Origin of the sequence: Brevibacterium sp. CFH 10365 (assembly GCF_009299785.1) — a bacterium.
GTDB classification, from domain to species: domain Bacteria; phylum Actinomycetota; class Actinomycetes; order Actinomycetales; family Brevibacteriaceae; genus Brevibacterium; species Brevibacterium limosum.
In genome coordinates this window covers 115,343-173,013 of the sequence record NZ_VIGO01000004.1, presented here as the reverse complement: position 1 = coordinate 173,013, position 57,671 = coordinate 115,343, and the positions used below count along the sequence as shown (strand labels likewise).

The 57,671-nt window shown below is 65.0% G+C and carries 51 protein-coding genes and 1 riboswitch (2 of these 52 running past the window's edge); of the genes, 34 read left to right on the top strand and 17 right to left on the bottom strand.

What is annotated here, in order from left to right:
- The 9 genes from FHG09_RS09395 to FHG09_RS20010 all read right to left on the bottom strand — a co-directional run.
- Positions 1-459, bottom strand: the start of a protein-coding gene (locus FHG09_RS09395) for a hypothetical protein (RefSeq protein ID WP_152347392.1). The gene continues 543 nt to the left of window position 1, outside the view; the window shows 459 of its 1,002 coding nt (coding positions 1-459); it begins with the start codon at positions 457-459; its stop codon lies beyond the left edge, outside the window.
- The gene (locus FHG09_RS09390; protein ID WP_152347391.1) at positions 456-1,934 is read right to left on the bottom strand and encodes a polysialyltransferase family glycosyltransferase; all 1,479 of its coding nucleotides are present in this window, start codon (positions 1,932-1,934) and stop codon (positions 456-458) included. Before FHG09_RS09390 ends, FHG09_RS09395 begins: the two co-directional genes overlap by 4 nt.
- Positions 1,931-2,926 (bottom strand): glycosyltransferase family 2 protein, encoded by a 996-nt coding sequence (locus FHG09_RS09385; RefSeq protein ID WP_152347390.1) that lies wholly within the window; start codon positions 2,924-2,926, stop codon positions 1,931-1,933. The genes FHG09_RS09390 and FHG09_RS09385 overlap by 4 nt, the downstream gene beginning before the upstream one ends.
- Positions 2,927-3,041: 115 nt before the next feature.
- Complete coding sequence (locus FHG09_RS09380; RefSeq protein WP_152347389.1) at positions 3,042-3,929, bottom strand: N-acetylneuraminate synthase family protein; 888 nt, start codon at positions 3,927-3,929, stop codon at positions 3,042-3,044.
- On the bottom strand, positions 3,926-5,521 hold the full coding sequence (locus FHG09_RS09375) for an acylneuraminate cytidylyltransferase (protein WP_227492663.1): 1,596 nt from the start codon (positions 5,519-5,521) through the stop codon (positions 3,926-3,928). Before FHG09_RS09375 ends, FHG09_RS09380 begins: the two co-directional genes overlap by 4 nt.
- 262 nt (positions 5,522-5,783) lie before the next feature.
- Positions 5,784-6,713, bottom strand: a complete 930-nt coding sequence (locus FHG09_RS09370; RefSeq protein WP_152347388.1) for a LysR family transcriptional regulator — start codon at positions 6,711-6,713, stop codon at positions 5,784-5,786.
- An 83-nt stretch (positions 6,714-6,796) separates the two neighbouring features.
- The gene (locus FHG09_RS09365; protein WP_227492662.1) at positions 6,797-8,002 is read right to left on the bottom strand and encodes an MFS transporter; all 1,206 of its coding nucleotides are present in this window, start codon (positions 8,000-8,002) and stop codon (positions 6,797-6,799) included.
- 80 nt (positions 8,003-8,082) lie between these two features.
- The gene (locus FHG09_RS09360) at positions 8,083-8,691 is read right to left on the bottom strand and encodes a cysteine hydrolase family protein (protein ID WP_152347387.1); all 609 of its coding nucleotides are present in this window, start codon (positions 8,689-8,691) and stop codon (positions 8,083-8,085) included.
- Positions 8,692-8,966: 275 nt separating this feature from the next.
- The gene (locus tag FHG09_RS20010) at positions 8,967-10,988 is read right to left on the bottom strand and encodes a dolichyl-phosphate-mannose--protein mannosyltransferase (protein WP_227492661.1); all 2,022 of its coding nucleotides are present in this window, start codon (positions 10,986-10,988) and stop codon (positions 8,967-8,969) included.
- Positions 10,989-11,174: 186 nt separating this feature from the next.
- Between FHG09_RS20010 and FHG09_RS09345 the strand changes: the two genes are divergently transcribed.
- The 11 genes from FHG09_RS09345 to FHG09_RS09295 all read left to right on the top strand — a co-directional run bounded on the left by FHG09_RS09345 (position 11,175) and on the right by FHG09_RS09295 (position 24,521).
- Positions 11,175-11,936, top strand: a complete 762-nt coding sequence (locus tag FHG09_RS09345; protein WP_227492660.1) for a DUF4190 domain-containing protein — start codon at positions 11,175-11,177, stop codon at positions 11,934-11,936.
- A 260-nt stretch (positions 11,937-12,196) separates the two neighbouring features.
- Positions 12,197-12,676, top strand: a complete 480-nt coding sequence (locus tag FHG09_RS09340) for a DUF4190 domain-containing protein (RefSeq protein WP_152347386.1) — start codon at positions 12,197-12,199, stop codon at positions 12,674-12,676.
- 190 nt (positions 12,677-12,866) lie between these two features.
- Entirely contained in the window at positions 12,867-13,301 is a 435-nt protein-coding gene (locus FHG09_RS09335) for a DUF4190 domain-containing protein (RefSeq protein WP_152347385.1), read from the top strand.
- Complete coding sequence (gene rsmI, locus FHG09_RS09330) at positions 13,298-14,269, top strand: 16S rRNA (cytidine(1402)-2'-O)-methyltransferase (protein WP_227492659.1); 972 nt, start codon at positions 13,298-13,300, stop codon at positions 14,267-14,269. The genes FHG09_RS09335 and rsmI overlap by 4 nt, the downstream gene beginning before the upstream one ends.
- Before the next feature lie 364 nt (positions 14,270-14,633).
- Complete coding sequence (locus FHG09_RS09325) at positions 14,634-15,716, top strand: hypothetical protein (RefSeq protein ID WP_152347384.1); 1,083 nt, start codon at positions 14,634-14,636, stop codon at positions 15,714-15,716.
- 543 nt (positions 15,717-16,259) lie between these two features.
- Positions 16,260-17,975, top strand: coding sequence for a methionine--tRNA ligase (gene metG / locus FHG09_RS09320; RefSeq protein WP_152347383.1), 1,716 nt, complete (start codon positions 16,260-16,262; stop codon positions 17,973-17,975).
- Positions 17,975-18,976 carry a TatD family hydrolase gene (locus FHG09_RS09315; protein ID WP_152347382.1) on the top strand — a complete coding sequence of 334 codons (1,002 nt, stop codon included), beginning with the start codon at positions 17,975-17,977 and terminating at the stop codon, positions 18,974-18,976. Before metG ends, FHG09_RS09315 begins: the two co-directional genes overlap by 1 nt.
- A 219-nt stretch (positions 18,977-19,195) precedes the next feature.
- Positions 19,196-20,404: a resuscitation-promoting factor gene (locus FHG09_RS09310; protein WP_152347381.1), complete on the top strand. Its 1,209-nt coding sequence runs from the start codon at positions 19,196-19,198 to the stop codon at positions 20,402-20,404.
- Between the two features lie 380 nt (positions 20,405-20,784).
- Positions 20,785-21,078 (top strand): co-chaperone GroES, encoded by a 294-nt coding sequence (gene groES, locus FHG09_RS09305; RefSeq protein WP_039209993.1) that lies wholly within the window; start codon positions 20,785-20,787, stop codon positions 21,076-21,078.
- Positions 21,079-21,114: 36 nt separating this feature from the next.
- The gene (gene groL, locus FHG09_RS09300; RefSeq protein WP_152347380.1) at positions 21,115-22,707 is read left to right on the top strand and encodes a chaperonin GroEL; all 1,593 of its coding nucleotides are present in this window, start codon (positions 21,115-21,117) and stop codon (positions 22,705-22,707) included.
- A 215-nt stretch (positions 22,708-22,922) separates the two neighbouring features.
- The gene (locus FHG09_RS09295; RefSeq protein ID WP_152347379.1) at positions 22,923-24,521 is read left to right on the top strand and encodes a polysaccharide pyruvyl transferase family protein; all 1,599 of its coding nucleotides are present in this window, start codon (positions 22,923-22,925) and stop codon (positions 24,519-24,521) included.
- Here the strand turns inward: FHG09_RS09295 and FHG09_RS09290 are convergent.
- Positions 24,518-24,916 carry an SRPBCC family protein gene (locus FHG09_RS09290; RefSeq protein WP_152347378.1) on the bottom strand — a complete coding sequence of 133 codons (399 nt, stop codon included), beginning with the start codon at positions 24,914-24,916 and terminating at the stop codon, positions 24,518-24,520. The two genes, FHG09_RS09295 and FHG09_RS09290, sit on opposite strands and share 4 nt — an antisense overlap.
- A gap of 200 nt (positions 24,917-25,116) precedes the next feature.
- Here FHG09_RS09290 and FHG09_RS09285 point away from each other — a divergent pair, with 200 nt between their 5' ends.
- The 5 genes from FHG09_RS09285 (at position 25,117) to FHG09_RS09265 (ending at position 29,531) form a co-directional block, all read left to right on the top strand.
- Positions 25,117-25,893, top strand: a complete 777-nt coding sequence (locus FHG09_RS09285) for an ABC transporter ATP-binding protein (RefSeq protein ID WP_152347377.1) — start codon at positions 25,117-25,119, stop codon at positions 25,891-25,893.
- Positions 25,890-27,311, top strand: a complete 1,422-nt coding sequence (locus tag FHG09_RS09280; RefSeq protein ID WP_152347376.1) for an FtsX-like permease family protein — start codon at positions 25,890-25,892, stop codon at positions 27,309-27,311. The genes FHG09_RS09285 and FHG09_RS09280 overlap by 4 nt, the downstream gene beginning before the upstream one ends.
- Before the next feature lie 149 nt (positions 27,312-27,460).
- Positions 27,461-27,991, top strand: coding sequence for a hypothetical protein (locus tag FHG09_RS09275; RefSeq protein ID WP_152347375.1), 531 nt, complete (start codon positions 27,461-27,463; stop codon positions 27,989-27,991).
- A 155-nt stretch (positions 27,992-28,146) separates the two neighbouring features.
- Positions 28,147-28,869 carry a TetR/AcrR family transcriptional regulator gene (locus FHG09_RS09270; protein ID WP_193627337.1) on the top strand — a complete coding sequence of 241 codons (723 nt, stop codon included), beginning with the start codon at positions 28,147-28,149 and terminating at the stop codon, positions 28,867-28,869.
- 2 nt (positions 28,870-28,871) lie between these two features.
- Positions 28,872-29,531 carry a DUF1707 domain-containing protein gene (locus tag FHG09_RS09265; RefSeq protein WP_193627336.1) on the top strand — a complete coding sequence of 220 codons (660 nt, stop codon included), beginning with the start codon at positions 28,872-28,874 and terminating at the stop codon, positions 29,529-29,531.
- Positions 29,532-29,567: 36 nt separating this feature from the next.
- Here the strand turns inward: FHG09_RS09265 and FHG09_RS09260 are convergent, their stop codons facing one another.
- Positions 29,568-31,085, bottom strand: coding sequence for a class I adenylate-forming enzyme family protein (locus FHG09_RS09260; RefSeq protein WP_152347372.1), 1,518 nt, complete (start codon positions 31,083-31,085; stop codon positions 29,568-29,570).
- A 135-nt stretch (positions 31,086-31,220) separates the two neighbouring features.
- On the opposite strand from FHG09_RS09260, the gene FHG09_RS09255 reads away from it, so the two are divergent.
- Together FHG09_RS09255 and FHG09_RS09250 are read left to right on the top strand one after the other, a co-directional pair.
- Complete coding sequence (locus FHG09_RS09255) at positions 31,221-31,823, top strand: TetR/AcrR family transcriptional regulator (protein ID WP_152347371.1); 603 nt, start codon at positions 31,221-31,223, stop codon at positions 31,821-31,823.
- On the top strand, positions 31,820-33,598 hold the full coding sequence (locus tag FHG09_RS09250) for an acyl-CoA dehydrogenase family protein (protein ID WP_152347370.1): 1,779 nt from the start codon (positions 31,820-31,822) through the stop codon (positions 33,596-33,598). The genes FHG09_RS09255 and FHG09_RS09250 overlap by 4 nt, the downstream gene beginning before the upstream one ends.
- Before the next feature lie 350 nt (positions 33,599-33,948).
- On the opposite strand, the gene FHG09_RS09245 is transcribed toward FHG09_RS09250, so the two are convergent.
- Entirely contained in the window at positions 33,949-34,401 is a 453-nt protein-coding gene (locus FHG09_RS09245; RefSeq protein ID WP_152347369.1) for a hypothetical protein, read from the bottom strand.
- Between the two features lie 225 nt (positions 34,402-34,626).
- On the opposite strand from FHG09_RS09245, the gene FHG09_RS09240 reads away from it, so the two are divergent.
- From FHG09_RS09240 to FHG09_RS09165, 16 genes are all read left to right on the top strand, one after another.
- Positions 34,627-35,706, top strand: coding sequence for a pseudouridine synthase (locus FHG09_RS09240; RefSeq protein WP_152347368.1), 1,080 nt, complete (start codon positions 34,627-34,629; stop codon positions 35,704-35,706).
- A gap of 9 nt (positions 35,707-35,715) precedes the next feature.
- Positions 35,716-36,378: a GntR family transcriptional regulator gene (locus FHG09_RS09235; RefSeq protein ID WP_152347367.1), complete on the top strand. Its 663-nt coding sequence runs from the start codon at positions 35,716-35,718 to the stop codon at positions 36,376-36,378.
- A 157-nt stretch (positions 36,379-36,535) separates the two neighbouring features.
- Entirely contained in the window at positions 36,536-38,062 is a 1,527-nt protein-coding gene (gene guaB, locus FHG09_RS09230) for an IMP dehydrogenase (RefSeq protein ID WP_152347366.1), read from the top strand.
- A 775-nt stretch (positions 38,063-38,837) separates the two neighbouring features.
- A complete protein-coding gene (locus FHG09_RS09225; protein ID WP_152347663.1) occupies positions 38,838-40,352 on the top strand; it encodes a pyridoxal-dependent decarboxylase in 1,515 nt (504 codons plus the stop codon).
- Positions 40,349-41,731 carry a lysine N(6)-hydroxylase/L-ornithine N(5)-oxygenase family protein gene (locus FHG09_RS09220; RefSeq protein ID WP_152347365.1) on the top strand — a complete coding sequence of 461 codons (1,383 nt, stop codon included), beginning with the start codon at positions 40,349-40,351 and terminating at the stop codon, positions 41,729-41,731. The genes FHG09_RS09225 and FHG09_RS09220 overlap by 4 nt, the downstream gene beginning before the upstream one ends.
- On the top strand, positions 41,728-44,286 hold the full coding sequence (locus FHG09_RS09215) for a GNAT family N-acetyltransferase (protein WP_152347364.1): 2,559 nt from the start codon (positions 41,728-41,730) through the stop codon (positions 44,284-44,286). The genes FHG09_RS09220 and FHG09_RS09215 overlap by 4 nt, the downstream gene beginning before the upstream one ends.
- A gap of 369 nt (positions 44,287-44,655) precedes the next feature.
- On the top strand, positions 44,656-45,075 hold the full coding sequence (locus FHG09_RS09210; protein WP_152347363.1) for a hypothetical protein: 420 nt from the start codon (positions 44,656-44,658) through the stop codon (positions 45,073-45,075).
- On the top strand, positions 45,072-45,419 hold the full coding sequence (locus tag FHG09_RS09205; protein WP_152347362.1) for a TfoX/Sxy family protein: 348 nt from the start codon (positions 45,072-45,074) through the stop codon (positions 45,417-45,419). Before FHG09_RS09210 ends, FHG09_RS09205 begins: the two co-directional genes overlap by 4 nt.
- A gap of 93 nt (positions 45,420-45,512) precedes the next feature.
- The gene (locus FHG09_RS09200) at positions 45,513-46,604 is read left to right on the top strand and encodes a LacI family DNA-binding transcriptional regulator (RefSeq protein ID WP_152347361.1); all 1,092 of its coding nucleotides are present in this window, start codon (positions 45,513-45,515) and stop codon (positions 46,602-46,604) included.
- A gap of 92 nt (positions 46,605-46,696) precedes the next feature.
- Positions 46,697-47,791 carry a substrate-binding domain-containing protein gene (locus tag FHG09_RS09195; RefSeq protein ID WP_152347360.1) on the top strand — a complete coding sequence of 365 codons (1,095 nt, stop codon included), beginning with the start codon at positions 46,697-46,699 and terminating at the stop codon, positions 47,789-47,791.
- A 113-nt stretch (positions 47,792-47,904) separates the two neighbouring features.
- Positions 47,905-48,729, top strand: a complete 825-nt coding sequence (locus FHG09_RS09190; RefSeq protein ID WP_193627335.1) for an ATP-binding cassette domain-containing protein — start codon at positions 47,905-47,907, stop codon at positions 48,727-48,729.
- On the top strand, positions 48,726-49,937 hold the full coding sequence (locus tag FHG09_RS09185; protein WP_152347359.1) for a sugar ABC transporter permease: 1,212 nt from the start codon (positions 48,726-48,728) through the stop codon (positions 49,935-49,937). The genes FHG09_RS09190 and FHG09_RS09185 overlap by 4 nt, the downstream gene beginning before the upstream one ends.
- Before the next feature lie 66 nt (positions 49,938-50,003).
- A riboswitch (TPP riboswitch) is annotated at positions 50,004-50,137 on the top strand.
- Positions 50,125-51,039, top strand: a complete 915-nt coding sequence (locus FHG09_RS09180; protein ID WP_152347358.1) for a hydroxyethylthiazole kinase — start codon at positions 50,125-50,127, stop codon at positions 51,037-51,039. Its footprint overlaps the riboswitch before it by 13 nt.
- Positions 51,036-51,770: a thiamine phosphate synthase gene (gene thiE, locus FHG09_RS09175; RefSeq protein ID WP_152347357.1), complete on the top strand. Its 735-nt coding sequence runs from the start codon at positions 51,036-51,038 to the stop codon at positions 51,768-51,770. The genes FHG09_RS09180 and thiE overlap by 4 nt, the downstream gene beginning before the upstream one ends.
- Entirely contained in the window at positions 51,767-52,636 is an 870-nt protein-coding gene (thiD, locus tag FHG09_RS09170) for a bifunctional hydroxymethylpyrimidine kinase/phosphomethylpyrimidine kinase (protein ID WP_152347356.1), read from the top strand. The genes thiE and thiD overlap by 4 nt, the downstream gene beginning before the upstream one ends.
- A gap of 131 nt (positions 52,637-52,767) precedes the next feature.
- Complete coding sequence (locus FHG09_RS09165) at positions 52,768-53,508, top strand: TenA family protein (RefSeq protein ID WP_152347355.1); 741 nt, start codon at positions 52,768-52,770, stop codon at positions 53,506-53,508.
- 111 nt (positions 53,509-53,619) lie between these two features.
- Here the strand turns inward: FHG09_RS09165 and FHG09_RS09160 are convergent, their stop codons facing one another.
- The 5 genes from FHG09_RS09160 to nadB form a co-directional block, all read right to left on the bottom strand.
- Positions 53,620-54,144 carry a DUF1648 domain-containing protein gene (locus FHG09_RS09160; RefSeq protein ID WP_152347354.1) on the bottom strand — a complete coding sequence of 175 codons (525 nt, stop codon included), beginning with the start codon at positions 54,142-54,144 and terminating at the stop codon, positions 53,620-53,622.
- Between the two features lie 150 nt (positions 54,145-54,294).
- Complete coding sequence (locus FHG09_RS09155) at positions 54,295-54,510, bottom strand: hypothetical protein (protein WP_152347353.1); 216 nt, start codon at positions 54,508-54,510, stop codon at positions 54,295-54,297.
- A gap of 192 nt (positions 54,511-54,702) precedes the next feature.
- Entirely contained in the window at positions 54,703-55,878 is a 1,176-nt protein-coding gene (locus FHG09_RS09150) for a cysteine desulfurase family protein (RefSeq protein WP_152347352.1), read from the bottom strand.
- Position 55,879: 1 nt separating this feature from the next.
- Positions 55,880-56,731, bottom strand: coding sequence for a carboxylating nicotinate-nucleotide diphosphorylase (nadC, locus tag FHG09_RS09145; protein ID WP_152347351.1), 852 nt, complete (start codon positions 56,729-56,731; stop codon positions 55,880-55,882).
- A protein-coding gene (nadB, locus tag FHG09_RS09140; RefSeq protein WP_152347350.1) for an L-aspartate oxidase crosses the window boundary here: on the bottom strand, positions 56,725-57,671 show its 3' portion. It continues 706 nt past the right edge of the window; only the last 947 of its 1,653 coding nucleotides appear in the window; the start codon falls outside the window, past its right edge — the gene reads right to left on this strand; the stop codon is at positions 56,725-56,727. Before nadB ends, nadC begins: the two co-directional genes overlap by 7 nt.

Genomic DNA, 57,671 nt, shown 5'->3' with positions numbered 1-57,671 from the left:
GCCCCGCAGCCGGTCGGCGACGTGCGCGGCCATGACCGTGCGAGAGGCCTTGAGCTTCTGCCGGGGACGCACGAGGGGACCGCGCTTGGCCGTGAGGATCTCGATCGCCGAATACGTCGCCAACCCGTCGTCGAGGATGACGACTTCGGGCATGCGACGTTCCAGATACGCCATCGCCAGGGCTCTGTGCACCTGACCGGAGCAGGCATCGCCGAGGTAGATCCGGTCGAAGGCCGTTTTGCGCAGCAGTCCCGGCTTCGCCCCGTCGCGTTCGAGGCGGACGTTCTTCGGCAGCCAGCCCGGGTCGAAGGCATCGAGGAAGGACGTCATGCCCTTGGCGCTCGCCCGGGCCCGAATGAGCAGATCCTCAGACGGCTCATGGGATTCGAGAGCGGAGAGGAACTGCAGTGGGGATTCGACGAAAGCGACGGCGCGGCGGCGCTTCTTCTTCGGTGTCACCGGTGTTGGATCCGTTTCATGATGCGTTGTTGTTTTCTCGCCACCGCTCTGATCACGAGCGTTCCCGAGCGTTTGATCATCCGCTTCGGAGCAAACGCCTTCGACGTGCTGCCCGGCAGAGCCAACGCGGTGAGGCGGCGGCGCTTGAAGTAGCGGCCGAACCGGTCGGCGGAGTCGCCGCTGTCGATGCTGTCGCCGCTGTCGATGCGCTCGTCGAAGACCTCGGTGAGGAAGTCCGTCGCCGTGTCGCGCAGATGGTGCGACAGGGTCGGTACCATGCAGTAGGTGACCGCCGCGAGCAGACGCTCCAGCTGCGGGGGCGTGCCGGCCTCGTCCGGGGCGCTGCCGTCGCAGATCTCGGAGATGATGGTCAACGGGATGCGGTTGCTGTTCTGATAGGGAGCGATGGCTTCGAGCAGCAGATCCGTGCCCACGGCGAGAGCCGGCACCCGATAGATCTGGCGGGCAGTCATCAGTGCGGTCGAGAACCCGCCAACGATGAGGTCGGGAGACAGCCGGTCGATGATTACCTCGGCCATGACGGGCAGGTCGAACACCTGCAGAGTGATCCCGAGTCGCTGCGCCGCCTCGAACAGCGGTCCGGTCTGCGAAGGGGGAGCGGCCGGGTGAGGTTTGAACACCACGACTTCCAGGCCCCGCGCAGCAGCGGCCTCGATCATGTCGATGTGCAGCTGCGTCTCCTCCTCGGAGGTGATGAGCCCGAGCGCCGACAGATACTGACCGACGACCAGCGCCCACGGGCGAGTCCCCGACGGCGCGGCACCCAGAACATCTCCCAGCTCCGCCTCAAGCACATGGGCCGAATGCTCACCGAGCTCGCGCACCACGGCGGTGAACGACTCGACCCCCAACGGACGGTGGACGATGCCGAATTCGTCGAGCAGCCTCGGCGAGATTCCCGGCACCAGCGGCAGATAGTGCAGCACGGACATGCGCTGCCCGTTCGTCAGCGGAATCTGATTGCGGGTCGGACCGAAGCTCATCAGCCCATCGGCATGCACCCTCATCGTCGCTCGCGAGAACACCCGTCCCAGGGCAATAGCAGGGTTGACCTGGGGCGATTCGATGACGAGTTCGATGTCGTCGGCCTCATCCAACCCCCACCGGCCACGCAGATACGACTCGACGACCGGCAGATCCGCATGATCGGGCCGCCACGACGAGGGATGCACGTGCAGAGGCGCGAGCGCTTCGTTGAGATCGACGACCCGGTCGAAGCGGTCCACCAACGAGGCGGCTCCCGGCGCATCGACGAAAGACTCGGAGAGTTCCATGACGACGGCATTGTTGCTGACCAGCAGGATCCGCTCGGTCGGAGCCGGAGCGTCCTCTGGGGCGAGCCCATCGGTACCCATCAGCGCCGGAGCCGCCGGCCGGTCATAGTCACCGCCGTCGATCCCCGCCGCCAGGCAGACGAGCTCGAACAGCGTCGAGGCCAGAAAGATCTGTTTCACTTCATCATCTCCAGCACGAACGAAGGTGCGTCATTGAGGTAGCTGCTGACATTGAGCTGCCGTCCCTGCTTCTGCAGAACGAATTCCTCGCGCAGATATTCGGGCGGGATCTTCGCCGAGATCGTTCGCGCGCCTCGCCGCAGCTGATGACGCAGCGACGCCGGGGACGCTGCGAACCGATTGATCTGATGATCGAGGATGGCCAACCAGTTCCGGATCGCCTTCGGCCACAGCCGGTCGGCGTCCGGTTCGGCGGCCACGAGGTCGAAGATCTGCCCGAATGCCCGAATGAAGTCCAGCTGCCGGATGTCCACGATGCGCGACAGCGAACCCGCCAGCCCCCTCCGATAGAGGATTCCCGGAGCATCGACGACGGCGAAGGACTCGGCCTGCAGATGCAGACGCCAGATCCACGACCGGTCTTCGGCGGTCATGAAGTTCTCCGGGAAGTGGAGGATCCCCTGTTCGAGCACCCGCCGGTGAAAGATCCCGGCCCATGCGAACGGATAGTCGACCATCGTCGATTCGTAGACGGGCAGGATCCCCACCTTGGGATCCAACGGCACATCGCGCACCGACATCGGCGCGAGTTTGCGCACTCGCTTCGTCCCCTCGACCGTCGTATGGTCACAGCGGATGAAATCGACTCCGAGCCTGTGTGCGGCCGCAAGCATCGAGGACAGGTGTCCCGGAGCCAGCCAATCATCCCCGTCGAGGAAGATGATGTGTTCGCCTCGGGCAGATGCCAGTCCCTTATTGCGGGCGTTGGCCAGCCCCGTCGCCTCGGGGTTGGTGAGCACCTCGAAATGAGGGAACCACTGACTGAATTCCTCCAGCAGCTGAGGTGTCTCATCACTCGATCCGTCATTGACGAAGATCAGCTGAGTGCGGTCCCACACGGGACCCTGCTGCCGCAGCGAACGGAACAGCGTGCTCAGGTAGGGAGCACCATCTTTGGCGGGAATGATGATGCTCAGGTCGAAATCGGTCACGGTGTCTCTCCGAAGATTGCGGTCACGGGCGGGTCCGCCCGACCGTCGGTGGGGCGGACATGGAAGAGCCACCTCGGCGGTGGAAGATCTTCGCCGAGGTGGCTCAACCGATTGCTCAGGCCGTGACCTTGCGCAGGGAATCGATCTTCGATTCCTCGCCCGGCATGACGCGCTTGACTCCGTCGCCGAAGGCGGTTTCGAGGACGCGGACGCCCTTGACGAGGGAGGCGAACTCGCGTGGTTCCATCGATGCGGACTGGTCGGATCCCCACATCGAGGAGTCCAGCGTGATGTGACGTTCGATGGTCACGGCACCCAGTGCGGCAGCGGCGAAGGAGATCTCGAGGCCGAGTTCGTGACCGGAGTAGCCGACGGGGACTCCGTAGCGCTCGCGCATGGCCGGGATCGCTGTGAGGTTGACCTCTTCGGGCGGCAGCGGGTAGGTCGAGGTGGCGTGCATGAGCACGAGCCTGTCGCGGTCGAAGATCTCGACGGCCCTGTCCAGGGTCTCCCAGTCGGACATGCCCGAGGAGCACAGGACGGGCTTGCCGGTGGCGGCGATCGCGCGCAGCAGCTCGAAGTCCGTCAGCGAGGCCGAAGCCACCTTATAGGTCAGCGCATCGAACTCGTTCTCAAGGAAGTCGACGGAATCGGTGTCCCACGGGGACGCGAACCACTGGAGTCCGACTTCCTTGGCGTAGCGGTCGATCTCGGCGTATTCGTCGATGCCGAACTCGACGCGGTGCTTGTAGTCGATGTAGGTCATCTCGCCCCACGGGGTCGAGCGCATCTTCGACTTCTGGTGTTCGGGGACGGCCACCTCGGGGTTGCGCTTCTGGAACTTCACGGCCTGCGCACCGGCGGTGACGGCGACATCCATGAGCTGCTTGGCGATGTCGACGTCGCCGTTGTGGTTGATGCCGATCTCACCGATCATGTACACGGGCTGGTTCGGGCCGACGAAGTGCTCTCCGATGGCCACGGGGGCGAGTTGATCAGTCATGAAACCTGCTTTCGGTTGGTACGCGAAATCTCCGCGCGGTGGGTGAACTGCGGCTGCTGCCGCGGGACGGACGATTGTTGGTCGGGGAAGGCGGACGCATGGCCGGACAGGGCCGCTGACTGTTCGCCCGACATGGCCGCCGACCGTTCGCCGGGCATGGCCGCCGACTGATGTTCGGCCAGGTGTCCTGACCGGTGGTCGGCGGTCAGGGTCGATGGGTGTCCGGTGGGCGATCGCAGTGAGGTCAGGGTCGGATTCGGGAACGGTTCGGCCGCCTCGGCGGGGATGGGGATGAGGTCGCAGGCCTCGCGGACCGCGCCCCGTCCGCCGGGTCGGTCGAGGATGACGCGGGCGGCGGCGAGGACTCGCGGGTGGGCGTCGGCGACGGCGATGGGCCAGCCGACGACGTCGAAGGCTTCGAGGTCGTTGATGTCGTTGCCGACGTAGGCCACGCGGGCCGGGTCGAGGTCGTTGGCGGTGATCCACGCGTCGAGGATGCTCGCCTTGTTGTCGATGCCCTGGGCGACGTCGACGCCCAGCTTCTCCGCGCGGCGGGTCACGACCGGGTTGCGTTCCTTCGACAGGATCATCACGGGCACGCCCGACTTCACGAGGCGGGAGATGCCCATGCCGTCGCCGCGGTGGACGCGGACCTGCTCGTTGCCATCCTGGTCGACGTAGGCGCCGTCGTCGGTGTGGACGCCGTCGAAGTCGGTGACCAGGGCGTCGACATCGATGACCTGCGCGGTCTCCTGTGTCGAGGCGATGGCACGGACGAGGGACAGGTCGGACATGTCGTCGATCTCGCGGGCGTGCTCGGGCGGGACCTCCTCGATGCCGATGCGGCCGAAGAAGCGATGCTCGTGTTCGAGCAGCCCGGAGGTGCGCATGACGTAGAAGGCGCCGGTTTCGTTGAAGTGCTGGGCACGATCCTGGCGGCGCGGGCGGAAACTCGCCTCGTGTCCGACGGCCACGGCCTGCGTGTCGTCGTCGAGGCGCCACAGGAAGGAGTGGTCTTCGACGGCGGAGAAGACGACATCGGCGTCGTCGGCGCGGACCGTGCGGACCGCGTTCTCGATGGAGGCGGAGTCGATGAAGGGGGAGGTGCACTGCATGAACACGGTGATGTCGAAGTCCTCGTCGAGGGTCGACAGGGTGTGGATGAGTGCGGATTCGCTGGTGGCGGTGTCACCGGCGATCTCGGCGGGGCGGTGGGCCACCTCGGCGCCGGCGCGCAGGGCTTCGGCTGCGATTCCGTCGTGGTCGGTCGAGACGATCACACGGTCGATGCTCGGGCTGGCCTGGGCGGCGTTGATGGCGCGGGCCAGGAGCGAGATGCCGGCGACCTTCTGCAGGTTCTTCAGCGGGATGCCCTTGGACCCTCCGCGCGCCGGGATGATCGCGACGGTGCGGTGGGCGTCGGGGCCGCCGGTCGGTGCGTTGGTGGTCGGAGCGGTGGTGGTTGGTGCAGAGGTGGTCGGTGCGGAGGTGGGGGTCGTGCTTTCTGCCGCCTGGTCTGCGGCCACGGTGGTGCACGCATCCGGCGTCTGCTCGGTTGCGTTGGGCTCGTCGGTCGTCGATTGGTCATTCACAATGATTCGACGCTAACGACGCGGTGTTACTTCCAGATGAACACGCCGTGTCTCCGAGGCGACCCTTCGATGGCGAACCCGTGACGCACCTTCTGAGGCGTCGATGTGGAGGGAGTGGCGACGCCTCAAACCGGCGGTGTGCCGTCGCCACGAATCGGCGGATTGACTGGCTGGAACCTAATAGAGTTATCCGAATTAGAGGGGCGTTCGGCTTAAAGGTGATGGGATTCGGAACGAACCGCATTGAGGGCGACAGTGTGGCTCATTGAGACATGGTCTTTGACCACTCAGAGATGGCGCTGTCGATAAGGAGCTCGGTTTCGGATCTCCGAACGTTCGGCTGCAACACCACTACTGGCAACATGCCCAGAATCGGATCCAAGACCTCGTGCCGCAGTCCGGGTTGTGCGAATTCCTGTTTGCGGGAGCAAAGACCAGCAGGGGCGATGGTCGCGAATCCCGGAATCGTGCAGAAACTGGCCATGATCGAGGTATGATCCACGACTCGTGTCTCTGAGGGGAGCACCGCCTCGAGCAACGGCCCAGTGATGACGGAATGGTCAGAGTAGATCGGATCGTCCATGAGGATGAACTGGCGAGCGGCGAAATACCGTCTCAAGTTAGTTCCGTCCACGGGCATTGGCGGGGGATCGGATTTGGGGAAGACGATTGCCATCGGCTCGGTCCAGAGCTCGATAGATGACATGTCCGAGGAAAGCGAAGCCGAGGTAGCGTAGCTGATCCCGCGATCGCAGATGCCATGTGCGACCATTGCGTGCAATCTCGCTGCACTGGTAACTGTCAGATGCACGCCGTCTAAGAGACTTATCTTCGAGATCAGTTCGGAGATGCCTCTCCCGACCATCCACTCGTCGATGGCGATCGTCACCGGAGAAGCATGCGCGTCGATGATGCTCGGAGCCCCCGAGTTCACCCCCTCGTCCTGAGCCATGTCGACTGCAGAAGTTAGGCGAATGATGTGGTCAGCGATGACCGGAAGAATGTGCCTTCCCTGGGGAGTCAGCTCGACACCACGCCAGCTTCGAGTCAGAACCTCGAACCCTAGCTCTGCTTCCAATCGTTTGATCCGCAGACTGATCGTTGGCTGCGTCGCGTAGAGCTCGGTCGCGGCCTTCGAGATGCTCTGGCTGCGTACCACCGACAGAAATGTCTCCATCGACTCGATGTCCACATCGCCCTCCAGTTGCTCGCGACATCATCAGCCAAGCTTCCCACGCGATGGTCGGTTGCACGACCGTCACCTGGCAGGCCCGCTCACCGATGGTGTCGTCTAGGAGCTGTTTCTACGAGGAAGAGCACCATGATCAAAGCAAAGACGATTCCGCCCATTGCGAGATAGAGCGGAGCCTGAATACCCAATGAGGTTGCCAACGACCCGGCGACCACGGGGGCGATTCCACCGCCGAAGATCTCTCCCACGCCCATCACCGCACCAGCAGCCGTGGCCATCAGCGCAGGAGGAACAGACTCGACCGAGACTGTTGCCGCTAGAAGTGCGAGAGTGCCGTTCACTCCGAGCGCGACAGCGAACAGCAGCAGGAAGACCGAGATCACATTGGGCCCCTGAACGATGACCAGCGCCATCATGACCGCACCGAAGGCAAGAGCGAGCATAGCCGCAGGTTTACGGCCGATCCGATCAGAGATACCAGGGATGAGCAGCTGACCGGCAAATGCTCCGAATCCGATTCCGGACGTAGCGAAACCCATATTCTGTGCACTCATATGGTGATAGTCGGTCAGATAGCTGGGCACCATCGAACTCATTACAAAGATGCATGTCATGGTTCCGCAGAGGGCCAAGGTGGAAACGATGATGTTCCTGTGGCGGAAGATGTCGATCCACCGGTAGCTTGCTGCGTCCTGTTGGGTGTGGAGCATCTGCGCTTGGGGAGCCTGCCCAGCCTTGGGGAGCTCTTCCTGCAGTTCCTCGGGCTCCCGGACATTGCGCCACACGAAGTAGGCGATGATGAGCCCCGGTATGAGCATTATTCCGAAGACCCAACGCCAGCTCGGCAAAACGACCAGCAACTGCGTCGCGATTATCGGTCCGAGTCCGATTCCGAAGAGCGCGAAAGTGCTCTGCTGGATGCCGAGATTCAGCCCACGTCGTTTGGGGGCGGAGGCCTCGGCTGTGGACGCAACTGCGGTAGGGCTGAACGCACCCTCGGTCACGCCCATGAAAGCACGGACGAGTATCAGCGCGATGAGCCCGCCAGCCAGTCCGGTGAGCACCGAACAGAGCGAGAAGATGACAACTGCGGGAATCATCACTGCGCGGCGGCCGAACCGATCCGATAACCGTCCCATAAAGAGGGCGGAGATTCCCCACGCAAGGCCGAGTGCGCCGATTATATTGCCAAGGTCGGCATAATCTAGATCGAGATCCACCATCATCGCCGGGAACAGAGGGGCGATGATCCAGCGATCGAGTCCGACTAGTCCGAATCCGAGCGCCATGATGATGACGACATTGCGTTCGTAACGTCGGCGCTTCAGCGCACTGTCGAGTTGAGGACGCATGTCAGCATTGCGGGCGCTCATAACCGGCTGCCTTCGAAAGATGTGATGATGTCGCGATTCGACATCACACGACCGAAGAACTTTGCAATCACGTTCGTCGTTGCAGTCTGCGCAGATTCTGACAGAGCGCCGGTCGCATCGTCGGCGAACACAACCTTGTAGTCACGCATGAACGCGCTGCGTGCGGTGGACTCACAACACACCTCAGTCAACGTTCCCGCAACGATGACTGTGTCGACAGCTCGATATCCGCGAACATTGGTGAGCAGCGTCTCCAAACGTGTGTTGTGGAAAGCATCGTATCGGTGCTTCTGCACGTAGTAGTCGCTGTCCCGTGCCCCCATTGCAGGGACGATTTCGATTCCGTCGGTGCCTGCGCGCATGCCCTCAGATTCCAAGCGCGGGTTGTTGCTTGCCTCCAGCGGTGAGATGTTGAGGTCGTCGAAGAGCACGTGCTGCGTGAATATAATCGGGAGTTCTGCCGTTCGGGCCGCGTCGATGAGCTCTCGCATCGCCGGAGCCTTCTTTCGCGCCATGGGGACTTCCATCGGTCGCCCTTCTTCGACGAAATCGCGCTGCATGTCGACGACGACAATTGCACTGGTCGAAGGTTTCAGATTCCACATACGGGGTCCTTTCGCCGCATTTATCTGAAATGCTAGCGGTGACTTAGCCCCTTATAGTCATAAAGAGTTTTCATGCCCTCGGCTGCGGAATCGGCATAATCGCATTCCGTTCAATGATTCGAATATGTCCCGTGGTGTTCTCTGGAAGGTGCGTCGACTTTGGACGAATCGTAATCGGAGGGCGCAAGTCTGCAGAGGACGGACGACGATGCGAGACCGAGGCGCGCGAGGGCGACTGGACTACCAAGCTGTCCCGCACTTAGCGCGAAACCTGGTCAGCGCCAGGTGATGTTCCACATCCGGTTGTTCCAGGCGGAGAACGGGATGACCTCGCCGGTGTAGATGGGCCAGAAGTAGGCGAAAGCCATCACCGCAGCGACGAGGACTAGGCCGACGCTCAGCCTCCTTGCGAACAGTGCCGCTGAGATCCGCGTGAACCGCTGCTGCAGCGAGCGTCCCCGAGCGCCCGCCCCAGGCTTCGCCATCGCGGCGTCCGCAGAAGGTCCCGTGGACGCGGCCAGCGCCTCCGGCTCGAGCGGCCCGGCCATGGACGTCCGCGCGAGCTCAACCTGACCCGGCGACACCCGCATGCCCACGGACGCTTGCCCGCCACCGGGCACTCGGCCCCAGACGAGGGTCAGACCGTACGTCACGGCCAGCACCACGAAGGGCACCATGACGATGGTGTAGAAGGTGAAGATCGTCCGTTCCTGGTAGGCGAACCACGGCAGCCAGGTCGCGGCGAGCCCGGCGAGGATGACGGCCGGGCGGACGTCTCGGCGGATGATCCACACGATGAGGCAGACGAGCACCGCCAGGGGAGCCAATCCCCAGATCACAGGGTTGCCCACCGAGGTGATCGCCGAGGAGCACTTCTCGGCGATGCATCCCATGTCGCCCTGGTCGTAGGACTCGTAGTAGAACGACGTCGGCCGCCACTGCACGATCCAACCCCACGGATTCGACATGTACGGGTGCTCCGAGTCGAGCCCGACATGGAACGAATACGCCGTGTAGTGGTAGTGCGCCAACGACGGCAGCCAGTCCAGCCAGTCCGGCAGCGCACGCCACCAGCCGAAGTTCTCCGCGGCCCACTGCCGGTCCCACGCATCGTCCGACCGGATCCACCCCGACCAGCACGCCACATAGGTCACGAGCGCGATCGGCACGAGCTTGAAGAACGAGGGGATGCTGTCGCGGATGAACATGCCCAGCCACGGATGCCCGGCTCCGGCCCGATACCGCGAATGCACATCCCACAGGACGAGCAGAATCCCGAACACCGCCAGCGCGTAAAGACCCGACCACTTCACTCCCATTGCCAAGCCGAGACTGATCCCGGCGGCAAAGATCCAAGGACGCGCGCCGAGGCGGGGCCCGAAGTTGAGCGCATCCCTGGACCTGGTCCGACGCCGACGTCGGGCTCCCGCGATGGGTGGGGCCGCCTCGGTGACGGAGGTGGCGGAGACCGACTCGCTGAGTTCGCCCGGGAAGGTCCGGGGGACCTCATCGGGGTCGGTTCGGGAAGATGACCCAGCGTCTGTGGGGGCGGTCTGGGAAGTCGGTGCCGCCTCGGTGAGGGCGGATGGGGAAGACGTATTCGTCGTCGATCGGGCCCAGCCGGCCAGGCGTTTCGTCACCTGCTCGCGGTCGAGGAGGATGAAGAAGAAGGAGAGGAGGACGAAGGCCATGAGCACGATGTCGAGCAGGCTCGTGCGGGAGTGGACGAAGTGCTCGCCGTCGATGGCGAGCAGGCCGGCGGCGACGCAGGCGAAGAACGCCGAGCGGAAGAGCTTCCAGGCGACGACGCCGAGGAGGAAGATCGTGAGGGTGCCGATGATCGCCACGGTGAAGCGCCAGCCGAATGAGTCGTCGGCGCCGAAGAGGTCGATGCCCCACCCGATGAGCCATTTGCCCAGAGGCGGGTGAACGACGTATTCGGGGGTGGATTCGATGACGCTGGGGTCGCCGGCGTTGAAGGAGTCGTCGGCGTTCTCGGGCCAGGAGCGCTCATAGCCGAAGTTGAAGACCGAGTAGCCGTCTTTGACGTAATAGGTCTCGTCGAAGATCAGGCGGTGCGGGAAGTCGAGGCGGAAGAGACGCAGAGCAGCGCCGATTCCGGTGATGACCAGCAGTGCCGGCCACATCCACAACGGCGCGCGGGTGGCCCACATGCCGGCGTGGAAGGTTTCGCGGCGCATCGCAGCGGCACCGGCGCGCACCTTTTCGCGTCTCCTCGCCAGGCGCTCGCGGGCGATGCGCCGGGTGGGGGCCGGGGAGTCTGCGGTGTGTGTCATCGAAGTCCAGTTTAGAGATCTCGGCGGGCGGGGCTCTCATGCGACCCGCAGGGAAGAGCCGGACGACGGTCGGGTGGGTTGGCGGGCATGAGGTTCGGCACGGCGAGCGAGATTCTTGGGCATTCGCCGATGCGCATCACTAGAGTAGTAGGAGACAGCCGGAGTCCGAGCGAAATGGTGCACAACGTGTCGAACAACCCCAACTACCGCCCGAGCGATCCTCCCCAGGTCGGCTCGCAGCAGTTCAACAACAACTATGGATCCCAGCCGCAGTACGGGCAGAGGCAGGCGGGCCAGTACGGCTCCGGCGCCGGGCAGTACGGATCCGGCTCGAGACAATATGGGTCTGGTGCCGGCCAGTACGGGGCTGGTGCTGGTCAGTATGGATCTGGCGCTGGACAGTATTCGCAGGGACAGCCGTATGGGCAGGGCGGAGACTTTGGACAGTCCGGCGCCTACGGGCAGCAGAACTCGTATGGGCAGTCCGGCGGCTACAGCCAGCCTGGCGCCTACAGCCAGCCGAGCGCCTACGATGCCTACAGCCAGCAGGGCGTTTACAGTCAGCCGGGTGCGTACAGCCAGCCGATGACCTACGGTGCGCAGCCGATCTACGTCCGGCCCGCACCCAACAAGATGGCTGTGTGGTCGATGTGGATGGGCATCATCGGAATCGGCGGAGGATTCGTCTGCGGTCTGCTGTCGATGATTCCCTTCATCGGCGTCATCTTCAGCATCATCGCGATGTTCCTCTGGATCGCACCGGTGCTCGCCGTCATCTTCGGTCACATCGGTCTCAGCCAGATCAAACGCACCGGCGAAGAGGGCCGCGGACAGGCCATCGCCGGCCTGATCATCGGCTACGTCAGCATTGCGCTCGGTCTGATCGGGGCTGTCATCGTGGTCGGCGTCTTCGGCCTCGGCTTCCTCAGCATGATGGGCAGCTACTGAGCCGTCCTGAATGACCTGGGGTCGTTGCCCGGGGTCACGCGGTTGCGGGACGGTGCGGCCGCCTCGGTGAGGGGTCTTGAAACGGACGGTGCTGCCGCCTCGGTGAGGGTGTCCTGCAACGGGTGGTGCAGGACTGCAACACGATTTGGCCGCTGCGCTCGTCGCACGTCGGTAGCGTTGATGTCAGACGTCGGGACAGCCGTTGAGGACGGCCCGGAACAGACTCAGAGATCAACGACAGCCAGCGGAACGGAACGGACATGAACACTCGCGTACTGCCCCTCGGGAACACCTACACCGGATCGAACGGTTCGGTCTACGCTCCCGTCGCGGTCCACTCGCCTGCACCGGTTCGCACGCCGGTCGCGGTCCGCTCGCCGGCCCCGGTCCACTCGCCCGCCCCGATTCAGGCTCCCGTGACCTACGGAAACCGGGCACCGGTCGTCGTCTGCCAGCAGGTGGCGCCGACGAACACCTCGGCGATCGTGGCGCTGGTGCTCACGCTCATCTCGTTCGTCACCTCGGTATTCTTCCTCGGCTTCATCGGCATCATCTTCGGCCATGTCGCCCGTTCGCAGATCAAGGCCCGCGGTGAACGCGGCAACGGTATGGCCGTCGCCGCGCTGTGGCTGGGCTACCTGAGCGTGATCTTCTGGGTCGTGTTCTGGCTGATCTACTTCGGCGTCATCGCGCTCGTGATCGGAGTGGCCATCGCCGCCGGAGGAGGAACCGTCAGCTGACGCCGCGGCATCCGGGGAGCCCGGCCCCCGGTCCACGGCCCCGGGCCGCCATCCCCGCCTCACGGCCCCGGGCCGGCACCCCCGCCCCACGGCCCCGGCCTCGGCAACTGTGATTGACCTGTAACCGCCCAACCTTTTGCCGCCACCGACGACTCTGTACCGTTGAAGGCAACCACAAGGAGACTTCGCCATGAGCAGCCAGAACAACTGGAACAACCCGGACATGTACTACCAGCAGCCCCAGTCGAACGCGGGCGGCGCATACGGTGCCCAGTCCTACAGCCAGAACAACGCCTACGCGGCCAATGCTCAGTACGCCGGCGGGCCCGGCTACATGTACCAACAGCTTCCGCCGACGAACGTGTTGGCCATCGTCGGCATGTGCGCCTCGATCTTCGGTTTCATCTCGTCGATCTTCATCGGCGGCATCGCGGGCATCATCATGGGCCACATCGCCCGCAAACAGATCCGCGAACGCGGAGAGCGCGGCGACGGCATGGCGATCGCCGCACTGTGGGTCGGCTACATCGGCACCGCACTCTGGATCCTCTTCTGGGTCGTCTACGTCGGAATCTTCGTCCTCATCTTCGGCGCGGCAATGGTCGGCGCAGGTTCGGCCAGTTGAGTTCAGAGGCCTTCGCGTCCTCTGGCCCGGTCGTCGAAACTGACCCTGGAAACGGGGACGACGAAAACCTCGCCGAGGCGGCCGTGCCCGACGGCATCGACCAGACCGACCACGCGGGGCAGGGATCGGGTTCGAACCTCACCGGCGGTCGACTGATCCTGGTCGGGACTCCGATCGGCAACCTCGGCGATGCGAGCCCGCGGATGCGGCAGGCCATCGAAACCGCCGATGTCATCGCAGCCGAGGACACCCGACGGTTCCTGTCCTTGGCGCAACGGCTGCAGCTGAGCCACACGAAGCGTGTCATCAGCGTCTTCGATCACAACGAGGGCCACCGCGCACCCGAACTCGTCGAGCTGATCGCCGCTGGTGAGACAGTAGTTCTGCTCTCCGACGCGGGGATGCCCGCCGTCTCCGACCCCGGGTATCGCGTGGTCAAAGCCTGCGCCGAGGCGGGACAACCGATCACGTCCGCTCCGGGGCCCTCCGCGGTGCTCATGGCGCTCGCCGTCTCCGGACTGCCCAGCGACCGGTTCAGCTTCGAAGGATTCCTGCCGCGCAAGTCCGGGCAGCGCAAGACTCTGCTGACCGAGCTCAAGGCCGAGAAGCGGACGATGGTGTTCTTCGAGAGCCCGCACCGCATCGCCGATGCGATGGACGACTTCGCCGAAGTCATCGGAGTCGACCGACCCATGGCCATCAGCCGCGAGCTGACGAAGACCTACGAGGAGACTCTGCGCGGGACGGTGGGATCCCTGCGGACACAGGCTGCCGGCGGACTGCGCGGAGAACTGACCCTCGTGCTCGCCGGGGCCACCGAGGTCGAGTCGGCACCGGAAGACCACCTCGGCGAGGTCAGCGCTCTGGTCGACTCCGGTGTGAGAGCCAAGGATGCGGCAGGGCAGGTGGCGAAGAAGTTCGGCCTGTCGAAGCGCGACGTCTACGAGGCCTGGCTCCACCGCGAGTGACGCACTCCGGGCAGTGCGGAGGGCGGGCGACGTTCCTTCGCAGGCGACCACCGTGCTCCAGCGGGTGATTTGCGTTTCGGAAGAGCGAACGCCGACGAATCCACTTACACATCAGCCACGTTGAAAACTTCGGTACACCTTCCTGTGAAATGCACACAAAAGAACGTGAGCAACTCGGAAGAGCCCGTACCGAAAACGGAGTCGGGCCGCGAAAATGAGGGGCAACGGTCAGGATGACTCGACAGCTGTCTCGTGTGCACAGCGCCGATGACTTCGACGCCTCTTCTTGTGGGCGGAGCGAGGCTTTCCACAGAGGGTGATTTCACCGCGTGACAAGACCGCGGTGCAGTCGCACGATCAGCAGATGAAACTCGAATATTTGGACAAGTACAACGTCGTCGATTACAGAACCCTCAGAGCTGTAGGGATGACCCATGAAGCGATCTCCAGCGCAGTGAACTGCTGCATGCTGAGGCTGACCCGCGGAATCTATTCGATCGTTCGTGCCTGCAATCTCAAGAAGCACCGGTCGGCATCGGTGTTGATCATGGATGAAGACTGGGTCGAATACTTCCGTTCGACGACGGTCGCAAGCCGCGAAGGCGACCACCGATTCAGCGAACACATTGCCCGACTGGGAATCGTGCACTATCGCCACTTCAGGGCAGATGACGCTGTCAGCGGAGTGTCCGCCGCGATCCTCCACGAACTGCCGTTGTTCAAGGCAGAGCTTGGGCGGATCGTGGTGACGAATCCGACCGCTTACTCGAGCAGCCCCGAGATCATCAGGCGGAAACGACAATACAGTGCTGAGGACGTTTGCACTGTGCACGGTGTCAGAACACTCACCTCTGTCCGCACCGGGCTGGATCTGATTGCCGAGAAAGGCCCGGCAGACGGCATGGCCGCTTTGGAAGGGGGACTGCGCGCACAAGTCGAACGAGAGTCCGGCGACGCCAGAATCGGAATGCATGACCCACGGCGCATGCACGCCGTCGGACGAGAGATCGTGGCTCGTGATTTCGTCCCAGCGGCGATGCGCCTGCGTCGGGGGAGGAAACGCGCTCTGCGAATCTTGACGATCGTCAGCCCGCTCTCTGAGAACTACGCGGAGAGTCGGACCTCGTTTGCCCTTCATCAGATGGGTCTGCACGATTTCACTCAACAATGGAACGTTGGGCGCGATGGCTCGCTTCTCGCGAGGCTCGACTTCCTTCACAGGCCCACGAACACTGTCCTCGCATTCGACGGAGGTCAGAAGTATGCCGACTTCGGCGGAGAGAGGCTCAAACACGAAGGTCATCAGCAGAACGAGCTGTTGAACATGGGGTTCAGAATCGTGCATCTGCAGTTTGGCGACGTCACCAATCTAAAGCAGTTTGAGATGAAGGTGTTCGGCCAGGCTCCGCAGCTCCTGGAATTCAGGGGCAAACCGACGCTGCAATAGAGCAGGTCTATCGGTCGGCCCGGTGGTTTGCCCGCCGGACAGTCCCACGTTCTATTCAGCGGCCGCCCCAAACGGTCCGGGGCGCCAGTTCTCTCGCCACTCTGGGTCCCCTCCGTCAGGTCAGTCGGCCGAATCGGTCCACTCGACCGAGGGAGCCGCCTTGTCGCAATCAATCCACGATCGGAATCGGTGGCTCGGTGCTGGAGCGCAACACTTCGCAGTTGGAGTACAGGGAGGGTCAAAGGAGGCAACCGGAATGCATGGAGGTGGGTGAGGTAAGGCCGGGGAACGAAATGTTCGGGGAACACGGCCGCGAATGGTGCACTTCTCTCTGAAATGCTCAGGTTGATCAGTGAGCATTTCAGAGAAACCCGTACCCAAACAGAGACTGGCGTTGCAGACTCCCCGCCGAGGCCGTGCGCGCCGCCTGCGCCGCAGTCCAGCGCCTGCCCGCACCGTACCCACCCACACGCACTGCCCTCAGTCCCACCCCCACGGGCTCATGCGCGCCTGCGCGGCGGCGTCCCTTAGACTGAGTTCCCTATGGGTTACTACTTGACGACAGCGATTGCCTACCCCAACGGGGCCATTCACATCGGGCATGCCTATGAGTACATTGCGGCCGACACGATCGCCCGGTTCAAGCGACTGGACAATCACGATGTCTTCTTCTGCACCGGCACGGACGAGCACGGGCTGAAGATGCTGCAGGCGGCGAACAAGCTCGGCATCACCCCCAAAGAGCTCGCTGACGACAACGCGAAGAACTTCCGCGATACCCAGCTCGCGCTCGGCTCGACCTTCGACCGGTTCATCCGCACCACCGACGAAGACCACTACACCGCGTCGCAGGCCATCTGGCGCAAGCTCGAAGAGGCCGGCGACATCTACCTCGACACATACTCCGGCTGGTACTCCGTGCGCGACGAGGCCTTCTACACTGAGGACGAGACCGAGGTCGTCGACGGCGTGCGCCTGTCCAAGGAGACCCGCACCGAGGTGACCTGGACGGAAGAGGAGTCCTACTTCTTCCGCCTCTCGAAGTACCAGGACAAGCTGCTCGAGCTGTACAAGAACCACCCCGAGTTCATCGGCCCGGACTCCCGCCGCAACGAGATCGCCTCCTTCGTCGCCTCCGGGCTCAAGGATCTCTCGGTCTCCCGCACCACCTTCGACTGGGGTGTGCCGGTGCCCGGCAACGACAAACACGTGATGTACGTGTGGATCGATGCCCTGACGAACTACCTCACCGCCGCCGGCTTCCCGGACGACGAAGAGAAGTTCGCGAAGTGGTGGCCCGCCGACGTCCACATCATCGGCAAGGACATCATCCGCTTCCACTCGGTCTATTGGCCCGCCTTCCTCATGAGCGCCGGCATCGAGCTGCCGAAGCGCGTCCACGCCCACGGCTTCCTCTTCAACGCCGGTGAGAAGATGTCGAAGTCCGTCGGCAACGTCGTCGACCCCCTCGACCTCGTCGACGCTTTCGGCCTGGACACCCTGCGCTTCTTCCTCTTCCGCGAGTTCTCCTACGGCCATGACGGCTCGTACACGAAGGACTCGATCATCACCCGCAAGAACTCCGACCTCGCCAACGAATACGGCAACCTCGCCCAGCGTTCGCTGTCGATGATCCAGAAGAACTGCGACGCCCAAGTGCCGCAGCCCGGCGTTCTCACCGAGGCGGACGAGAAGCTCCTCGCCCTCGCCCGTGCCGTGCCCGACGCCGCCCGGCGCCACGTCGACACCCAGGCCCTCCACCTCTATGTCGAGGCCTGCTGGAAGGTGCTCTCGGAGGCCAACCGCTACTTCTCCGCGCAGGAGCCGTGGAAGCTGAAGAAGACCGATCCCGACCGCATGGCCACCGTGCTGTGGGTGACGATCGAGGTCGTGCGCATCATCTCCATCCTCATCCAGCCGGTCATGCCCGGATCCGCGGGCAAGATCCTCGACCTCCTCGGTGTGCCCGCCGGCGTCGGTGAGGCCGGTGCTAAGGTCCTGCCGACCGCCGTCGATTCCGGGTCCGGCGCCGAGGCGATGGGAGCCGTGTCCGCGAGTGCGGCCATCGGCGTCGCCGCCGGTGCCGCCTACGCTTCGGCCGCCCTGGCTCCGAACGTCGCCGAGGCCGCTGCCGACGGCATCGCCGCCGCCGAGGCCGATCCCCGGTCTTTCGCGGCCGTCGAATTCCCGCTCGAGCCGGGCACACCCCTGCCGAAACCCGAACCCGTGTTCCCGAAGTTCGTGGAGGAGACCGAATAATGGCTTCGCGCGCCGCCGGAACCTATCCACCGGTGCCCGAACCGCTCGCTCACCCCATCGTCGACACCCACACCCACCTCGACATCTGCACGGGTGTGCGGCTGCCGCTGGGTGCCGGTGAACCCGAACCCGAAGTGACCCCCGACGCGGACGAAGAGTTCCCGTCGCTGGATCTCTTCCATGACACCGCCGCCGAGGCGGGGGTCCGTCGCATCGTCCAGATCGGCTGTGACCTCCCGGCAGCCCGGTGGACGACCGAGCTCGTCGCTTCCCAATATTCAGGCACCCCCGCCGAGGCGGCCACGGAAGTGGGATCTCTCGCCGAGGCGGACGGCCACCGAACCGTGCCCGCTTCTCCCGCAGGCGGGCGCACCTGGATGATCGGCGGGGTCGCCCTCCACCCGAACGAAGCCCCGCGGCTGGCCGAGAGGGGCCTGCTCGACGATGCGCTCACCGAGATCGAATCGCTCGTGTCCTCGCACGAGCGCATGCGCGTGGTGGGGGAGACCGGACTCGATTACTTCCGCACAGGAGAAGAGGGCGTCGCCGAACAGCAGCGTTCTTTCCGTGCCCATATCGAGATCGCCAAGCGCACCGGACGCGCCCTGCAGATCCACGACCGGGAGGCACACGCGGATGTGCTGCGCATCCTCAAGGAGGAAGGCGCCCCCGAGGTCACGATCTTCCACTGCTACTCCGGTGACGAAGCGATGGCCCGCGAATGTGCGGCCGAGGGCTATTACATGTCGTTTGCCGGCAACCTCACGTTCAAGAACGCCGATGAGCTGCGGCGGGCGGCGGCTTCCGCTCCTCTGGAGCTGCTGCTGACGGAGACCGATGCACCCTTCCTCACGCCGCACCCGCATCGCGGGAAGCCGGGAGGTCCCTACCTCACCGCGATCACGGCGCGGAAGCTCGCCGACGTGCGCGGGATGAGCGAAGAGGATCTCTGCGCTGCCGTCTGGAACAACGCGGAGCGAGCCCTCGGCAGCTGGGACTGAGCGGGGTTCAGTCCTTCGTTCTGTGAGCGAGGTAACGGGACGCAGGGCCGCCTCGGCGAGGAAATGTCACGATCGGGAATGCCCCCGAATCACGGGGGAACTCCAGGTCAGACGCGCCCTCAGGAAACTCACACCGTTACATTTCCGTGATATTTTGCGGAGCGTGTAACGAATCGGTTACAGTGAACAGGTCGATAAACTCTGCTCAGGGATATTTTTGTGATTGATTTTCTGAAGAACCGTAAGGTTCAGATCGCTGCACAGGCGGTCGTGATCACCGGACTCGTCGGTGGTACGGGCGCTGTCGTGACCATGAACAAGCCTGTGACCTTGGAGGTCAACGGACAGGCCGAGGAGATCCGGACCTTCGGTGGAACCGTCGGGGACATCCTCGACAGCCACGAGATCGATGTCGATAAGCGCGACCACGTCAAGCCCGGTGTGGGCACCAAGGTCGACCGTGACATGACGATCACCGTCAACACGGCGAAGAAGGTCGCGCTGTCAGTCGATGGCAAGGACACGAACGAATGGACCAACGCGAACACCGTGGGTCAGGCTCTGGCCGACCTCGGCGTGGACGCGAAGGGCGCCGACCTCAACGCGAAGGCCAGCCAGCGGCTGAAGGACGAGGGCAATGACATCGACGTGACCACGTCGAAGGACCTCACCGTCGTCGCCGATGGCAAGGACCACAAGGTCTCGGCCGCTGTTGGCACCGCGAAGGAAGCGCTCAAGGACACGGGCGTCAAGCTCGACAAGGACGACTTCCTGTCCGTCCCGATGTCCGCCGAGGTCTCCGACGGCCAGGTGCTGACCGTCAACCGCGTGAAGAACGACACCGTCAAGGACAAGCAGGCCATCAAGGCCGAGGTCGAGACCAAGAAGTCCGATTCCCTCTTTGAAGGCGAGACCAAGGTCGAGGCCGAAGGCAAGGACGGCCAGAAGCAGGTCACCTACAAGGTCAAGACGATCAACGGCGAAGAGGTCAAGAAGGAGAAGAAGGACGAGAAGGTCCTCTCCGAACCCAAGACCAAGGTCGTCGTCCAGGGCACCAAGAAGAAGGAAGAACCGGCTGACACCGGCGGCTCCGATTCCGGTGACTCCGGTGACTCCGGTTCGGGCGACTCCGGTGACTCGAGCACCGGCGGCGGCTCCGGCTCCAGCGGCGGCTCCATGAGCACCCAGGAGATCAAGGACATGCTCGGAGGGCCCGGTTCCAAGTGGTACCAGGTGGTCGAGTGCGAGTCGCAGTTCGACCCCAAGGCCTCGAACGGCACCCACTTCGGTCTGTTCCAGTTCCTTCCGCAGACCTGGCACTCCATGGGGGGCAGCGGCAACCCGTCCGACGCCAGCCCGCAGGAGCAGTTCCAGCGTGCGAAGAAGCTCCAGGCCGAGGCTGGCTGGGGCCAGTGGACCTGCGCCTGATCAGCTGCCGCTTCTAGGGCACCGGATCGGCAAGCGCCGGTCGGTCGCCTGATCGGCAACGAGCTCTGGCCGCCATTGACAACAGATATCGACAACTGAGCTGAGGCGGTCAGCAAGGAGCGCGGGCCCCGAGGAGAGATCCTCGGGGCCCGCGCTTTTTGCCACCCAGTCTGAACTTTCGCCCAGAGCATGACGAATTGCTGGCACTCAAGTTGACCGAGTGCTAAGAGCGTTCTAGAGTCGAATTAGCACTAGCACTCATTGAGTGCCAGTTTCATGAGACGGTCGAATCGCTCGGCACCCGCGACGACGAGAGGTTCATGGCAGAAGCCGCCGTCTGACTCGATGAAGAAGAACCCAGCGAAGGGAGAGGGCCCGATATGTCGGTCTCCATCAAGCCACTCGAAGATCGGATTGTCATCCGTCAGGTCGAAGCAGAACAGACTACCGCCAGTGGTCTGGTCATTCCCGAAACCGCCAAGGAAAAGCCTCAGGAAGGCGAAGTTGTCGCAGTCGGCCCGGGCCGCGTTGCTGACAACGGAAACCGCGTGCCGGTCGACGTCGCCGTCGGCGACAAGGTCATCTACTCCAAGTACGGAGGCACCGAAGTCAAGTACGCAGGCGAAGAGTTCCTCGTGCTCTCGGCTCGCGACGTGCTCGCAGTCATCGGCTGAATCCCCTGAACGACTACTTCACTGACAGGAGGACGAATGCCTAAATCATTGGAATTCAACGACGAAGCTCGTCGTGCACTCGAAAAGGGTGTCAACACCCTGGCCGACACCGTCAAGGTGACGCTGGGACCGAAGGGTCGCAACGTCGTGCTCGACAAGAAGTGGGGCGCTCCCACGATCACGAACGATGGTGTGACCATCGCCCGTGAGGTCGAGGTCGACGATCCGTACGAGAACCTCGGCGCACAGCTGGCCAAGGAAGTCGCCACCAAGACCAACGACATCGCCGGTGACGGAACCACCACCGCGACAGTTCTCGCTCAGGCCTTCGTCAACGAAGGACTGCGCAACGTCGCCGCAGGTGCCGCACCCGGTCAGCTCAAGCGCGGAATCGAGACCGCCGTCGAGGCCGTCTCGGAGCAGCTGGGCACCATCGCCCGCGACGTCGCCGACTCCTCGGAGATCGCGCACGTCGCCGGACTGTCCGCCCAGTCGGAAGAGATCGGCAAACTCATCGCCGATGCCTTCGACAAGGTCGGCAAGGACGGCGTCATCACGATCGACGAGTCCCAGGCCGCATCGGTCGAGCTCGAGATCACCGAAGGAATGCAGTTCGACAAGGGCTTCCTGTCGCCGCACTTCGTGACCGATGCCGATCGTCAGGAGGCTGTGCTCTCCGACGCACTCATCCTCATCAACCAGGGCAAGATCTCCAACATCCAGGAGCTCCTGCCCGTCCTCGAGAAGGTGCAGCAGGCCGGCAAGCCGCTGTTCATCATCGCTGAGGACATCGAGGGCGAGGCTCTGTCGACCCTGGTCGTCAACAAGCTGCGCGGAATCATCAACGTCGCCGCCGTCAAGGCTCCTGGCTTCGGTGACCGCCGCAAGGCCATCCTCGAAGACCTCGCCGTCCTCACCGGCGGCCAGGTCGTCACCCCGGACATGGGCATGAAGCTCGACCAGGTGACCCTGGAAGAGCTCGGCAACGCCCGCACCATCACCGTCACCAAGGACAACACCACGATCATCGATGGTGCAGGTGCCGACGATGCTGTTGCCGGTCGTGTCGCTCAGATCCGCGCCGAGGTCGAGAACACCGATTCCGACTGGGACCGCGAGAAGCTGCAGGAGCGCTTGGCCAAGCTCTCCGGCGGAGTCGCCGTCATCAAGGTCGGCGCCGCCACCGAGGTGGAGCTCAAGGAGCGCAAGCACCGCGTCGAAGACGCTGTGTCCGCTACTCGTGCCGCCATCGAGGAGGGCGTCGTCGCCGGTGGTGGATCGGCTCTGATCCACGCCGCGAAGGTCCTCGACGGCAACGACCTCGGTCTGTCCGGTGACGCACTCACCGGTGCCGACATCGTCAAGCGCGGAGTCGTCCAGCCGCTGCGCTGGATTGCCGAGAACGCAGGCCAGGACGGTTACGTCGTCGTCGCCAAGGTGACCGACCTCGAGTCGGGCCAGGGCTACAACGCCGCAATCGGTGACTACGGCGACCTCATCGGGGCCGGAATCATCGACCCCGTCAAGGTCACCCGCTCGGCACTGCGCAATGCCGCTTCGATCGCCGCCCTGGTTCTCACCACCGAGACCCTGGTCGTCGAGAAGAAGGAAGAGGAGGACGAGGACTGAGCCATCCGCTCGGACTGAGTCACCTCTGACCCACACCAGTGGCCCGGAACATGAAGTTCCGGGCCACTCGTGCATTCACCCTCACCGAGGCGGCCGTCCATTCAGGACGACTGTTCACCCGGTCGTCGTGCGACATTCACCTCCGTGAGACGTGTCGTGACTAGATTGTCGCGGAGGCCGCCAGCAGGGGCGTCACTCGCGGATCCTAGGGAGATATGAAACGCATAACGATGATCGGCGATGTCGGTTGGAGTCGGTTCTACCACCTCGGCGATGAGGCGATGACCGAACTGGCCATCGATGCGCTCCGCGCCCGCACCGACATCGAGATCACCCTCATCGCCGGAGAGCCGGAATACGCGGCCGAGATGTACGGGGTCGATGCCATCCCGCGCATCGGCTTCAAACGTGACCGTGAGCCGAACATCGCGCGGATGGAGAAGGTGCTCGAGCATGTCGAAACCAAAGGGGGCCGAAGCTCTCTCAGAGCAGGGGATCCGGCACTGAAAGTGATCGACGCGGTGCGCGCTTCTGACGCGGTGCTCATCGCCGGCGGTGGGAATCTCAACTCGATGTTCGCCCATCACATCTATGAGCGAGTGACTCTGGGGCGGATCGCGCAGCTGTTGGGCAAGCCCTATGCTCTGACGAGCCAGACTCTCGGCCCTCTCATCTATGACGAGGACCGCAAGCTCGTCTACGAGTTCTTGGCCGATGCCGAGTTCGTCGGCAGCCGAGAGAGCTATACGACAACGTTCGCCAAGGAGGTCGGAGGCAAACGCGCCGTAGTGTGCAGGCAGGTCGACGACGCGTTCTCACTCGAAGCACGCGAAGAAGACCGCCGCGCTGTCTACGATCTGACCGCGGAGCCGTTCATCCTGGCCAGCTTTGCCGAGAAGGCGTCGTCACCGGTGCTCGCCGACAGTGCCTATCACGCGCACCTCGTCGACATCACCCGACGTCTCACCGACGAGACCGGGCTCAATGTGCTGCTGGTTCCCCACGGCGGCGGACTGCCGCCCGCTGCGCCGACACGAGACCAGCTCACCAATGATCAGATTGCGACTGAGGTCGGTCGGGTGTCCGTCAGACCGACCCGGATGCTCACCGCTCGTGAACTCATCGCCCTGACTGAGAGGGCTGAATTCGTCATCGGCACCCGCTACCATGCGGGAATCTTCGCCGGCGCCGCCGCAGTGCCGTTCATCTCTCTTGTGCCCAACCTCTACTCGTCCATCCGAATGCGCGGAGCAGCCGAGAACGTCGGAATGGAACAGTTCGTCCTCCCGGTGGACTCCATCGATGATGTCGTCGCGACAGGAGCCGGGGTGGCCGAAAACCGCCAGGTCATCGCCGATGCGCTGCAAGACAGCGCCGCCCAGCGTCGCGCCGAGCATGGGGACTGGTGGGACTTCGTCGTGGCCCACACTGTCGGTGACGGCTCGGGGGAGAAGCCCAGTGCCTCATCCGTTCCAGCTCCCGGGTTCTTCCACGCCGAGGAACTGGAGAACCGATTCGACTCCGCACCGAGCGCGAATCGTGCGCGGCTGACATCGATCGAAGAGTACGGCCTGCTGCTGGCCAAACGCGATCGTCAGCTGGCGGTGGCGAAGAAACAAGCGCAGGAAGCGACGAGAGAACTGCAGGCATGCACTGCCAAGCTTGAGAAGCAGGAGAACATGCGCTCGGTCCGGGCTGCTCGCACGGTTCGTGGCTGGAGGCGGTCTCTCGAACGCCGTGTGCGACGCGTTGCAAAGAGCACAGTCCGCCGCTTCGACGAGGTGTCGCCGAGGTCTGTCCCCAAGGCGAACTAGTCGGCCTCGCACTGTTTGCGAAGTCGAGCAAGGTCGGCTCGGACCATGTCCGCGTCCCGAGCGAACTCGGCCTCATCGACCCCTGGCGGACGGAACAGGGTGAAGACCACCTCGGCGCCGGTGCCGTTGGCGAGTACGCGCAGCGGATTGTGCACGACCGTGCCGTCGGGGAAGATCACGTCGTGATCGAGGATGCCGAGGTCGGTGTGCGGGCCGAAGCGGACCTCGACCTCACCCATCGGGGAGTCCGTGATCCAGCGGCCGTTCTCTTCCCGGATGCCCGCGCTCAGACCCGCCGCCCACCTCGGAAGGTTCGCGGGATTCCCGGCGAAGGCAGCCACCTCGGCGGGGGAGGCGTCGACGGACGTCGAGAGGTGGAGCGCGTCATGAGTCATCTTCCCAGTGGACCACAGCGTGGGCTGCAGGGACAGAGGGAGGCGGACCCGAACGGGCGATGCAAGCAGGCGGCGAGGAGCTCTCTCCGCTCCAGTCGCACAGCTGGCTCTCACCTACTGGCCAGTCGCTTTTCATGTTTCTGAGCGCCGATCCTCGTTAGTCTGGAAACGACAGCTTGCACCGACGCATGAGGGAATCTATGACCACCGGCCCGACGATGCCCATCGCCCGACTCCGCGACGTTTCGAAGGTCTTCGATCCGAAAGGCGCCGCGGTCACGGCACTCAGCGGAGTCAGCCTCGACATCGCACCGGCCCGTCTGACCGCGGTGATGGGCCCCTCGGGCTCGGGGAAATCAACACTCATGCACGTCCTCGCCGGCCTCGACCGACCCACCTCCGGCACGGTCCGCCTCGGCGAGCAGGAGATCACGAAGCTTCGCGACGACGACCTCACGGCCCTGCGACGACGCCGGATCGGATTCGTCTTCCAAACGTTCAACCTCGTGCCCACGCTCAATGTCAAAGAGAACATCCGGCTGCCCTTCGAACTCGACGACCGTCGACCCAATGCCGACGAACGCGCCTGGATCGCCACGGTCGTCCGCCGCCTGGGGCTGGACGACCGGCTCAAGCACCGGCCTCATGAGCTCTCCGGCGGACAGCAGCAGCGCACCGCCATCGCCCGGGCGCTCGCGACCCGCCCCGACATCCTCTTCGCCGATGAGCCGACCGGCAACCTCGACGCGAAGTCCGGTCGCGAAGTCATGGCGATCATGCGTGACGCCGTCCGCGACTTCGGTCAATCGATCGTGCTCGTCACCCACGATCCGATCGTCGCCGCCCATGCCGATCGCGTCATCTTCATCGCCGACGGCACCCCGGTGACAGAGCTGGGCGATGCCATCAGCGCCGAGGCTATCGCCGCGACCATGCTCGACATCGACGAACGTGCCGAATCTGCGGTGAGCCGATGAACCCGCTGCGCGAAATCCGGACCAACCCGCGGCAGTTCTTCCCCAGCGTCCTCGTCGTCTTCATCGCCTCCCTCTTCGGCACCGCGATCATGCAGGGCATCGCGATCCTGACCGCGTGGCTGTCCTCGGCGAAGATCATCGCCGAATCCGAGACCGCGCAGAGCCTGCTGTCGATGGTCGGGTTCACCTTCTTCCTCATCGCCCTCTTCGTCTCCGCGATCGTCATCGCGAACACGTTCTCGATCATCATCGCCGGCCGCAGCCGCCAGCTCGCCCTGCTGCGCCTCATCGGGGCGTCGTCGAAACGGCTGCGCAGGGCCGCCTCGGCGGAGGGGCTGATCATCTCCGTTCCCGCCGCGGTGCTCGCCTTCGCCGCGTCGACCGGGCTGGCGACGGCCGCGCAGAACTACCTCGGCGACGCCATCACCGAGGAGACCGCACTCCTCACCCCGACCATGGCCGTTCCCGCGCTCGCCACCATCATCGTGACCTGGCTGTCGGCGTACCTGGGCGCGCGCCGCATCACGGGGATCTCACCGATCGAGGCGACCTCGCAGGCGGTCGAGAGCCGGCCCGAGGATGCCCGCGCCTCACTCGGCGGACTCACCGCCTCGCTGATTCTGCTGTCCATGGGGCTGACGTTCCTGGTCAGCGCCGTGATCGGAGCCGCCGATCATCGGATCAGCCTGATGAGCGTAGTGATCACGGCGTTCGGGTCGGGCCTGACCTTCCTCGGCGTCATCATCGGGCATCCGTGGCTCCTGCCGCCCCTGCAGACAGCGATCGGCTGGCTGTGCGGGCGCACCGCGGTGTCCCGGTTGGCCGCCTCGACGATCGCCCGCCATCCCACCCGGAATGCGCGCACGGTCATCGGGCTCGTCATCGGCATCACGCTCATCGTCATGTTCGCCACCGCCATGACCACCTTCCGCGATCAGATGCTGCGGTATGCGCGATCACTCGGTGAAGAGGGATGGGGCGGCCTCGAGGACGCGCTGGCCACCGTCATCGACAAGTCGATGCTGTTCGCGCTCGCCCTCATCCTCTTCTCCGTGATCATCGCCGTCATCGGCGTCGCGAACACACTGATGCTCTCCGTGCGCCAACGCACCCAGGAGATCGGACTGCTCATGGCACTCGGGCAGACTCCGAAGCGCGTGCGCAGGATGATCGCCGCCGAAGGTCTGCAGCTGAGCCTGACCGCCTGCGTGGTCGCCGTGCCGCTGGGCATCGGCTTCGGCTGGGTCGGCGCGCTGACTCTGCTCTCGCCCCTGCTCGGCCTCTTCGCCCCGAGCGTGCCCTGGGCGGTCGTCACCGCCGTCATCGCCGGCACCCTCTTCGCGGTGTTCGTCGCCAGCCGCGAACCCGCCCGAGCGGCGACGTCGATCAGCCCCGTCCGGGCGCTCGAAGCCGTGTGAGGTTCGGGGCCAGGGGGCGACCCTCGCCGAGGCGGGCACCCGAGTTGCGCACCCTCGCCGAGGCGGGTCTGCGACGGATTGGCGGGCAAGACGGATGAGGTTCGTCGCGTGATTGTCGATCCGCTCATCCTGCTGTTAGTTTCTCGCTCATGGAAGCACAGTCGTACCACCAAGAGAATGCGGCCCGAGCGCCCTGGCCGATGCGATGGCTCGCCGTCGGAGCGATCGTCAGCATCCTTCTGCTTCTCGCTCTTCCGGTGATGATGCTGATTGATCGTGACGGTGTCGTCGCGACAATCGTGCGGCAGGGGCAGCAGCTGGACACTGCGAACCGTCAGTGGCTCCTCGCGCATCCCAGCCTCGTCTACGGGTTCGCCATGATCTACACCGTCGTGCTGCATCTCATCTGCGCCGGAGTGCTCAGCTGGTTCACCCCGAAGGCCGTTCGCGGTCGTGGCTGGGCGAGGATCGGGCTGAGCGTCTATTTGGTGGTCGCAACGTGTTTGAGCGTCATCTCGGCGGTCCAAGGCGGCATGTTCTTGGCGATCGTGATTCCGACCGATACCATCCACATCTTCATGCTCGTTTTGCTCTGGGTCCCGCCATCGGTCGGTCGGTTCTTCGCGGCGCACCGATCGGCTCGCCGGTCGAAGTTGACGACCGCGGATGCGAGCGCATGACGGTCCGTCTGATCACACCAGCGACGCGCGGGTTGGGCTGCTCCGGCCACCACACCTTCCCGGCCCGCGTGAGGACAGCGGGAATCATCCAGTTGACTTCGCACCCGCCTGTGTCAGGCTCGCTTGGCCTGCCGCTCACCCGAGGAGAACCGCATATGCCCAAACTCATCGATCACGCCGAACGGCGAGAGGAGATTGCCACAGCGGCATGGCGGGTGATTCTGCAGAAGGGGATCAGTGCGGTCTCTGTCAGGACGGTAGCCGCCGAGGCTGGCCTGTCGGTCGGGTCGGTGCGTCACGTGTTCGCGAGCCAGGCCCAGCTGTTGGCGTTCGCGATGGAATTGGTCATCGATCGGGCCGATGCCCGGATCATGGCACTGCCCGAGCGAACCACCCCACTCGAGTCGATGGAGGACATCGCCGTCGAACTGCTGCCCCTCGACGAGGAGAGGCGGAGCGAAATGGAAGTCTACCTCGCACTTTTCGCGGCGACAGGGACGGATCCGAAACTCATCGATACCCGCGCCGAGGTGTGGGGACGGGTACATGCCGGATGCCGCACGATCGTGACCCGACTCGCCGATGACGAGTCGGTCACCGCTGAACAGGTGGAACGGGAAGTCGTCCTGCTCCATGCGCTCGTCGACGGCCTGGCCGCCCATCTGGTCTGGCAGCCGGAGGAGGTCAGTGGGGCCGCGGCGCGCAAGGTGATCATCGACCATCTGCATGAATTGACAAGCCGCCTCGGCGCCGGCTCATCGAGTATCCAGCCGCGGCAATGGTCGGAACCAGAACCAGCAGGTGGAGTCTGGCAGTCACAAATCACAAAAGAGGACAGCGGAACCGGTATTGCCGGGACTGCTGCGGAAGGAAGATGAAAGTGTCTGAAGACGATCGCCGACCTGACTGCCCAGACCATCGCATACGTATCGGCGACGTCGAACGAGATGCTGCCATCGAAGCCTTGAGGACGGCCGCCGGTGAGGGAAGGATCACTGTCGAAGAACTCGACGACCGCATGGAACTCGTTGCAGTCGCGCGATTTCCCGTCGACCTCGATCGAGTCCTCGCCGACATCGTCACCGAGCTGCCGTCGGAACTGTCGGGGACCATGGTCAGAAGAACCCCGGACGATTCAGCTATAGAAACACGCCCCGGTGAGGCTCCCGGCAACCGGGAGATCCTGCGCTCGCCGTGGACCGGCCTCATCAGGCAGGGACGCTGGCCGGTGCAACCGTATCTGCGCTGCGAACCCGCGGGAGTGCTGCTCGAACTCAACTTCCTCGAGGTCGTCAGCGATCTCGAAATCATCGACATCGACGTCGCAGCCCGCACCGGCACACTCAAGCTCATCGTGCCCGACAGTTGGGGAGTCGACTCCACCGGGCTTGCACGAAGTCCGATCGCTGTCATTACGTTCAAGGCCAATGAGTCCGCGCGGGATGGGTACCCCACCATTCGAGTCCGCGGCAGCATCGGGTCGGGAGTCTTCATCGCTCGGGGCCCGAGCTTCCGCCAGCGACGCAGGATGAAAAGGTGATTGCTGGTCACTGTCAGTGCTGGTGCCCGGCCGGGCTCAGCCGGTGGCCACCTCGCTGCGCAGCTTGTGTTTGAGCAGCTTGCCTGAAGGGTTGCGCGGCAGCTCGTCGATGGTGAAGATCTCGCGCGGCAGCTTGTAGCGAGCGAGCTTGTCGGCCAGGAAGTCGCGCAGCTCTTCGACGCCGAAATCCTCACCATCGGTGGTTGTGATGAAGGCGACGACCTGTTCGCCCCACTGCGGATCCGGCTTCGCCACGACCGCGACATCGGCGACCCGCTCGTGGCTGATGACGGCCTCCTCGACCTCGAGGGAGTACACGTTCTCGCCGCCGACGATGATGACGTCCTTCGAGCGGTCGACGATATAGAGGTATCCGTCCTCGTCGAGCCGGGCGAGATCGCCGGTCTTGTACCACTCGCCTTCGAAAGCCGCCTCGGTGGCGGTGGGGTTGCCGAGGTATTCGCGCATCCGGGTGTCACCTGAGAACCAGATCTCACCGGTCTCGCCGGGGCCCGCCTCGGTGCCGTCGGCACTGACCACGCGCATGGCATTGCCGACCATCGCATGCCGACCGATGGACCCGGCCTTGCGCAGCTGGTCGTCAGGTCCGAGCAGGCATCCGGTCGGACCCATCTCGGACATGCCGAAGAGGTTGAAGAACTGGTTCGTGCCGTAGGTGTCGATGAGCATGGCCGCCGTCGACCGGTCGATCGGTGCACCGCCGTAGTTCCACCGGCGGATGGACGAGAAGTCATAGTCGGCGAAGTCGAGTCCGAGCTTCTTCGCGGTCATGATCGGCGCGACATAGGCGACGGTGGGACCGAAGAACGTCGTGATCTGCTCCGCGGCGATGATCGTCATCGATTCCACCGGGTGGTATGACCGCTGGAGGACGACGGTCCCACCCATCTGGATGGTCGGGATGAGCGCGATGTTCAGCGGCGCCGAGTGCCAGATCGGCATGCAGATGAGGTACCGGTCGTCGCTCTGGTAGCCCATGTTGAGATTGATGAGCGTCCCGACTTGGAAGATGTTGCGATGCGAATGCACGCATCCCTTCGGCGAGCTCGTCGTGCCCGAGGTGTAGAGGATCTGTGCGACCTGCTCATCGGTGAAGTCGCCGGGTTCGGCTTCCCCGGCGGCATCGAGCTGGAGATCGAAGCTGGCGGATGTCTCGGGTTCGGTCTCCAGCCAGGTGATGTCCGGCGCCCCGGCCCGCGCGATCTCGGCGAGTTCGGTGCTGACGATGCCGAGCTTCGCTCCCGAATGCTCGATCGTGTACTTGACCTCCGGGGCTTGGAACTTGTGATTGACCGGCACGACGGTCGCGCCGAGGTACCACGTGCCGAAGGCTGCGAAGACGAAACCCGGAACATTGAAAGTCATGATGCCCACTGCGTCACCGGGCCGGATTCCGTTGTCGGCGAGAACCTGGGCGGCCTTGAGTGCCCGGCGGCGCAGCTCGGCGTAGGTGAAGCGCTGGTGCTGATAGACCACGGCCTCTTTGTCCGGGTTCCGCAGGACAGTGGTGTCGAGCATGGTTCCAAGCTTCATTGCTTCTCCTTGTGACGAGTGTCATACTGAGAACAATTGAACCACGATTCATTTCTTTGGGGAAGTGACTTCCTGGACAGGCGACCAGGTCGATGAACTCGACAGTGTCGTGCCGCTGCGACCGAAGGGGCGACAATGGCGTATCGCGCAACTCAGCGCACCCGAGCCAATGCCGAAGCCCGCCGAGCCGGCATCGAACGCGCCGCCCGTCATGTCATCGCCCGCGGGGGATTCGCCTCGGCGAGCGTGACCGCGGTCGCCGTTGAGGCCGACTGCAGCGCTGGGTCGATCTACACGTACTTCAGCAACCGTGATGAGCTGCTGCGGTTGGTCTTCGCCCAGGCCGCCGGTCACGAACTGGACGTCATCGCCGATACCGTCGCCGACGCAGCGACTGCCGCCGAGATCGCGGAATCGACCGTCGAAGTCTTCGTCCGCCGCGCATTCGCCGGTCGCCGGCTCGCCCACGCCCTGCTGCTCGAAGAGGTTCCCGAGCCGGTTCAGAGCGAACGCCTGCGGCTGCGCCGCGAGTATGTCGCCGCCATCGGCGCAGCCCTGGACCGCGTGGGTGACATGCAGATCCCCACCGAGGTGGCCGCCCGGTCGATCGTCGGAAGCATCGGAGAGAACCTCGTCGACATCCTCGACCCGACCGCCCCGAATCCGAGCCCCGCTGAGATCGAGACTCTCATCAGCGCGCTGACCACGTTCACCAGATCCGCATTAGGAGAATCATGACCACGACGCCCGGCATCGCGTCAACGACCGCAGACCCTGCGGCCACACGTTCCGCAGGCTCTGGGGCCACACGTTCCGCAGGCCCTGGGGCCACACGCTCCACGAGCCCTGCGGTCGACCCGACCACACCGCGGACGACGCATTCGGTGTTCAACCAAGCGCCGCCTCGGCGAGATATCAACGAGTTCACGCTGAATACGGCGCTGAAAGATGCGCTGGCCCGCTACGGGCCGGGAGCCTCGCACGACGAACTCGAACGGATCGGAGCGCTCGTCGGCAGCGCGGACTTCATCAACGATGCCCGGCTGGCCAACGTCCATGGACCGGAGCTGCGCACCCACGACGACTGGGGCAACCGCACCGACGAGATCGAGTTCCACCCGGCCTACCACCGGATCATCGGCGATGCGCTCGACGCGGAAGCACACTCCTATGCATGGACGCACCCCGGGCCGGGGGCCAACGTCGAACGGGCGGTGCGGTTCATGCTGTTCTCGCAGATCGAACCCGGCCACGCCTGTCCGGTGTCGATGACGCACGCGGTCGTGCCGTCTCTGCGAGCCGATTCCGCGCTCGCCGATTTCTGGGTGCCGCGCGCCACCGCCGCCGGCTACGATCCGCGGCGGATCGACCCGGCGAGGAAGACCGCTGTGACCTTCGGCATGGCGATGACGGAGAAGCAGGGCGGATCGGACATCCGCGCAAACACCACCTGCGCGGCCCCGTCCGGAGACCATTTCCTCATCACCGGCCACAAATGGTTCTGCTCGGCCCCGCAGTCCGACGCGTTCCTCGTCATCGCCCAGCTCGATGAGGGCCCGAGCTGCTTCGTCGTACCCCGTGTCCTGCCCGGCGGCGACCTCAACTCGGTGCGCATCCAACGGCTCAAGGACAAGCTCGGCAACAGATCCAACGCCTCCTCGGAAGTCGAGTTCGACGCCACCGAAGGCTGGCTGCTCGGACAGCCCGGCAAGGGAGTGCGCACGATCATCGAGATGGTGGCCCAGACCCGGCTCGACTGCGTCCTCGGATCGGCTGCCGGCATGCGCCAATGCGTCGCCGAGGCGGCCTGGCACGCCCGCGGACGCGCGGCCTTCGGGTCCACGCTCATCGACCAACCGCTCATGCGCGCCGTCATCGCCGACCTCCAGCTCGAAACCGAAGCGGCCACCTATACGGCCCTGCATCTGGCTGCCGCATACGACGACGACGGCGCCGAGGCGGCCGATTTCCGCCGCCTGGCGACAGCCGTCGCCAAGTACTGGATCTGCAAACGCGGCCCCGAACACGCCTACGAGGCACTCGAATGCCTCGGCGGCAACGGCTACACCGAGGCGTTCCCGCTGGCCCGCCGCTACCGGGAGCAGCCGGTGATGGCGGTGTGGGAAGGCTCCGGCAACGTCATCGTCCTCGACGTGCTGCGTGCCCTGGCCCGCGAACCGCGGAGCGCGAAGACCTTCCTCGGCTTCCTCGAGACCGGACTGGGCCGGCATGCGGACTTCGACGCGGCCTATGAGTCGCTGGCCAGGTCCCTCCAGGATGCGGTGCAGGGCCTCGACAGCGGAGATGCGGCCGCGCAGGCGGCGCTGCAGGCCAGAGGTCGAGTCCTCGTGGAGAAGATGGCGCTGCTCATGCAGGCGGCGATCCTCTTCGAATCCGCTCCAGCCGAGGTGGCATCAAGCTTTGCGGCGGCCCGCCTCGGCGCCGACCGGGGCCGCGAATACGGAGCGCTTCCCGACGGAGTCGACATCGACTTCCTTGTCGAACGGGCGTGAGCGTACTGGCCGCGACGGTGCCGGCCACGAAGTATCGAGCACAGTGTGAGCTGGGAAGCACTGCCGCACTTCGAGGAGGGCACGGTCGCAGAGACGTGATTGCAACGGCAGGCTCCGGCGAATCGATACACCTTCTTCTGAAATGCTCACCGAAGAACGTGATGATTCCAAAGAAACCACGACCAAAACAGCCTTCGCCGCCGGTGGACCGCAGAAAAGACCCAGCTGGTGTCCGAGAAGTGTGTCGGGACTGTGTCAGATAAGGGTGTGGGATGGCCCGACGGGCGTTTCCGCGCAGAGCGGCGGTCATCCTCAGAACAGCTGAGACCTCAGCCGGAACAGCCGAGACCTCAGCCGCGGCGGTGAGCGGAGACGCAGCGACGGCGGTCGACGCGCATGACCCGACCGCGATTGCGCAGGCGACGTTTTGTGCACTCGGACGGTCCTACGAAGTCCGGTCGGGGAGTGCGGGTCACCGCGGCCGGTGTGCGCTCGGCATTGAACGTATCGGCCTCCCACTCCGCGGTGCGACGCGCACCGAATTCGGATCTGTCGATGAAGGTCCTGAACTCGTCGACGAGCCGCTCCTGCATGTCATAGAGGCTCTCTTCGCTGCCGGGGAAATCGAGGAGGACTTCGACGGCTTCTCCTGCGACGACGATCCTCGCGATGGTCCGGCGCTCGTCATCGGGGTCGTGGAGCATCGCTATGCTGTCCCACTCATAATTGGCGAACATCGCGAGAACGATCGGCGTGACGACCTTCTCGCAGAGGAAGTCCTGCGTGAGCTCGGTGCGGTCCATGTCTCCCACCATAGGTGCTGATGCGTCGGGATTTCGAAGGCGTCTCGGAGTTTTGCGGGAAACGATGTCGATCTGCGGTATGCGGCAGACGTCGTGCGGTTCCGCGCCGATGCGAAGCCGACGTCGTGCGGTTCCACACCGGTGCGCGGCCGACCGCGATGACGGAGGTTCCGCGCCGACGCGCGGCCGACCGCGAAGACGGAGGCACCGCATAGACTTGGCCCCATGCCCCGCAGTCCGCTCCCGCCTCGAGAAGGAATCTCGGCGACCGCGCTGCGTGCCCCCGGCGGCAAGGCCACCCACGCGAAGAATCACCTGCCCGTTCCCGACTCGATCGGAGCGTGGCTCGAATCCGAATTCCCCGAGGCGGCACCCGAGTCCCGACGGGCGCTGCTGACCGATGGGGACATGCGCGACGAGGCGGGCCGACCGGTGACCTGGGACGATCCGGTCATCCCCGGCGGCTTCTACTTCTTCCACCGCCCCGTCCCACCCGAAGAGCGGATCCCGTTCGACGTCGGCATCGTGTTCGAGGATGACGATCTCCTCATCGTCGACAAGCCTCATTTCCTGGCCAGCACCCCGAACGGGCGATTCGTCCGCGAATGCGTCGTCACCCGTCTGCGCGTCGACCTCGACCAGCCCGACCTCGTCGCCATCCACCGCCTCGACCGGATCACCGCCGGCCTGCTCGTTCTGTCGAAACGGCCCGAGACACGCGGCCGCTACCAGCGCCTGTTCCAAGACCGTCGGGTCAGCAAGACTTACCGCGCGCTGGCGCCGGCCCCGCCACCGGAGCTCGAATTCCCGCTCGTCCGGGAATCGCGCTTGGTCAAACCCTTAGGCGGACGCCAGGTCCTCGAAGTGGAGGGTGAGGCGAACGCGATCAGCCGGATCCGGCTGCTTCGGACCATCACCTCACCGCCCGCCGGGTCGACGTGCGGTGACACGGATACTGCGGGACTGCCTCGGCGAGGTGGAGCTGACGGTGCCCCGTCCGAATGGGCGGGGGACGGAAGCGGAGCATCGCCTCGGCGAGCGGTTGCCGAATACGAACTCGAACCGGTCACGGGAAAGACGCACCAGCTGCGGGTGCACATGAACGCGCTCGGGCTGCCCATCCTCGGCGATCCGGTCTATCCGATCGACCTCGCCCCGGATCCCTACGACTTCACCTCACCGCTGCAGCTGCTGGCCGCGGAGATCGCATTCGATGATCCGCTCACGGGGCTGAGCCGACGATTCGAGAGCGGACTCGAGCTCGATCCTGCCGCGGTCAGCTCCGAATCAGGCGAAACCCGGTAGCCTGGTGTTATGAGTCCACACGCCCCCGGATGCACCTCAGAGGCCATCGTCGCCCTTGTCCGCACCCGCATCACCGATGGTGAATACCCGGCAGGAAGCCCGGTTCGCGATGGTGCCTTGGCCAAGGAATTCAACGTTTCGCGCAACACCGCCCGCGAATCGCTGAGCCTGCTGCGCCACGCCGGGCTGCTCACTCAGGAACCCAACCGGGGCTTCTTCGTCTCCACCTTCGGCATCGACGAACTCAAGGACCTCTACCGCGCCCGCCGGGTCTTCGAGATCCGCGCCGTCCAGGAATCACAAGACGCCACCGACGAGTCGATGGCCGCTGTCGAAGCCTCCGTGATCAGGGCCGAAACGGCACCGAAGAACGAAACCTGGGCCGATGCGCAGGAACACTCGGCATCGTTCCACCGGGCGATCGTCGGCCTGCTCGGCTCACCGCTGCTCGACGAGTTCTACCTCAACCTCATGGCCCGGCTGTCGACGACGTTCTCGCGCTCGCCCGAACCCGGCAAATACCACTCACACTGGGCCAATCCGCACCGGGACATCCTCGAGAAGATGAAATCCGGGGACCGGCAGGGGGCCGAGGGCCTGCTGCGCATCCACCTCGACGATTCCGAAGCCTCGACGCTCGACCTCGCACGGTCCGTGGGGGAGGGGCGCTGAAGCGCTTCGATGCATGGTCGTCTTCGTTTCAGCGCCGCTAAGACAGCGTTTCCTGTGTAGCCAGTCTCACAGTGGTCGGTACTTGAACCCATAGCGGTCGACTGTCGCGCTCCGATACCATTGAGCCACCGTATCTTCGCGTCGAAAGGCTGTCTTCATGGGAAACCCTGAGCAGGAATCACAGGCCGCAAACGATCCGTTCTCGCTGACGGGACTCACGTATGACGATGTCCTCCTCCTGCCAGGCGACACCGATGTCATCCCTTCCGAAGCCTCCACGGCCTCCCGACTGACCAAGGAGATCGAGCTCAACATCCCGCTCGTCTCCGCGGCTATGGACACCGTGACCGAGTCCCGGATGGCGATCGCCATGGCCCGCATCGGCGGCTTGGGCATCATCCACCGCAACCTCTCCGCCGAGGATCAGGCGAAACAGGTCGACTACGTCAAGCGCTCCGAATCGGGCATGATCAACGACCCGCTGACGATCACCGCGGACAAGACGCTGGAAGAGCTCGACGAGATCTGCGGCAAGTACCGCATCTCCGGACTGCCCGTCGTCGACGAGAACAATGTGCTCGTCGGCATCGTGACCAACCGTGACCTGCGCTTCGTCACCCGCAGCGAATTCCCCACTCGCACCGTCGCCGAGACCATGACGAAGATGCCGCTGGTCACCGCCCCCGTCGGCGTGGCCGCCGAAAAGGCCTTCGAACTGCTGGCCGAGCACAAGGTCGAGAAGCTGCCCTTGGTCGACGACAACAACGTCATCCAGGGCCTCATCACCGTCAAGGACTTCGTCAAGACCGAGGAGTATCCGCTGGCCACCAAGGACGATGAAGGTCGCCTGCGTGTCGGTGCCGCCGTCGGGTTCTACGGTGACGCCTACGAGCGTGCCGGAATGCTCGCCGAGGCGGGAGCCGACGTTCTCGTCGTCGACACCGCCAACGGCCACGCCCGCGGAGTCACCGACATGATCAAGAAGATCAAGTCCGACCCGGCGTTCTCCGCCGTGCAGATCATCGGCGGAAACGTCGCCACGAAGGAAGGCGCGCAGGCGCTCGTCGATGCCGGGGTCGATGCCGTCAAGGTCGGCGTGGGACCCGGATCGATCTGCACCACCCGTGTCGTCGCCGGCGTCGGCGTCCCGCAGGTCACAGCCGTCCACCTCGCCGCTCAGGCCGCTCGCGCCGCCGGAGTCCCGGTCATCGCCGATGGCGGACTCCAGTACTCCGGTGACATCGGCAAGGCCCTGGTAGCCGGTGCGGACACCGTCATGCTCGGCTCCCTGCTGGCCGGCTGCAACGAGTCGCCAGGCGAACTCATCTTCGTCAACGGCAAGCAGTACAAGGCCTACCGCGGCATGGGCTCGCTGGGCGCGATGGCCCCACGAAAGGGCAAGTCGTATTCGAAGGACCGCTACTTCCAGGCCGATATCGCCACCGACACCGACCTCATCCCCGAGGGCATCGAAGGCCGAGTCGCCTACCGCGGACACCTCAAACAGGTCGCCCACCAGCTCACCGGCGGTCTGCGCCAGACGATGTTCTACGTCGGCGCTCGCACCGTCGGCGAGCTCAAGGGCAAGGGCAAGTTCGTCCGCCTGACCACCGCGGGCCTGAAGGAAAGCCACCCGCACGATATCCAGATGACCGTCGAGGCCCCCAACTACGTCGTGAAGTGACGTAGTCGCCTCTCTGGTCGGTGAGAAGCCGCAGTTCCTGCTTTTTCGCGGGGGGCTGCGGCTTTTTGCGTGTGGGTTCTTGGAGGGCCGGCTTGAGTCCGCGAGTGCTGGCGTGCGGGTGCGCGGCTGTGCGGCGGAGAATAGGTAACTATCGGATACTTTCCGGCGATAGAAGTATCCGAACGCGACCTACGTTTGGGCGGGCAGAATCGCCACGGATCGACCAGAGAATCGGCAATCTGCGGGCGCCTGCTGTCTCACGATGCTGGATGACACACCCTGATGTGACGAATGCCACGCGCTGATTTTCCGCGCGATGCACCCGTAGTGAGAACGGTCGCCTTGCCTTGTGAGCGCTGGGAACGACGGCATCGACCCCGGTGGGAGGTCTACTTCCGTAGTCATCGAGTCGTGTCAGAGCCCCTTCGGAAACGCGAGTAGTTAGGGTAGGTTTCCCTAATGCGCGCCGCGCTTCGCGGCACGCATCATCGAAGGAGGAAACCTCACAGTGACGACTTCTCTGCTCTACGACGCCGAAGCGACACCCACCTCAGCACCCCTTCAGACCCCCGAAACTCCCCACTCGGACCCCACCCCGAGCGCACCATCCGAGACGAACAGCGCTGACCCCACCAGCAGCGACGCCGATCATGGCGCTCACGCCGACCACGGCGCTCACGCCGACACACCCCACGGCACTCACGCCGTCGCGCCACACACCACTTACACCGACGCGCTCCTCGGCGCCCACAGCGCAGACGAGTACTCGGCCCTCATGCACAACGTCGTCGACGCACTCGGCGAACGTTTCCGCACGTCTGAGCGGGCATCCTCGGCGAAGGATCGCTCCGGACTCCAGGCCGCCGTCGATGCCGTCGACCTCGACACCGCCGGAGTCGGCAACGCCGAAGCCCTGCGCGAGGTCGACGCTCTCTACGCCGACAACGCCGTGTGGTTCCACCACCCCAGCTACGTCGCCCACCTCAACTGCCCCGTCGCCGTGCCCGCCGTCGCCGCCGAAGCGATGCTCGCGGCCATCAACACCTCGGTCGACACCTACGACCAGTCCGAGGTCGCCACCCTCATGGAACGCCGCCTCGTCGACTGGACCTGCGGCCACCTCGGCTTCGCCGGCGGCGACGGAATCTTCACCTCCGGCGGCACCCAATCGAATCTCCAGGCGCTGTTCCTCGCCCGCGAAAACGTCCTCGCCGGGCTGGCCGATCATGCCGACGAGTCCGACCGCGGCGAGTCCGATGATGCCGAACCTCGCCGAGGCGGCCCCTCCGCCCCGTCCGACCGGCCAAGTCGCCGTGACCAGCTGTCCCGGCTGCGGATCCTCGCCACCGACCAGGCCCACTTCTCCGTGTCCCGCGCGGCATTCCTCCTCGGCCTCGACGCCGAGGCGGTCGTCACCGTGCCGACTGACGCCTCCGGCCGCATGGACGCCGAAGCGCTCAACGCGAGCCTGCTGTCGATCGACGCTCACGACGCGATCCCCATGGCCGTTGTCGCGACCGCCGGAACCACCGACCTCGGCGTCATCGACCCGCTCGAGACCATCGCCGGGGTCTGCGAAGCCGCGAACGTGTGGATGCACGTCGACGCCGCATACGGCGGTGGTCTGCTCTGGGCCCCGGCTCGAGCCCACCTGCTCGACGGGATCGGGAAGGCCACCTCGGTGACCATCGATTTCCATAAGACGTTCTTCCAGCCGGTATCCTCCTCGGCCCTGCTGATCAGGGACGCGAACCTGTTCGCGCCGACGATCCACCACCACGACTACCTCAACCCCGAAGCCGAAGCGCTCGAAGCCGACGCCGAACCGAACCAGGTCGACAAATCGCTGCAGACCACCCGCCGCTTCGATGCGCTCAAGCTCTGGACAACGCTGCGCGCTCGTGGCGCGGGCGAGATCGGGACGATGCTCGACACCGTCTGCGACCTCGCGACCGACGTCCGGGCACTGCTCGAGGGGCAGGCGGATTTCGAGGTGCTCGGGGCCTCGGACCTGTCTACGGTGCTCTTCCGATTCACCCCGGCGACCGCGGACAGGGCCACCTGCGACGAACTCGTCCCACTCATCCGCCGCGTCCTCTTCCGCTCCGGCCGCGCCGCCATCGCCCGCACCGTCATCGACGGCAGACCGTGGCTCAAACTCACCCTGCTCAACCCCGATACCAGCGTCGATGACGTCACCGCCGTCCTCGACCTCGTCCGCGCCACCGGGCACGGCATCCTCGCCGGTCGGGATCTCGAGGGCGCCGCGACAGAAGGAGGCGCAGCATGAGCGCAGAGTCCACGCACATCCACGACATCCTCGGTGTCGGAATCGGTCCCTTCGGACTCGGCCTGGCCGCACTGTCGGAGCCGCTCAACGACGTCGACGCGGTATTCCTCGACCAGCGGCCCGAATTCCGCTGGCACCCGGGAATGATGCTCGAGGGCTCGACCATCCAGGTGCCGTTCCTCGCCGATCTCGTCACCATGGCCGACCCGACCTCGCCGTATTCGTTCCTAAACTTCCTCAAGGAACGCCGGCGGCTCTACCCCTTCTACATCCGCGAATCCTTCTACCCGCTGCGCGCCGAATTCGACGAATACTGCCGGTGGGTCGCCGCCCAGCTGGATTCGCTGCGCTGGAACCGCCGCGTCGTGTCCGTGACCAGGGAGGACGGCGTGTACACCGCCCTCGCCGAGGTGGCCGACGACTCGGGTTCGGTCGTGGCGACCGAAACCTACCGCGCCAGGCATCTCGTCCTCGGCGTGGGCACTCAGCCGGTGCTGCCACCTGCCCTGCAGGGACTCAGGCGAGGGGCCGGGCCGCTCATCCACACCGCCGACTACCTCGAGAATCGGGAAGCGCTGCTCGAATCCGGGGCGATCACGATCATCGGCAGCGGCCAGTCCGCCGCTGAGATCTACCGCGACCTCATCGACGATGCCGAAGACCGCGGCGTGCGCCTGGACTGGGTGACCCGGTCGCCACGGTTCTTCCCGATGGAATACACGAAGCTCACCCTCGAGATGACGTCACCGGAGTACACCGACCACTTCCGTGCCCTGCCCGATGAGCTGCGCGAACGTGTCGGTCGTGAGCAGCGCACTCTGTACAAGGGCATCTCGGCCGATCTCGTCGACGACATCCACGACACTCTCTACCGGCTGAGCCGGGGCGGGCGGCAGCTGTTGACGAACCTCATCTCCGAGGCCGAACTCAAGACCGCCCAGATCGACCCGATCAGTGGCGAATACCTGCTCGGCTTCCGCCATACGGCCCTGGACAAGACCTTCACCAGGCGGTCCGGTTCCGTGGTCGCGGCCACCGGATACAAGTCGCAGGTGCCGGACTTCCTGGAGCCGCTCGGGGGAGAGGTGCGCCTGGATTCTCGCGGCCGCCTCGACGTCAGCCGTCACTACACGATCAACGACGAGGGCACCATCCACGTCCTCAATGGCGAAGAGCATACGCACGGCGTCACCGCTCCTGACCTGGGCTTCGGCCCGTGGCGAGCCTCGGTGGTGCTGGCGGCGGTGACCGGTCGGGAACCCTATCCGATCGAACGGACCATCGCCTTCCAGACCTTCGGGGTGCCGGCCGATGAATCCGATGCCGTGCCCGATGCCGCCTTTGCCTTCGACGACTCCAAGGAGATGTCACACGCATGACTACTGAACTGATCACCGACCCGAACGCAACCACCGAAGCCGACGGAACCGCCCCGACAGCCGGCGCGGATACGAACACAACCGAGGCGAACACGGGTCTCAGCTCGGACGTGAAGCTCACGGCCGCCTCGGCGAGGGTGAGCATCCGCCCTCTCGATGTCGACCGTGATGCCGTCCGGATCCACGAATGGCTCACGCACCCTCGCGCCCACTATTGGATGATGACCGACCTCAACGAGGATGAAGTCCGGACCTATCTTGAGGGAATCCGGGACTCCGCGGACGATGCCGGTTGGCTCGGCTCGGTCGACGGAGATGCGTGCTTCTACGTCGAGACCTACACACCGGACAGCCTCATCCCGCAGAACGTCCTAACTACCGGACCCGACGACATCGGGATGCACCTGCTCGTGGCACCGCCGACCGGACCGTCCGTGCACGGCCTCACCGACCGCATCATGGCCTCCGTCATCGACTTCTGCCTCAAGCCCGCTGACCAGGGCGGACGTGGAGCCGATCGCGTCGTCGTCGAACCCGATGCCCGAAACGACGCGATCATCGAGAAGAACCGGGCCGCCGGTTTCACCCCCATCACCGAGGCGACCATCATGATGGGCGAGATCGAGAAGCGGGCGCTCGTGAGCGTGTGCACCCGCGCCGATTTCGAGGCCAGCGCGCTGGCTCCGTTTGTGGCCGCCGGTCTCCAGGCGTCGCTCGTGGGTGAGGCCGAGGAAGCGCATGATCAGAGGTTCCCCGAATCACGTCCAGGCCGGGGCGCCGCAGTACCACCCGCACCGTATTCCCATCTCAACGCCGATGCGTTCGCCGTCGTGCAGCGCCACCTCGTCGCCAAAGCCCTGTCCGAATTCGCCCACGAACGGCTCATCACCCCGGCGCCGGTCGAGGGCGACCAATGGGAACTGAGCATCGACGGTGCCAGCCGGTACACCTTCACCGCTAGTGTGCTGCCGCTCGAGCACTGGGTCATCGACGAAGCCAGCATCACCCGGTGGAACGGCGAAGCCGAACTCGCCCTCGACGCGCAGGAACTCGTCGTCGAGCTCCAGGACGAACTCTCCATCCCGGAGGATCTCATCTCGACCTACCTCGAGGAGCTTGCCTCGACTCTGGCCGGGGCCGCGTACAAACTCGAGGACGCTCGGGCCGGGCGCCGGCCCGACTCGCGGGCTCTCGTCCAGGCGGATTTCCAGACCGTTGAGGCGGCCATGACAGAGGGCCACCCCGGGTTCCTCGCGAACAACGGCCGCATCGGGTTCGGACTCGACGACTTCCGTAAGTGGGCGCCGGAGAACGGTGAGTGGCGTCGCATCGAATGGGTGGCGGTGAGGCGTGAACTCAGTCATCTGTCCTTAGGCGCCGGACTCGGTGAGGAGAGCCACCTCGGTGAGGCGCTCAGCGAAGCCGAACGGGACCTCTTCGGCTCCCGGATCCGGGCGGCAGGCCAGGACCCGGCGGACTTCCACCTCATGCCGATCCACCCCTGGCAGGCCGACCATCGACTGGCGATCACCTTCGCCGCCGACATCGCCCGCGGTGATCTGCTGCCGCTCGGGGAGGGGCTCGATAAGCACCAGGCGCAGCAGTCGCTGCGCACGTTCTTCAACCACTCTCGGACCGGAGCCCCGTACGTCAAGGTCGCTCTCGCCGTGCAGAACATGGGATTCCTGCGCGGACTGTCGCCGAAGTACATGCGCGACACCCCTGCCATCAACGACTGGGTTGCGAACCTCATCGCCTCCGATGACACCTTTGGGAGCGCCGGATTCCGCGTCCTGAGGGAGCGCGCCGCTCTCGGCTACACCGGTGACGTTTATCACCGAACGAAGGAGACGAACCCGCACCGGAAGATGCTCGCCGCCCTGTGGCGGGAGAACCCCGTCGAGCAGATCGCCTCAGGTCAGAGGCTCATTACGATGGCCGCCTTGTTGCACCGGGATCATCAGGGTGTCTCGTTGGCCGGTGAGCTCATCAGCGCATCGGGGCTGAGTGCGGCGGCGTGGCTGCGCAGTTACCTGCAGGCCTACCTGAAACCGCTTGTGCATGCGCTGCTCGCACACGATCTCGTGTTCATGCCGCACGGGGAGAACCTCATCCTCATCCTCGACGACCATGTCGTGACCGGAGCATTCATGAAGGACATCGGTGAGGAAGTCGCCGTGGTCGGCCACCGCGAACTGCCCACCGACGTCGAACGCATTCGCGCACTCGTGCCTGGTGATGAGAAAGCCCTATCGGTCTTCACCGACATGTTCGACGGGGTCCTGCGCCACCTGTCTGGCATCCTCGATGCTGATGGACTGCTGCCGGCCGACCGGTTCTGGGCGACCGTCGCTGAGACCCTCGACGACTACGAGACAGAGCACCCGGACACTGCTCATGGAGTCAGCGGTGACGTCGACCTGCGTGCCGAACACTTCGCCCACTCATGCCTCAATCGGCTGCAGCTGAAGAACACGAAGCAGATGGTCGACATCGGCAATCAGGCAGAATCCCTGCTCTACGCGGGCACCATGCCCAACCCCGTGGCCCGCTGAGTCATATGGCGCCACGCCGACCGCTCGCCTGAGCGTCGACCGCTCGCTGCATCACTTGATACCGCGACGGTGACTCGAGCGCTCAGCGAAGGAGGACCGAGCCAGTGCGTGCGCTCGCCACTGCGCTGTGCGGTCGGTGAATCGACGCAGCAGAACACGCCACTCGCCGAGGCGGGACTCCGGAAAGGGGTCCCGCCTCGGCGATGCGTATTGAGACCTGATCGTTGCAAATAGCATCCCCGGAAACAGGGAGAACGCGCATAGAGTAACCAGAGGAACAGCCCGATTCTGATGGCCACTAGCAGAGCCGGACAGTCTTTTCAGGCGGTCCATTCGTGCGATATTTCGTGCGCATTCAGAAAGGTGACGATGATGCTCAGACTGAGTGCGGCCCTCGCCTCATGCGGTGCCGTCTATGCCGCCTATGTTCTGTTCGACAGCGCCGATTTCGAGGCCGGAACCGTCAACTCCTACCATTCGATGTGCGCGGCTTTCGTGCTGATCGCCAGCACGCTCATCATCGCGGCACTGCCTCGAACCCAGACAGCAAACGTTGCTGTGAAGACATTCGGCGGCCTTGCCCTCATCGTTGGGCTGGCGACAGCTGTGGCGTCCTGGTCGATTCCGAGCTCCGGGGCAGAGGAATACCTTGGGATCATCACTCTGATGTTCGGACTTCCGCTGTTGGGACTACTGTCGACGGCCTCCGTCCTGGTGGCTTTGGGGATGACCATCGCTGAACTCATCGCATCAAGAACTGCTGCTGCGGAGGCGACCCCACAGGCATGACTCCCGAGCAAACCTCACTCCTCGAACGGATCCGTGCGCTCATTGCCGAAGAGCCCGTGGTTCGAGAGGTCTCGATGTTCGGCGGCCGCGCGGTCATGGTCAACGAGAAGATGATCGTCAGTGCTGGTAAGACGGGCGATTTGCTGGCGCACATCGATCCCGACCGTCACGATGAGCTCCTCAAACGACCCGAAGCTGCCCAAGCTGAGATGGGAACCGGTCGGGACATGGGACCGGGGTGGATCAACGTGAGCGCAGAGTCTGTCCGTGATGACGAACAGCTGGCATTCTGGGTCGAGACCGCTTTGGACTTCAACCGGACGGTGACAGGCCAGCACAACTGAGTCCGCCGCGCGAGCAGTTAGTATCATTCCAACGGTTGCCTGTGCGTCGATGCGCAGATTCACGAACCGGTTCTCAGACTCAAAGGTGTGGTCATGGCGAAGCAGAACGATCGGCCGACCCTGGCCACGGTCGCTGCACGCGCCGGAGTGAGCATCAAGACCGCCTCCCGCGTCCTCAACGGCGAAAAGCACGTCGCCGCCTCGACCGCCGAGAAGGTCGAATCCGCTGCCGACGAACTCGGATTCCGCCTCAATCCCACTGCCAGACGATTGCGCGCCGGCGGACGCTCACCGTATATCGGAGTGGTCCTCTCCGACGCCGGGGATGCCTTCCAAGCCCGCGCCTTCGCCGCCGTGGAAGCCGAACTCGCAGCCCTCGACCTGCGCCCGGTAGTGACCGTGGTCGGTGACGATCCCGACCGTGAGGAAGCCTTCCTCGACGAATGCCTCGCCAATGATCTGACCGGGATCATCGTCATCCGGACACATCCCGAGGCGGCCGAGACCTACGCGCGAGCCGCCGCGACGCCGGGCACCCGGATCGTGTCCCTCGACCCCGCGGTCGAGGGCCCAATCAGCACCGTCGCAGGTGATGACCGTGCAGCAGGACGCCTCGCCGCCGAGCAGCTGCTCGCCCACGGACATGTGGCACTCGGCGTCATCGGCGACCGTTCGCCCAGCCTCATCACCACCCGCCGGCTGCAGGGGGTCCAGGACGCCATCGCCGGTCGTCGCGGCGTCGGCTGGCGCGCCTATATGCGCGAAGACGCCCACGACGAAGCCAGCGCGAAGAACGTCGTCGCCGCCTGGCTCGGATCCCGCAGCGCCCCCGGCGCCCTCATCACCCTCTCGTCCACTGTGACTCAGGGCGCCATCGATGCCTGCCGCCGCCTCGGCGAATGGCCGGCATTGGTGGGCATCGATGATTTCCCCACCGCCGAACTCCTCGACGTCACCGTCGTCGATCGCAACGTCGAATCCCTCGCCGCCGAGGCGGTCCGACGACTGCAGGCCGGCACGGCATCCGGCGGTCCCGAGGGCGGTGGGGACCGCCTCGGCGAGCGGGACGGTCCGATCGGGGAGGAGACGACGGGGCCTGGCCGTGGCAGTGAAGAACCGGATTTCGACAATGCGCTGTGCGTCATCGCTCGTGGCAGCGGCGAGGAGCCTCCGGACACCCGCTGAAAACTTTTGCCGAAACAGTTGACAGCAGGCGACGTTCAGCGAATCATATTCAACAGCCTGACAACGTTGTCAGAAAGATTGAAAGGTTCACAATGAGGCACAACCTTAAGTCCCACAAGAAGCTGGCGCTCCTCGGTGCCTCAGTCGCTATCGGAGCTCTCGCGCTCAGCGGCTGCGGCAACCAGAAAGGCCAAGGCAACGAGGAAGCTGACAGCGGATCCGGAGGCGACGGCGACGTCACCATCGCGCTGCTTCTTCCCGAGTCGAAGACCACCCGCTACGAGTCGCTCGACAAGCCGAACTTCGAGAAGTACCTCAAAGAGGCCAACCCGGACGCGAAGGTCGAATACCGCAACGCCAATCAAGATGCGACTCAGCAGCAGCAACAGGTTGAGGCAGCCGTCACAGAGGGCGTCGACGCCATCGTCCTCGACCCCGTCGATGCCTCTGCTGTGTCCTCGGCGTTGTCGAAGGCGAAAGCGAAGAAGATCCCGGTCATCTCCTACGACCGCTTCTTCGAAGGCGCGGACTACTACACCTCTTTCGACAATAAGAAGATCGGCAACTTGCAGGGCCAGGCTGTCCTCGACGGGCTCAAGGCTGCCGGCACCGATCCGAAATCAGGCCCTGTGTGGATGGTCAACGGCGACCCGAAGGACCCCAACGCCGCGGACTTCAAGGCCGGAGCCGAGGAGACGCTCAAGGACGCGGGCGTCGACATCGCCGGCAGCCACGACACCCTCGATTGGAACCCCGACGATGCCCGCCAGTGGGTCGAAGGTCAGCTGCAGAGCGCCGACGAGAAGCCCATCGCGATCTACGCGGCCAACGACGGAACCGCTGGTGGCGTCATCGCCGCGACGAAGAGAGCCAAGGTCGACCCCGTCGTGACGGGCCAGGACGCCGAGGTCGATGGTCTGCAGAACATCCTCAAGGGTGACCAGTACGCCACGATCTACAAGTCGATCCCGCCGCAGGCCGAATTCGCAGCGAAGGCTGCTGTCGCGCTGGCCGGAGGAGAGAAGCCGGAGGCAGGAACGACCTACAAGGACACTCCGACGGATTTCGTCGAGGCCGAGGTCGTCACCAAGGACACCATCAAGGATATCGTCGGCGACCAGATCAAGGCCTCCGACATCTGCACCAGCAAGGTGGAGAAGCTCTGCGAGGATGCCGGCGTCAAATGACCGTGTGTCAGGCGCTTCTGCACAGACGCAGACGCGCAGAGACAGCCCACCTGCCGGCGACCGAGACGAGGTCGCCGGCAGTCAGCGCCGACAACCGTGACAAGTAGGAACAGATGACATCTGAGACACCCGAACCGGGTCCAGCAGCATCGCGGCCGCCGGGAGACGGCAGCGAACCCGTGCTCGAGATGCGCGGAATCAATAAGCGATTCGGAGCCGTGCAGGCTCTGACCGACATTCATCTCACCGTCGGTCGCGGCGAAGTCGTCGGCCTCGTCGGTGACAACGGCGCCGGCAAATCGACGCTGATCAAGGTCATTGCCGGAGTCCACACCGCAGATGAGGGTGAACTCATCATGAACGGCACGACGCAGAAGTTCTCCTCCCCGAAGGACGCGCAGAAGGCCGGAGTCGCCACCGTGTTCCAGGATCTGGCGCTGTGCGAGAACCTCGACGTCGTGGCCAACCTGTTCCTCGGGCATGAGAAGACCCGCGGAGCCGTGCTCGACGAGGTGGCCATGGAAGCGAAGTCATGGGAGCTGCTGCGGAGCCTGTCGGCGAAGATCCCGAGCGTACGGGTGCCGATCGCGGCCCTGTCCGGCGGCCAACGGCAGACGGTCGCCATCGCCCGGTCCCTCCTCGGCGAACCCTCTCTGGTGATGCTCGACGAACCGACGGCCGCCCTCGGTGTGGCCCAGACGGCCGAGGTGCTCAACCTCATCGAGAGGCTGAAGGAGCGCGATCTGGGAGTGCTGCTCGTCAGCCACAACATGGCCGATGTGCAGGCCGTCGCCGATCGTGTCCACGTGCTGCGGTTGGGCAAGGACGTCGGCGACTTCGCCGGGGATGAGCGCACCGATGTGCTCGTGGCCGCGATCACGGGGGCCAGTGACAATGTCGTGACCCAGAGGGCGACACGAAGGGGAGAGCGCCGATGACCCGAAATTCCTTCATCACAGACGAAAGAATCTCTCATGAGGGCTTCTTGGCGACCTTCATCCGTCGTGTGCGAGAGGGACAGCTCGGCTCGCTGCCGGTGATCCTGGCGCTCGTCGTCATCGTCATCGTGTTCCAATCGGCGAACAGCAAGTTCATCTCCCCGGCCAACCTCGTCAATCTTTCGACGACGGTTGCCTACATCGCGATTCTCGCTCTGGGCATCAACCTCATCCTGCTCCTCGGTGAGATCGACCTGTCCTTGGCACAACTGGGCGGTTTGGCGGCCTCGCTCCTCGGCGTGCTCGTGGTCAGACAGGGCGTGCCGCCGGTGATGGCTCTGATCATCATGCTGCTGCTCGGCCTGGTCGTCGGCGCGATCCAGGGGTGGTTCTTCGCCGTGGTCGGAATACCGGCGTTCGTCGTGACCTTGGCCGGGCTGCTTGCCTACACCGGGCTGACGCTGACGACGTTGGGCACGCAGAAGAACCTGTCGATGGCCGATACCTTCGCCTTCGAATTCTCGAGCTTCTACTTCCCGGCGCTCTGGGCATATGCGTTCGGCGCGATCGCAGCCATCGGCTTCGGCGGCGGCATCATCTATTCGAAGATGCGACGACACAGCGAGGGCCTCGACGCGCCCAGCTGGACTTCGGTGTTCGTGCGGATCGCAGTGCTGACGATCATCGTGTTCGGGTTCCTCATCCTCGTCAATCAGGACTTCGGTCTGGCGATGCCGTTCTTCCTCATGCTCGTCATCGCGATCGTCATCGACCTCGTTCTGCGCAAGACCCGCTACGGACGTTCGATCTACGCCGTCGGCGGCAAGGTCGAGGCCGCCCGGCGCGCTGGTATCCGCGTGACGTGGGTGCGCATCAGCGTGTTCATGGCCGCCGGTGTGCTCGCCGCACTCTTCGGGTTCATCAAGACCGGTGTGACCACGAACGCGGGATCGACACTCGTCGGTACCCAAGATCTGCTCGATGCGATCGCGGCGGCTGTCATCGGCGGCACCTCGCTCTTCGGTGGTCGTGGAACCGCGTGGGCGGCAGTGCTCGGTGCCCTGGTCGTCGGCGCGATCAAGAACGGGCTGTCCCTCATCGGCTTCAACTCCGATGCGCAGCAGATCATCACCGCAGTCGTTCTGCTGGCTGCGGTCGTCATCGATGCGCTCAGCCGTCGCGGCCAGAGGTACGTCGGGCGGGGGTAGGGCAGGAGGCGGGCGGCGCCGACATCGGAGGAGTCGCCGTGCCTCGGCCGGGCTGATACAGTCGGAGCCAATGACATGGGGTGCCTCATGAGGATCCGTTCGCACCAAGATGATGCGCACGGAGGACACCGAGGCTGAGAGAACACCCATCGAACCTGATCTGGGCCATACTAGCGAAGGGATCGTCATGGTTGACTTCGACCTGCGTTCTGCGAATGCGCGACTGCGCGCAAGCAATCCACTCATCCAATGCATCACGAACACCGTCGTGCAGCAGTTCAGCGCCAATGTGCTCCTGGCCGTCGGCGCGTCCCCGGCGATGCTCGATCACGAGGCCGATGCCGGGCAGTTCGCCGGAATCGCCAGCGGAGTCCTCGTCAACTTCGGAACCGCATCGAACCACCAGCTGCTCGCCGCCGATGCCGCCATCGACGTCGCGAACGCCGCCGGCAAGCCCTGGGCTCTCGATCCCGTCAGCGTCGGTGCCGTCGACTTCCGCACCTCCCGCATCCGCCGCGCCGCCGCCGATCACCCCACCGCCATCCGCGGCAACGCCTCCGAGATCGCAGCGCTCGCCGGAGTCGGCCTCGGCGGACGCGGAGTCGACTCCACCGATGAAGTCGATGCCGTTCTTCCCGCCGCCGCGAAGCTGGCCAGGGACACCGGCGCGATCGTCGCCGTCTCCGGACCCACCGACGCCGTCGTCGCCCACGTCGACGGCATCGACCATGTCGCCCGCATCTCAGGCGGCCACGAATTCATGCCGCTGGTCATCGGCACCGGCTGCTCGCTCGGCGCCGTCACCGTCGCCTACCTGGCCGCATCGCGCAGCGGACTGGCTGATCCCGGCGCCGACGCCTCAGCCGTGAACTCGGCGGAGCAGTCCGCGAACGGTGGGGCCGCCTCGGCGAGGTTCGAAGCCGTGGTCGCCGCCCACGCCCACTTCGCGGTCGCCGGTGAACTCGCCGCCGAGGGAGCGAAGGGTCCGGGCAGCTACTCCGTGAACTTCCTCGACGCGCTCCACGCCGTCGACGGCGACCGGCTCGCACAGGCCAGGGTCAGCCTCGACACCCTCGCCGCCAGCGAAGGCGCCCAGGCATGACCGCCGGATCCGCGCACACCGCTGACAGCGCGCACCAGACCGACTCCCACGACCGCTTCGCCGGAATCGACACGAGTCTCTATCTGGTCACCGACTCCGCCCAGTGCGAGGCGGCCGGCCGCACCGTCGCCGAGACCGTGCAGGCCGCCGTCGCCGGGGGAGTGGGCATCGTCCAGGTCCGCGACAAGGACATCGACGACGGAGACTTCTACTCGCTCACCCGCCAGGTCATCGCCGCCGTCGACGCCGCCACCCGCGACACCGACCGCACGGTCCCCGTCGTCCTCAACGACCGCGTCGAAGTCGCCCGCCGCCTCATCGACGAAGGCGAGACGGTGCACATCCATGTCGGCCAAACTGATGCCACCGTCGCCGAGGTGCGCGCCACGTTGGGCGAGGCACCGCTGATCGGTCTCTCGGCCGCGAACAGCGAAGAATTCGCCGCCGCCCGCGACACCGGCGTCGTCGACCTCGTCGGCATCGGTCCGGTCTATGACACCTCCACGAAAGCCGACGCACCGGACGGCATCGGACCGGACCGCCTCGGCGAACTGGTGGCAGAAGCCGGCATCCCTGCTGTTGCTATCGGCGGCATCAGCGCCGACCGGGCTCCTGACCTGCAGGGACGGGGGCTGCTCGGCATCTGTGTGGTCTCGGCGATCTGCATGGCCGAGGATCCGAAGACTGCGGCTGAGGAACTGCTCGCCGCATTCACCGGAGGCGTCCAGTGACCACCCGGCCGCCGATCACCTTGTCCATCGCCGGCACCGACCCCTCCGGGGGTGCCGGAATCCACGCCGACCTCAAGACCTTCACTGCGCGGGGGACCATGGGCACGACCGTCATCACCGCCCTCGTCGCCCAGAACACCCACGGGGTGTCCCACGTCTACCCGATCGACGTCGATTTCGTCGCCGATCAGTTCGACTCCGTGCTCGACGACCTGCCCGTCGATGCGGCGAAGTCGGGGATGCTCGGCAGCCGTGAGCTCGTCGACCTCGTCGTCGCCCGCGCCGCCGCAGGCCAGCTCGGTTTCTTCACCGTCGACCCGGTGATGATCGCGACTTCCGGCCACCGCCTCCTGGCTGCCGATGCCGTCGATGCCGTGCGCACCCACCTGCTGCCCGTCGCCGACCTCATCACCCCCAACCTCCCCGAGGCGGCCCTGCTCATCGGTGATGACGAACCAGAGGCGCAGACCGCTGAGACCATGCGTGACCAGGCTGGGCGCCTGCTCGAGCGCGGTCCCGGCGCGGTTCTCCTCAAGGGCGGGCACGGCAGCGACGACGAGGTCATCGACATCCTCGCCACCGCCGACGGCCAGGTCCGCGAGTTCAGCCACCCCCGCGTGACGACCCCGAACACGCACGGAACCGGGTGCACCCTCTCGGCCGCGATCACCGCCGAGGTGGCCGTCCTCGGCCGCGAACGCGCAGCAATCGGGCCCGACCTCCTCGGCGAGGCTGTCGGCAATGCGCTCGACTTTCTTGCGCGCGCACTGAACTCGGCTGCGGACTGGCAGCTGAGCCTGGATCCGGAGGGCGCTCACGGACCCGTCGACCACCAGGTCGACATCGTCCGCGGCCAACCCGCGTGACCAGCACCGATCCATCTGACCAGTCCCAGCCCGCCTGACCAGTCCCAACCCGCATGACCAGCCCCGACCCGCGCCACCAGCACCGCTACGTCACGCGAATCACCACGTCACACGAGTACGAAGGAGTTCCCATGACCGTCAACTACACCGCAGGCCCGCTGACCACCCAGCTGTGGGACCGGGTCCGCCCTATCGTCAAGCAGATCGAAGCGCTGCCGTTCCTCTCCCAGCTCGCCGATGGCAGCCTCGATCCGAAGGCGTTCGTCAACTACATCTCACAGGACAGCCTGTACCTCAACGGGTATGCCAAGGCCATGTCATTCCTGGCCGCGAAGACCGTCGACCGCGACGAATCCCGGTTCTGGGCCGGATCCGCCGCCGAGGCGATCACCGTCGAAGAGGAGATGCACGCAGAGCTGCTCGCCGACGCCCGACTCGCCTCGGCGCTGGAGGAGCTCACCGCGGAAGGCGCCCGATTCAAAGCCTCCCCGACGACGCTGGGATATGTATCCTTCCTCGTCGCTACGGCCTCCAGCCGATCCTATGGTGAAGGCGTCGCCGGAGTCCTGCCCTGCTTCTGGGTCTACGCACATATGGGCAAGGTCCTCGTCGAGCAGGCCGGCCAGATGGCCGAGGACCACCCCTACCGCACCTGGGTGCAGACCTATGACTCACCGGACTTCGACGAATCGACCCGCCACGCCGTGCAGATCCTCGAACAGGAACTCGCGAAGGCTCCGAGCGAGGAAGCCGCCCGAATGCGCGCCGCCTTCGAACAGGCCTGCGTCTTCGAACTCCACTTCTGGGCCTCGGCGCACGCTCTGCAGAACTGGGACGTCTCCGTGTTCCTGCCCGAAGGCGTCACCGTCTGATCCCGGCACCGTTCTCACCCCCTCTCGCCGAGGTGGCCCCGACCTCTGGTCGGTCACCTCGGTGGGGTGAATGGGGCGTCCCCGACCCGATGGTCGTCATCGACCGGGTGGTCACCTCGGTGGGGTGAGCCTGCGGCAGAGCCGCCACAGCGCGAGTCCGACTGCGATGAGGAAGACGGCTGTCGGAACAAGGGTCATCCACTCCGGCATCGTCGCCGAACGCGCCTCTCTCATGATGATGACGAGGATCGAGGCGAAGAGCAGAGCGGTGAGCCCGGCGACGGTGCGCATGAGCTCCATGAGGCAGCTGAAGAGAAAGTCCTTCTCACCGCGTTCGAGCCAATACTCCTTCGACGGGGCGTTGATGAGCGAAACAGGCAGCTTCTCGAACAGCGGCCGGATCGACATGAGGGCGGGCAGCCCGACTCCCAACGGCACGAAGATCCAGAGGAGACCGACCGTCGACGTCCAATCGTCGGGCTGTCCACCGGAGTCGAAGTGAGTCGCCACGTTGTCCGGAGCCTGCACCCAGAACCAGACGGAGCACCCGAGGAAGATGAGGATCGAGACGATCGCAAAAATGAGCGAGACTGTCTCACCCGGTGGGTTCCGATGCGGCTGTGCAGGGGAAGTCATGTTGTCACTCTAACAACACCAGCGGCCAGCCTGAGGGCGGCGTTGGGTCCGCCGGCGACGAGCAGTGTTCAAGGTCAGCTGGTGCTGGCGACGTACCGAGCGGATCGGTGCCGGCGACCTACAGAGCGGATCCGTGCTGGCTGCCCGGTCTCAGGCGCGAGATGCTCCCCAAGGATCGTCCGGGTAATGAGTGAGCGGACCGAATGATCCGAGCACATGCCAACCGCGACGCAGGTTGGTCCACAGGAGCACGTGATCGACCTCGATAAGGGGCACTCGGTCATGCTTCGGGCAGGCGTATCGTCCGATGACGAAGACGATCGTCGAGAACATCACTGCGATCATGAATAGAATGAACAGATCCATGGCGGCCCCCTCACACCCTGGTACGAATGCTTCCCTCCAGTTTCTCCCCAAAATACAGAGAAAGATAGGGGTATCCCAGCTGGTGGGCGCAAAGGTGATCAAAACCACGCAATGGTGAGACGAAGCTCGCTTTCGTCCCTCCTACCGGCTCAGGTCAAGGGTCGACCTGCTCAGGGAAACTTGTTGTCTGGTTCAGGCGAAGGTGGCGGCGAGGCTCTCGGCCGCAGCGATGACTGCCTGCGCAGCATCGCGCCCCTGTTCGGCTGTGATCGAGGATGGGAACGTGAAGCGCACACCCGTCTGCGCGACCTCTGCGGCGATGCCCAACGCCGTGAGCACATGCGAGGGTTCGTCGGAGCCGACCGCGCAGGCCGAACCGCTCGAAGCCGTCACCCCGAGGCGTTCGAGCTCGAGCAGCACGGCCTCGCCGGAAGTGTTCGAGAAGCAGAATGACGCATGATTCGGAGTCCGCGAATCGGCCGCACCCGTGAGGAACGCCCCGGGCACGCTTACGAGCACCGCGGCGATGAACTCATCGCGGATGGCCCGGACACGGTCGGCGGCTTCGGTCCGCTCCGCCTCGGCGAGTTCGAGGGCCGTGGCGAACGCGACGGCCAGGGCCACATTCTCAGTGCCCGAGCGCCGGCCGGATTCCTGACCGCCGCCGTGGATGAGCGGTTCGACGGGGATGCGGGCGCGGATCGCGGCGACCCCGATGCCCTTCGGCGCACCGACCTTGTGCCCGGCCAAGCTGAGGGCATCGACACCGAGCCTTGCCAGCGGCAGCCACCCGGCCGCCTGAACCGCATCCGTATGGAACAGGGCCCCGGCCTCGTGGGCGATGCCGGCCAAAGAGGGAATGTCGGCGACCGTGCCGACCTCATTGTTCGCATAACCCAAGGTCACAAGCACGGTGTCCGGGCGTATCGCCTCGGCGAGGGCCTCGGGGGTCACGGTCCCATCGGGGGTCGGAGCCACCTCGGTGACGGTGAATCCGTGGACGCGGGCCAGGAAATCCACCGAGGCGAGCACCGCCTCGTGCTCGATGGGGGAGGTGACGATATGCCGCCGACGCGGCGCCGTGGTCCCGGCCCGACCCTGCGCCTGTGCGCCGAGGGCCATGCCGATGATCGCGAGGTTGTCCGCCTCGGTGCCGCCGCTGGTGAACGTGATCTCCGTGGCTCGCAGGCCCAGCACCTTCGCCACCCGGGAGCGGGCATCGGTGAGAGCCTCGGCGGGCCCGCGACCGAATTCGTGATGGCTCGAGGGGTTGCCGAACGCACCGGCCAGATACGGCCATGCGGCTTCGAGGGCCTCCCGGCGCACGGGGGCGGCGGCCGCGGTGTCGAGGTAGAGGCGCGCGGTCATCTCAGGCCTCGAGGGTGAGGTCGAGACCGAGGTCGATCGAGCAGGCGCTGTGCGTCAGTGCCCCCGAGGAGATGACGTCGACGCCGGTGGCGGCGATCTCCGGGATCGTCTCCAGAGTGACATTGCCGCTGGCTTCGACGACGGCACGGCCGTTGATGAGGTCGACGCCTTCGCGCAGCTGAGCCGGGGTGAAGTTGTCGAGCATGATGATATCCGCGCCGCCCTCGAGGACCTCAGGCACCTGGTCGAGCCGATCGACCTCGACCTCGATCTTCGTCGTATGCGGCAGGCGGGCGCGGGCGGACCGGATGGCCTCGGCGACGCTGAGCCCTTCACCGGTGAGCACGGCGAGGTGATTGTCCTTGGCCATGACCGCATCGGAGAGCCCGAAACGGTGATTGTGCCCGCCGCCGCAGACCACGGCGTGCTTCTCGAATGCCCGCAGCCCCGGAGTCGTTTTGCGGGTGTCGACGATGCGTGCACGCCCGGCGGCGGCATCGACGAAGGCGCGGGTCTGGGTGGCGATTCCGCTCATCCGCTGGCAGAAGTTCAACGCGATCCGCTCGGCCTGCAGCACCGCCCGTGCCGGACCGGCGACGGTGGCGAGCACCTGGCCGGTGGTGAAGGCGTCACCATCGGCGGCGGCGAACTCGACGGTGACGGTCGGGTCGAGAAGGGTGAAAGCGCGGGCGAAGACCTCGAGTCCGGCGAGGACTCCGTCTTCGCGGGCGCGCAGATCGGCCTTCGCCGAGGCGGACTCGGGGATGAAGACCTCGCCGGTGATATCGCCCCAGGGGGCGTCCTCGTCGAGGGCGATCCGGAGTGCGGAGTCGATGGTCGAAGCAGTCAGCATGCGGTGGCCTCCTGAAGCAGGGCAGTGGACGGCGTGATCGTGGTGTCGGTGCGGGTATGCGCGCCGAGGCTGTGCTCTCGGGCCAGCGCATGCCGAGCCATGTGCTCGGCGATGAGGGCGAGATTCGCGGTCTCGAGTGCTTCGACGCTCCTCACTGCTGGGCCGCTGGTGCGATCCTTGCCGTGGTCACGTTCGCCGGGGCGACCATTGTCAGTGTGGCCTTCGCCGGGGCCATCCTCGCCGAGGCAACCTTCGCCGAGGCGGTCGAGCAGGGTCCGCAGGCCCTTGGCCGTGCGTTCCACGCCCAGATGAGCCCAGGTCAGAGCCTGCAGCTCGGTTCGTGTCAGTGCCGTCTGGTGGAATGGTCCGAACTGGGAGAGGTGATGTGCATGGTTCAGTGAGTGGTTGACCTCGGAGAGGAGGTCTGGACTGGTCGTGGTGAGGTCTGCCGCGGGCGTACTGGCCGGGCATGCGTCGATCGCTGCGGCGGCGCGGGCGGCGAAGACCGCGCCTTCGAGCAGGGAGTTCGAGGCCAGCCGGTTGGCTCCGTGAACTCCTGTGCAGGCGACCTCGCCGATGGCGAAGAGACCCGCGATGGTCGTACGGCCGTCGCGGTCAGTGGCCACGCCGCCCATGAAGTAGTGGGCGGCAGGAGTGACGGGAATGAGATCTCGGGACAGGTCGAGGCCGTGAGCGGCAAGCCCCGCGGCGATGCTCGGGAACTTCACCGCCACATCCGGGACGGCCCGTGCATCGAGGAAGCAGGGACGGCCGCCCTGAGCTGCCTGACGGCGATGCAGGGCGAGAGCGACGACATCACGGGAGGCGAGCTCGGCGCGATCGTCGATATCGCACATGAACCGGTGGCCCCGCTCGTCGATGAGGAGAGCACCGGCCCCGCGGACGGCCTCGGAGATGAGGAAGCCGGGACCGGGGAGGG

Coding starts and splice junctions, on each gene's coding strand:
- FHG09_RS09200 (WP_152347361.1), top strand. CDS start 45,513: ATGGCGAAGCAGAACGATCGGCCGACCCTGGCCACGGTCGCTGCACGC.
- FHG09_RS09380 (WP_152347389.1), bottom strand. CDS start 3,929: ATGACTGATCAACTCGCCCCCGTGGCCATCGGAGAGCACTTCGTCGGC.
- FHG09_RS09315 (WP_152347382.1), top strand. CDS start 17,975: ATGGCTTCGCGCGCCGCCGGAACCTATCCACCGGTGCCCGAACCGCTC.
- FHG09_RS09275 (WP_152347375.1), top strand. CDS start 27,461: ATGGAAGCACAGTCGTACCACCAAGAGAATGCGGCCCGAGCGCCCTGG.
- FHG09_RS09340 (WP_152347386.1), top strand. CDS start 12,197: ATGAACACTCGCGTACTGCCCCTCGGGAACACCTACACCGGATCGAAC.
- nadC (WP_152347351.1), bottom strand. CDS start 56,731: ATGCTGACTGCTTCGACCATCGACTCCGCACTCCGGATCGCCCTCGAC.
- FHG09_RS09205 (WP_152347362.1), top strand. CDS start 45,072: ATGACTCCCGAGCAAACCTCACTCCTCGAACGGATCCGTGCGCTCATT.
- FHG09_RS09260 (WP_152347372.1), bottom strand. CDS start 31,085: ATGAAGCTTGGAACCATGCTCGACACCACTGTCCTGCGGAACCCGGAC.
- FHG09_RS09245 (WP_152347369.1), bottom strand. CDS start 34,401: ATGGACCGCACCGAGCTCACGCAGGACTTCCTCTGCGAGAAGGTCGTC.
- groL (WP_152347380.1), top strand. CDS start 21,115: ATGCCTAAATCATTGGAATTCAACGACGAAGCTCGTCGTGCACTCGAA.
- FHG09_RS09335 (WP_152347385.1), top strand. CDS start 12,867: ATGAGCAGCCAGAACAACTGGAACAACCCGGACATGTACTACCAGCAG.
- FHG09_RS09160 (WP_152347354.1), bottom strand. CDS start 54,144: ATGACTTCCCCTGCACAGCCGCATCGGAACCCACCGGGTGAGACAGTC.
- FHG09_RS09235 (WP_152347367.1), top strand. CDS start 35,716: ATGAGTCCACACGCCCCCGGATGCACCTCAGAGGCCATCGTCGCCCTT.
- metG (WP_152347383.1), top strand. CDS start 16,260: ATGGGTTACTACTTGACGACAGCGATTGCCTACCCCAACGGGGCCATT.
- FHG09_RS09325 (WP_152347384.1), top strand. CDS start 14,634: ATGAAACTCGAATATTTGGACAAGTACAACGTCGTCGATTACAGAACC.
- FHG09_RS09250 (WP_152347370.1), top strand. CDS start 31,820: ATGACCACGACGCCCGGCATCGCGTCAACGACCGCAGACCCTGCGGCC.
- FHG09_RS09185 (WP_152347359.1), top strand. CDS start 48,726: ATGACCCGAAATTCCTTCATCACAGACGAAAGAATCTCTCATGAGGGC.
- FHG09_RS09195 (WP_152347360.1), top strand. CDS start 46,697: ATGAGGCACAACCTTAAGTCCCACAAGAAGCTGGCGCTCCTCGGTGCC.
- FHG09_RS09220 (WP_152347365.1), top strand. CDS start 40,349: ATGAGCGCAGAGTCCACGCACATCCACGACATCCTCGGTGTCGGAATC.
- thiE (WP_152347357.1), top strand. CDS start 51,036: ATGACCGCCGGATCCGCGCACACCGCTGACAGCGCGCACCAGACCGAC.
- FHG09_RS09150 (WP_152347352.1), bottom strand. CDS start 55,878: ATGACCGCGCGCCTCTACCTCGACACCGCGGCCGCCGCCCCCGTGCGC.
- FHG09_RS09165 (WP_152347355.1), top strand. CDS start 52,768: ATGACCGTCAACTACACCGCAGGCCCGCTGACCACCCAGCTGTGGGAC.
- FHG09_RS09270 (WP_193627337.1), top strand. CDS start 28,147: ATGCCCAAACTCATCGATCACGCCGAACGGCGAGAGGAGATTGCCACA.
- FHG09_RS09210 (WP_152347363.1), top strand. CDS start 44,656: ATGATGCTCAGACTGAGTGCGGCCCTCGCCTCATGCGGTGCCGTCTAT.
- FHG09_RS09360 (WP_152347387.1), bottom strand. CDS start 8,691: ATGTGGAATCTGAAACCTTCGACCAGTGCAATTGTCGTCGTCGACATG.
- FHG09_RS09290 (WP_152347378.1), bottom strand. CDS start 24,916: ATGACTCATGACGCGCTCCACCTCTCGACGTCCGTCGACGCCTCCCCC.
- FHG09_RS09215 (WP_152347364.1), top strand. CDS start 41,728: ATGACTACTGAACTGATCACCGACCCGAACGCAACCACCGAAGCCGAC.
- FHG09_RS09280 (WP_152347376.1), top strand. CDS start 25,890: ATGAACCCGCTGCGCGAAATCCGGACCAACCCGCGGCAGTTCTTCCCC.
- FHG09_RS20010 (WP_227492661.1), bottom strand. CDS start 10,988: ATGACACACACCGCAGACTCCCCGGCCCCCACCCGGCGCATCGCCCGC.
- FHG09_RS09365 (WP_227492662.1), bottom strand. CDS start 8,002: ATGGCGCTCGGATTCGGACTAGTCGGACTCGATCGCTGGATCATCGCC.
- FHG09_RS09190 (WP_193627335.1), top strand. CDS start 47,905: ATGACATCTGAGACACCCGAACCGGGTCCAGCAGCATCGCGGCCGCCG.
- groES (WP_039209993.1), top strand. CDS start 20,785: ATGTCGGTCTCCATCAAGCCACTCGAAGATCGGATTGTCATCCGTCAG.
- FHG09_RS09225 (WP_152347663.1), top strand. CDS start 38,838: ATGCACAACGTCGTCGACGCACTCGGCGAACGTTTCCGCACGTCTGAG.
- FHG09_RS09240 (WP_152347368.1), top strand. CDS start 34,627: ATGCCCCGCAGTCCGCTCCCGCCTCGAGAAGGAATCTCGGCGACCGCG.
- FHG09_RS09295 (WP_152347379.1), top strand. CDS start 22,923: ATGAAACGCATAACGATGATCGGCGATGTCGGTTGGAGTCGGTTCTAC.
- FHG09_RS09285 (WP_152347377.1), top strand. CDS start 25,117: ATGACCACCGGCCCGACGATGCCCATCGCCCGACTCCGCGACGTTTCG.
- FHG09_RS09180 (WP_152347358.1), top strand. CDS start 50,125: ATGGTTGACTTCGACCTGCGTTCTGCGAATGCGCGACTGCGCGCAAGC.
- guaB (WP_152347366.1), top strand. CDS start 36,536: ATGGGAAACCCTGAGCAGGAATCACAGGCCGCAAACGATCCGTTCTCG.
- FHG09_RS09155 (WP_152347353.1), bottom strand. CDS start 54,510: ATGGATCTGTTCATTCTATTCATGATCGCAGTGATGTTCTCGACGATC.
- FHG09_RS09255 (WP_152347371.1), top strand. CDS start 31,221: ATGGCGTATCGCGCAACTCAGCGCACCCGAGCCAATGCCGAAGCCCGC.